This is a genomic window from Mesorhizobium sp. B2-1-3A, from assembly GCF_006442655.1.
GTDB lineage: Bacteria > Pseudomonadota > Alphaproteobacteria > Rhizobiales > Rhizobiaceae > Mesorhizobium.
The window spans coordinates 1-55670 of record NZ_VFWK01000001.1; the positions used below are offsets into that span (position 1 = coordinate 1).

General features: G+C 62.0%; 55 protein-coding genes, 3 tRNA genes and 2 pseudogenes (1 of these 60 running past the window's edge). 25 read left to right on the forward strand and 35 right to left on the reverse strand.

What is annotated here, in order from left to right:
- A pseudogene (locus tag FJ977_RS00005) lies at positions 1-77 on the reverse strand (elongation factor Tu); the annotation flags it as partial.
- A 295-nt stretch (positions 78-372) separates the two neighbouring features.
- Between FJ977_RS00005 and FJ977_RS00010 the strand changes: the two are divergent.
- Positions 373-1260 (forward strand): DMT family transporter, encoded by an 888-nt coding sequence (locus tag FJ977_RS00010; protein ID WP_140767688.1) that lies wholly within the window; start codon positions 373-375, stop codon positions 1258-1260.
- A 118-nt stretch (positions 1261-1378) separates the two neighbouring features.
- Positions 1379-1516, forward strand: coding sequence for a hypothetical protein (locus FJ977_RS35640; protein ID WP_181179429.1), 138 nt, complete (start codon positions 1379-1381; stop codon positions 1514-1516).
- 150 nt (positions 1517-1666) lie between these two features.
- Here the strand turns inward: FJ977_RS35640 and FJ977_RS00015 are convergent, their stop codons facing one another.
- On the reverse strand, positions 1667-1924 hold the full coding sequence (locus FJ977_RS00015) for a GlsB/YeaQ/YmgE family stress response membrane protein (protein WP_056566410.1): 258 nt from the start codon (positions 1922-1924) through the stop codon (positions 1667-1669).
- A 131-nt stretch (positions 1925-2055) separates the two neighbouring features.
- Here FJ977_RS00015 and FJ977_RS00020 point away from each other — a divergent pair, with 131 nt between their 5' ends.
- Positions 2056-2514, forward strand: a complete 459-nt coding sequence (locus FJ977_RS00020; protein WP_140767689.1) for a YidB family protein — start codon at positions 2056-2058, stop codon at positions 2512-2514.
- Positions 2515-2594: 80 nt separating this feature from the next.
- On the opposite strand, the gene FJ977_RS00025 is transcribed toward FJ977_RS00020, so the two are convergent.
- Positions 2595-2668, reverse strand: a tRNA-Gly gene (locus tag FJ977_RS00025).
- Between the two features lie 90 nt (positions 2669-2758).
- A tRNA-Tyr gene (locus FJ977_RS00030) sits at positions 2759-2843 on the reverse strand.
- Positions 2844-3045: 202 nt separating this feature from the next.
- On the opposite strand from FJ977_RS00030, the gene FJ977_RS00035 reads away from it, so the two are divergent.
- Positions 3046-3894, forward strand: coding sequence for an RNA methyltransferase (locus FJ977_RS00035; protein ID WP_140767690.1), 849 nt, complete (start codon positions 3046-3048; stop codon positions 3892-3894).
- Positions 3895-4015: 121 nt separating this feature from the next.
- On the opposite strand, the gene FJ977_RS00040 is transcribed toward FJ977_RS00035, so the two are convergent.
- From FJ977_RS00040 to gcl, 3 genes are all read right to left on the reverse strand, one after another.
- Positions 4016-4933 (reverse strand): 2-hydroxy-3-oxopropionate reductase, encoded by a 918-nt coding sequence (locus tag FJ977_RS00040; RefSeq protein WP_140767691.1) that lies wholly within the window; start codon positions 4931-4933, stop codon positions 4016-4018.
- A gap of 102 nt (positions 4934-5035) precedes the next feature.
- The gene (otnI, locus tag FJ977_RS00045; RefSeq protein ID WP_140767692.1) at positions 5036-5833 is read right to left on the reverse strand and encodes a 2-oxo-tetronate isomerase; all 798 of its coding nucleotides are present in this window, start codon (positions 5831-5833) and stop codon (positions 5036-5038) included.
- Between the two features lie 17 nt (positions 5834-5850).
- On the reverse strand, positions 5851-7632 hold the full coding sequence (gene gcl / locus FJ977_RS00050) for a glyoxylate carboligase (RefSeq protein ID WP_140767693.1): 1782 nt from the start codon (positions 7630-7632) through the stop codon (positions 5851-5853).
- A 212-nt stretch (positions 7633-7844) separates the two neighbouring features.
- Here gcl and bhcR point away from each other — a divergent pair, with 212 nt between their 5' ends.
- A complete protein-coding gene (bhcR, locus tag FJ977_RS00055; RefSeq protein ID WP_140767694.1) occupies positions 7845-8666 on the forward strand; it encodes an HTH-type transcriptional regulator BhcR in 822 nt (273 codons plus the stop codon).
- Between the two features lie 226 nt (positions 8667-8892).
- Complete coding sequence (locus tag FJ977_RS00060; RefSeq protein ID WP_246682792.1) at positions 8893-9276, forward strand: hypothetical protein; 384 nt, start codon at positions 8893-8895, stop codon at positions 9274-9276.
- A 67-nt stretch (positions 9277-9343) separates the two neighbouring features.
- On the opposite strand, the gene FJ977_RS00065 is transcribed toward FJ977_RS00060, so the two are convergent.
- From FJ977_RS00065 to FJ977_RS00075, 3 genes are all read right to left on the reverse strand, one after another.
- Complete coding sequence (locus FJ977_RS00065) at positions 9344-9649, reverse strand: BA14K family protein (protein WP_056566846.1); 306 nt, start codon at positions 9647-9649, stop codon at positions 9344-9346.
- A 221-nt stretch (positions 9650-9870) separates the two neighbouring features.
- Positions 9871-10158 carry a hypothetical protein gene (locus FJ977_RS00070; RefSeq protein ID WP_246682793.1) on the reverse strand — a complete coding sequence of 96 codons (288 nt, stop codon included), beginning with the start codon at positions 10156-10158 and terminating at the stop codon, positions 9871-9873.
- A gap of 76 nt (positions 10159-10234) precedes the next feature.
- The gene (locus FJ977_RS00075) at positions 10235-10402 is read right to left on the reverse strand and encodes a hypothetical protein (protein WP_140767696.1); all 168 of its coding nucleotides are present in this window, start codon (positions 10400-10402) and stop codon (positions 10235-10237) included.
- A gap of 134 nt (positions 10403-10536) precedes the next feature.
- On the opposite strand from FJ977_RS00075, the gene FJ977_RS00080 reads away from it, so the two are divergent.
- A tRNA-Thr gene (locus FJ977_RS00080) sits at positions 10537-10612 on the forward strand.
- Positions 10613-10688: 76 nt separating this feature from the next.
- On the opposite strand, the gene FJ977_RS00085 is transcribed toward FJ977_RS00080, so the two are convergent.
- The 3 genes from FJ977_RS00085 to FJ977_RS00095 form a co-directional block, all read right to left on the reverse strand.
- On the reverse strand, positions 10689-11774 hold the full coding sequence (locus FJ977_RS00085; protein ID WP_140767697.1) for a sugar ABC transporter substrate-binding protein: 1086 nt from the start codon (positions 11772-11774) through the stop codon (positions 10689-10691).
- Between the two features lie 171 nt (positions 11775-11945).
- A complete protein-coding gene (locus tag FJ977_RS00090; protein WP_140767698.1) occupies positions 11946-13301 on the reverse strand; it encodes a CHASE3 domain-containing protein in 1356 nt (451 codons plus the stop codon).
- A gap of 613 nt (positions 13302-13914) precedes the next feature.
- The gene (locus FJ977_RS00095; RefSeq protein ID WP_140767699.1) at positions 13915-14529 is read right to left on the reverse strand and encodes a TetR/AcrR family transcriptional regulator; all 615 of its coding nucleotides are present in this window, start codon (positions 14527-14529) and stop codon (positions 13915-13917) included.
- A gap of 91 nt (positions 14530-14620) precedes the next feature.
- Between FJ977_RS00095 and FJ977_RS00100 the strand changes: the two genes are divergently transcribed.
- The 5 genes from FJ977_RS00100 to FJ977_RS00120 are packed head-to-tail and all read left to right on the forward strand — an operon-like array spanning position 14621 to position 19201.
- On the forward strand, positions 14621-15712 hold the full coding sequence (locus FJ977_RS00100; RefSeq protein WP_140767700.1) for a spermidine/putrescine ABC transporter substrate-binding protein: 1092 nt from the start codon (positions 14621-14623) through the stop codon (positions 15710-15712).
- Between the two features lie 13 nt (positions 15713-15725).
- Entirely contained in the window at positions 15726-16592 is an 867-nt protein-coding gene (locus FJ977_RS00105; protein ID WP_140767701.1) for an ABC transporter permease, read from the forward strand.
- 2 nt (positions 16593-16594) lie between these two features.
- On the forward strand, positions 16595-17377 hold the full coding sequence (locus tag FJ977_RS00110; RefSeq protein WP_140767702.1) for an ABC transporter permease: 783 nt from the start codon (positions 16595-16597) through the stop codon (positions 17375-17377).
- A complete protein-coding gene (locus tag FJ977_RS00115; RefSeq protein WP_140767703.1) occupies positions 17374-18438 on the forward strand; it encodes an ABC transporter ATP-binding protein in 1065 nt (354 codons plus the stop codon). Before FJ977_RS00110 ends, FJ977_RS00115 begins: the two co-directional genes overlap by 4 nt.
- Position 18439: 1 nt before the next feature.
- Positions 18440-19201, forward strand: a complete 762-nt coding sequence (locus tag FJ977_RS00120; RefSeq protein ID WP_140767704.1) for an MBL fold metallo-hydrolase — start codon at positions 18440-18442, stop codon at positions 19199-19201.
- A gap of 6 nt (positions 19202-19207) precedes the next feature.
- Here the strand turns inward: FJ977_RS00120 and FJ977_RS00125 are convergent, their stop codons facing one another.
- The 4 genes from FJ977_RS00125 to FJ977_RS00140 form a co-directional block, all read right to left on the reverse strand.
- Positions 19208-19909, reverse strand: a complete 702-nt coding sequence (locus FJ977_RS00125) for a TetR/AcrR family transcriptional regulator (protein WP_140767705.1) — start codon at positions 19907-19909, stop codon at positions 19208-19210.
- Positions 19910-19960: 51 nt separating this feature from the next.
- On the reverse strand, positions 19961-21424 hold the full coding sequence (locus tag FJ977_RS00130) for an amidase (RefSeq protein WP_140767706.1): 1464 nt from the start codon (positions 21422-21424) through the stop codon (positions 19961-19963).
- Between the two features lie 94 nt (positions 21425-21518).
- Positions 21519-22553 carry an extracellular solute-binding protein gene (locus FJ977_RS00135; protein ID WP_140767707.1) on the reverse strand — a complete coding sequence of 345 codons (1035 nt, stop codon included), beginning with the start codon at positions 22551-22553 and terminating at the stop codon, positions 21519-21521.
- A gap of 286 nt (positions 22554-22839) precedes the next feature.
- On the reverse strand, positions 22840-23766 hold the full coding sequence (locus FJ977_RS00140) for a hypothetical protein (protein WP_140767708.1): 927 nt from the start codon (positions 23764-23766) through the stop codon (positions 22840-22842).
- A gap of 189 nt (positions 23767-23955) precedes the next feature.
- Here FJ977_RS00140 and FJ977_RS00145 point away from each other — a divergent pair, with 189 nt between their 5' ends.
- The gene (locus tag FJ977_RS00145; protein ID WP_140767709.1) at positions 23956-24876 is read left to right on the forward strand and encodes a hypothetical protein; all 921 of its coding nucleotides are present in this window, start codon (positions 23956-23958) and stop codon (positions 24874-24876) included.
- A 22-nt stretch (positions 24877-24898) separates the two neighbouring features.
- Entirely contained in the window at positions 24899-26083 is a 1185-nt protein-coding gene (gene glf, locus FJ977_RS00150; RefSeq protein WP_140767710.1) for a UDP-galactopyranose mutase, read from the forward strand.
- Positions 26084-26119: 36 nt separating this feature from the next.
- Here glf and FJ977_RS00155 read toward each other — a convergent pair whose 3' ends face one another.
- The gene (locus FJ977_RS00155; RefSeq protein ID WP_140767711.1) at positions 26120-27091 is read right to left on the reverse strand and encodes an NAD-dependent epimerase/dehydratase family protein; all 972 of its coding nucleotides are present in this window, start codon (positions 27089-27091) and stop codon (positions 26120-26122) included.
- A 223-nt stretch (positions 27092-27314) separates the two neighbouring features.
- Complete coding sequence (locus tag FJ977_RS00160) at positions 27315-27632, reverse strand: hypothetical protein (RefSeq protein WP_246682794.1); 318 nt, start codon at positions 27630-27632, stop codon at positions 27315-27317.
- Between the two features lie 216 nt (positions 27633-27848).
- Between FJ977_RS00160 and FJ977_RS00165 the strand changes: the two genes are divergently transcribed.
- Positions 27849-28622: an NAD kinase gene (locus FJ977_RS00165; protein WP_140767712.1), complete on the forward strand. Its 774-nt coding sequence runs from the start codon at positions 27849-27851 to the stop codon at positions 28620-28622.
- 192 nt (positions 28623-28814) lie between these two features.
- Complete coding sequence (locus tag FJ977_RS00170; RefSeq protein ID WP_181179435.1) at positions 28815-30392, forward strand: DEAD/DEAH box helicase; 1578 nt, start codon at positions 28815-28817, stop codon at positions 30390-30392.
- A gap of 160 nt (positions 30393-30552) precedes the next feature.
- On the opposite strand, the gene FJ977_RS00175 is transcribed toward FJ977_RS00170, so the two are convergent.
- The 7 genes and pseudogenes from FJ977_RS00175 to FJ977_RS00205 form a co-directional block, all read right to left on the reverse strand.
- The gene (locus FJ977_RS00175) at positions 30553-31161 is read right to left on the reverse strand and encodes a hypothetical protein (protein WP_140767713.1); all 609 of its coding nucleotides are present in this window, start codon (positions 31159-31161) and stop codon (positions 30553-30555) included.
- Between the two features lie 243 nt (positions 31162-31404).
- Positions 31405-32055, reverse strand: coding sequence for an OmpA family protein (locus FJ977_RS00180; RefSeq protein WP_140767714.1), 651 nt, complete (start codon positions 32053-32055; stop codon positions 31405-31407).
- Positions 32056-32194: 139 nt separating this feature from the next.
- Positions 32195-32490 (reverse strand): annotated as a pseudogene (locus FJ977_RS00185) (GFA family protein).
- Between the two features lie 109 nt (positions 32491-32599).
- A complete protein-coding gene (locus FJ977_RS00190; RefSeq protein ID WP_140767715.1) occupies positions 32600-32977 on the reverse strand; it encodes a hypothetical protein in 378 nt (125 codons plus the stop codon).
- 309 nt (positions 32978-33286) lie between these two features.
- Positions 33287-34418, reverse strand: a protein-coding gene (gene prfB, locus FJ977_RS00195; RefSeq protein WP_096445560.1) for a peptide chain release factor 2 whose coding sequence is annotated in 2 segments (ribosomal slippage) — positions 33287-34351 and positions 34353-34418 — 1131 coding nt in all. Because the reading frame shifts where the segments join, the coding sequence is not laid out codon by codon here.
- Between the two features lie 126 nt (positions 34419-34544).
- Entirely contained in the window at positions 34545-36989 is a 2445-nt protein-coding gene (locus FJ977_RS00200; protein ID WP_140767716.1) for a penicillin-binding protein 1A, read from the reverse strand.
- A gap of 213 nt (positions 36990-37202) precedes the next feature.
- Positions 37203-38465, reverse strand: coding sequence for an N-acetylmuramoyl-L-alanine amidase (locus tag FJ977_RS00205; protein ID WP_140767717.1), 1263 nt, complete (start codon positions 38463-38465; stop codon positions 37203-37205).
- A gap of 653 nt (positions 38466-39118) precedes the next feature.
- On the opposite strand from FJ977_RS00205, the gene FJ977_RS00210 reads away from it, so the two are divergent.
- On the forward strand, positions 39119-42073 hold the full coding sequence (locus FJ977_RS00210; RefSeq protein WP_140767718.1) for a ribonuclease E/G: 2955 nt from the start codon (positions 39119-39121) through the stop codon (positions 42071-42073).
- 136 nt (positions 42074-42209) lie between these two features.
- Here FJ977_RS00210 and FJ977_RS00215 read toward each other — a convergent pair whose 3' ends face one another.
- Both FJ977_RS00215 and FJ977_RS00220 read right to left on the reverse strand, forming a co-directional pair.
- Entirely contained in the window at positions 42210-43157 is a 948-nt protein-coding gene (locus tag FJ977_RS00215; protein WP_140767719.1) for a glutaminase, read from the reverse strand.
- Positions 43158-43161: 4 nt separating this feature from the next.
- Positions 43162-44310, reverse strand: coding sequence for an aminotransferase class I/II-fold pyridoxal phosphate-dependent enzyme (locus tag FJ977_RS00220; protein ID WP_140767720.1), 1149 nt, complete (start codon positions 44308-44310; stop codon positions 43162-43164).
- A gap of 147 nt (positions 44311-44457) precedes the next feature.
- On the opposite strand from FJ977_RS00220, the gene FJ977_RS00225 reads away from it, so the two are divergent.
- The 6 genes from FJ977_RS00225 (at position 44458) to aat (ending at position 49802) form a co-directional block, all read left to right on the forward strand.
- The gene (locus tag FJ977_RS00225) at positions 44458-45849 is read left to right on the forward strand and encodes a M48 family metallopeptidase (protein ID WP_140767721.1); all 1392 of its coding nucleotides are present in this window, start codon (positions 44458-44460) and stop codon (positions 45847-45849) included.
- Positions 45850-45913: 64 nt separating this feature from the next.
- The gene (locus tag FJ977_RS00230) at positions 45914-46750 is read left to right on the forward strand and encodes a DsbA family protein (RefSeq protein WP_140767722.1); all 837 of its coding nucleotides are present in this window, start codon (positions 45914-45916) and stop codon (positions 46748-46750) included.
- 145 nt (positions 46751-46895) lie between these two features.
- On the forward strand, positions 46896-47330 hold the full coding sequence (aroQ, locus tag FJ977_RS00235) for a type II 3-dehydroquinate dehydratase (RefSeq protein WP_096445540.1): 435 nt from the start codon (positions 46896-46898) through the stop codon (positions 47328-47330).
- A gap of 26 nt (positions 47331-47356) precedes the next feature.
- Positions 47357-47818, forward strand: coding sequence for an acetyl-CoA carboxylase biotin carboxyl carrier protein (gene accB / locus FJ977_RS00240; RefSeq protein ID WP_140767723.1), 462 nt, complete (start codon positions 47357-47359; stop codon positions 47816-47818).
- A gap of 10 nt (positions 47819-47828) precedes the next feature.
- Positions 47829-49172 (forward strand): acetyl-CoA carboxylase biotin carboxylase subunit, encoded by a 1344-nt coding sequence (gene accC / locus FJ977_RS00245; protein WP_140767724.1) that lies wholly within the window; start codon positions 47829-47831, stop codon positions 49170-49172.
- Positions 49173-49184: 12 nt separating this feature from the next.
- Complete coding sequence (gene aat, locus FJ977_RS00250) at positions 49185-49802, forward strand: leucyl/phenylalanyl-tRNA--protein transferase (protein WP_140767725.1); 618 nt, start codon at positions 49185-49187, stop codon at positions 49800-49802.
- Between the two features lie 11 nt (positions 49803-49813).
- Here aat and FJ977_RS00255 read toward each other — a convergent pair whose 3' ends face one another.
- The 3 genes from FJ977_RS00255 to FJ977_RS00265 all read right to left on the reverse strand — a co-directional run bounded on the left by FJ977_RS00255 (position 49814) and on the right by FJ977_RS00265 (position 51421).
- Positions 49814-50197 (reverse strand): hypothetical protein, encoded by a 384-nt coding sequence (locus FJ977_RS00255; protein WP_140767726.1) that lies wholly within the window; start codon positions 50195-50197, stop codon positions 49814-49816.
- A gap of 75 nt (positions 50198-50272) precedes the next feature.
- Complete coding sequence (locus FJ977_RS00260) at positions 50273-50881, reverse strand: DUF2155 domain-containing protein (protein WP_140767727.1); 609 nt, start codon at positions 50879-50881, stop codon at positions 50273-50275.
- A gap of 141 nt (positions 50882-51022) precedes the next feature.
- Positions 51023-51421, reverse strand: a complete 399-nt coding sequence (locus tag FJ977_RS00265; RefSeq protein ID WP_056566539.1) for an NADH:ubiquinone oxidoreductase subunit NDUFA12 — start codon at positions 51419-51421, stop codon at positions 51023-51025.
- A 228-nt stretch (positions 51422-51649) separates the two neighbouring features.
- On the opposite strand from FJ977_RS00265, the gene panB reads away from it, so the two are divergent.
- Both panB and panC read left to right on the forward strand, forming a co-directional pair.
- Positions 51650-52498: a 3-methyl-2-oxobutanoate hydroxymethyltransferase gene (panB, locus tag FJ977_RS00270; RefSeq protein ID WP_140767728.1), complete on the forward strand. Its 849-nt coding sequence runs from the start codon at positions 51650-51652 to the stop codon at positions 52496-52498.
- Positions 52495-53346: a pantoate--beta-alanine ligase gene (panC, locus tag FJ977_RS00275; protein WP_140767729.1), complete on the forward strand. Its 852-nt coding sequence runs from the start codon at positions 52495-52497 to the stop codon at positions 53344-53346. The genes panB and panC overlap by 4 nt, the downstream gene beginning before the upstream one ends.
- Here the strand turns inward: panC and FJ977_RS00280 are convergent.
- From FJ977_RS00280 to FJ977_RS00295, 4 genes are all read right to left on the reverse strand, one after another.
- On the reverse strand, positions 53343-53732 hold the full coding sequence (locus FJ977_RS00280; RefSeq protein ID WP_140767730.1) for a hypothetical protein: 390 nt from the start codon (positions 53730-53732) through the stop codon (positions 53343-53345). The genes panC and FJ977_RS00280 overlap by 4 nt on opposite strands.
- 326 nt (positions 53733-54058) lie before the next feature.
- Positions 54059-54757 (reverse strand): AIM24 family protein, encoded by a 699-nt coding sequence (locus tag FJ977_RS00285; RefSeq protein ID WP_140767731.1) that lies wholly within the window; start codon positions 54755-54757, stop codon positions 54059-54061.
- A gap of 154 nt (positions 54758-54911) precedes the next feature.
- Positions 54912-55403 (reverse strand): GNAT family N-acetyltransferase, encoded by a 492-nt coding sequence (locus FJ977_RS00290; protein WP_140767732.1) that lies wholly within the window; start codon positions 55401-55403, stop codon positions 54912-54914.
- 14 nt (positions 55404-55417) lie between these two features.
- Positions 55418-55670 carry the end of a hypothetical protein gene (locus FJ977_RS00295; RefSeq protein WP_140767733.1) on the reverse strand. The gene runs 443 nt beyond the window's last position, so only the last 253 of its 696 coding nucleotides appear in the window; its start codon lies beyond the right edge, outside the window; the stop codon is at positions 55418-55420.

Consider the following 55670-nt stretch of genomic DNA (forward strand, 5'->3'; position numbering starts at 1 on the left):
GTCTTGCCATGGTCAACGTGACCAATCGTGCCGATGTTCACATGAGGCTTAGTGCGCTCGAATTTACCTTTTGCCATAGTCTCTTTCCTTGGACGGCCTTGACCTTCAGTTCAGTCGAATGCGGGGCGATTAGCGACAAAGGCCAAAAAACACAAGCGTCTTTTGGCCGGGTGCCGTCTCACTCAGTCCGAACCTGGGATCCGATTGCGGGGATGTGGCGCTGATATAGGTAGTCGATGGGTGAAATGAAATGGGCTGGCCGGCCGATCGACCACGGCCTGCATCCCATCCTCTTGTCCGCCAGTCCCTGTCTCGATCACGGCCAGTTGATGGCCCATTGCGGCGGCCATCGAGGTCTGATCTCCTGACCCCATGCATTTCATCCCTACCTCGATCCGAGGCCCGCTGTTCATGATCGTTTCGACCGGGTCGTATCTCGTCAACGACACGATGATGAAACTCGCAACGGCAGGCTTGCCCTCCTACGAGGTGCTGTTCCTGCGCGGGGCCGCGGCGACACTCTGGGGCTTCCCGCTGCTGTTCCTGCTCGGCTACGGCAAACAGATTCCACTGATCTTCGACGGCCATGTGCTGCGCCGAAACCTGCTCGAGCTCGCGGCGATCCTTTGCTATGTCGTTGCGCTCGCCAACATGCAGATCGCGGATTCCACCGCGCTCGGACAAATCACGCCGCTGCTGATGCTGGTCGGCTCGTCGATCCTGTTTGGCGAACGCATCGGCGGCCAGCGCATGGCGCTGATCGGACTTGGCTTCATCGGCGCCCTGATGGTGGCGCAGCCGACCATGCAAGGCATTTCGGTCTATGCCCTGCTGGCGCTCGGCAACGCGGCGCTGTCGGCCGCGCGCGACCTGGCCGGCAGGCATGTCCCGGCGGAAGTGCCGGGGATGATCGTGGCGATTTCCGCCGTCTTGGTGGTGCTGGTCGGCGCGGGTGCCGCGCATCTGATATCCGAGCGCTGGGTCATGCCCGAGGGGCGCCATTTGCTGCTGATGGCCGGCGCCGGTTTTTTCCTTATCTTCGGCCATTTCTTCATCTTCATGGCCTATCGCGTCGGGCCGACCAGCGCGGTGGCGCCGTTCTACTACTGCTTCACCGTCTGGGCCGTCATTTCAGGCCTGCTGGTGTTCGGGCAGTTCCCCAACACGCTGGCGGTCTGCGGCATCCTGCTGGTGGTGGGCAGCGGACTGACCATCGTGTCGCTGGATCAGCGCAAACGGAGGCTGACTGTCGTCGCCTAGTATCGGCGCCATTGCGCCTGTCTTCCGCCGCTGTTGTAGAGGCCAGATTGATCGTCTATTCGGCTATGTATCGTCTATCCGGCGAAGACATGATCAATTCAGCCAAGGGAGGTTCCCCATGACCGATTTTGACCAGAAGAAGAATTCCGACGCCGAGCACAAGGCCGCCATTCGCAAATCGCTGGTCGGCTGGGTGGTATTCATCGCGGGAACGCTGATCTTCTTCGCCGCGGCCGATGCGGTGCTGATGCCATAGGCAAGCCCGAAGCTGGTCTTGCCTCGGCAAAAATTCAAAATATCAGACGCTTGGAGCGTCCGCCGTTTCGCGGAAACGGCGACCCCTCCAAGCCTTTTGTTTTGACGCAATTCCGGACGGAAACTGTTTCACACTTTTCCTGGAACTACGCTAAAGCGTCCGGCGTCCGCTGAACTGATGGTAGGCCCACAGCACAACCACCGCGCCAACCACCGCGACGATCAGGCTGTAGATGTTGAGGCCGGTGACGCCCGATGCGCCGAAGGCACTGAAGATCAGGCCGCCGACAATGGCGCCGACGATACCAAGCACGATATCCATTATCATGCCCTGGCCGGTCTTGTTGACGATCTTGCTGCCCAGGAAGCCGGCGATGACGCCGAGTATGATCCAGCTGATGATTGACATTTTTTCCTCTCCATCCCCCGCCGCCCCGACATTTTCATATGATTGCCAAAACCTCAAGCCAGCTTGAAATTCCGCACGGATGCGCCATTGTTGTAGATGGGCTGGGCTTGGTCGAGATTGGAGGATCCACTATGGGACTTTTTGACAACGCCGTTCCCGGCGGCAACATCACCAAACCGCTGATGATCGCGCTTGGCGCGCTGCTGGTCGGAAAGATGCTGAGCGGCAGAAGTGCCGAACAGCCTGACCAGCCTCAGGCACCGGCGCCATCCGACCCGACCGCAACCACCGCCAGCGACGGCGGCCTGCTCGGCGGACTGGGCGGCCTGCTGGACAAACTGAAAGATGCCGGCCACGGCAATGTCGCCGATTCATGGGTCGGCACCGGGCAGAACCAGTCGATCAACGCCAATGATCTCGGAACAGCACTCGGGCCGCAAGTCATCCACGAGATCGCACAACGCACCGGACTGGACGAGCAGGAACTGCTCAAGCAGCTGTCCACCGCCCTGCCCGGTATCGTCGACAAACTGACACCGAACGGCCAGGTGCCGCACCAGCACCAGGTGGCTTCGGCGTTCAACAGCTGACGCGGCGCACATTGATGCCCTGAAGCGCTGCGCGGATTGCCGCGCAGTGTCCGGGCTTACCGATCGCGGGGATGAAAATCTGGAGCGGGTAGCGGGAATCGAACCCGCATATTCAGCTTGGAAGGCTGCTGCTCTACCACTGAGCTATACCCGCGCCTTGCACTGAAGTATCGGATTCACCCGAAAAGCGCCATGCACTTTTCGGCCCGATGCTTTTCTCGTTTCAGGGCTTCCGGGCCGGCAGTGGTGGAGAGGGTTGGATTCGAACCAACGTAGGCTAAGCCAACGGATTTACAGTCCGTCCCCTTTAACCACTCGGGCACCTCTCCAGTCTGCCGCCGGAGCCATGCAACGAGGCATTCTTGCCGATCCCGGAGCCCGAGATAGATGTCTTCTCCGAAATCAGCGAAGCGCCTTATGGCGGCAAGGCCAGTGGGTGTCAACCGCGCAGGAAGGGTTTTTCGATGTTGTTCGCCGGCTGCGGCGACGGGCCATATCCTTGGCCGCGGCAGACGGCTATAGAAGCCGGCCATGAGCAACAAGACCAATACCCCCAAAGACACCCATTACGCCAAGCTGCGCCGCGCGCACCGCGACGAGAAAAGCGGCGGCGGGCCTGCGTTCCGGCCGCGCCAACCCGTTCCGCCCGGCGAAAACGCCTCCGACGGCCTGGTGCGGCTTTATGGCCTGCACACGGTGCGCGCCGCACTCGACAATCCGCGCCGCAAGATTCGCAAAATGCTGGTGACACGCAATGCGTCCGAGCGTCTTGAGATTGCCGATCTTGCCGCCCTGCCCTTCAAGGCGGAACTGGTCGAACCCAGGGACATCGACAAGATAACCGGATCGGATGCCGTGCATCAGGGCGTGCTGATCGAGGCGGAACCGCTGAAACCCAAGCGCCTCGACGCGCTCGGCGACACCAAGCTGGTGCTGGTGCTCGACCAGGTCACCGATCCGCACAATGTCGGCGCCATCCTGCGCTCGGCGGTCGCCTTCGGGGCCGGCGCGCTGATCACCACGGCGCGCCACAGCCCGCAGGAATCGGGCGTGCTGGCGAAATCCGCCTCCGGCGCGCTGGAGCATATCGACCAGATCGAGGTGAAGAACCTGGCCGACGCGCTCGGGCAACTGCATGAGGCCGGCTTCCAGACGATCGGGCTTGATTCGGACGGGCCGGCGGAGCTCGAGACCAGCTTTGCCAGCGACAGGATCGCGCTGGTGCTCGGTGCCGAAGGCAAGGGCCTGCGCCAGAAGACGCGCGAGACGGTGACGACGCTGGCGCGGCTCGATATGCCCGGCGCCATCCGCTCGCTCAACGTGTCGAACGCGGCAGCGGTCAGCCTTTACGCGGCGCGGGCATTCTTGAAGCGCGGCTGAACCGGAAACAAGCAGACTATTTGCTCCAAACGAGAAACGGGTTCCGGCGACAGACGCCGAAACCCGTTCTTCGACGGACAGGAGTTGGCGACTTGGGAACGTTACGCCGCCTTCTCCCGGCCTATGCCGCTTTGCCCTTGATTGCGGCCACTTCGCCGCCGACCTCGAAATTGGCCATCCGTTCCAGCGCCCTGACCAGCGCCGAATGATCCTCCTTCGCGCCGCCATTGGCGGCGCAGGAATTGAACAGCTGCTGCGTGGTCGAGGTGTTGGGCAGCGAGACGCCGAGCGCCTTGGCGCCCTCTAGTGCCAGGTTGAGATCCTTCTGGTGCAGTTCGATGCGGAAGCCCGGCGCGAAGGTGCGCTTGACCATGCGCTCGCCATGCACTTCGAGAATGCGCGAGGCCGCCAGCCCGCCCATCAGCGCCTGCCTGACCTTGGCCGGATCGGCACCGGCTTTCGATGCAAAAACAAGCGCTTCGGCGACGGCTTCAATGGTCAGCGCGACGACGATCTGGTTGGCAACCTTGGTGGTCTGGCCGACACCGTTCGGTCCGACCAAAGTGATGTTCTTGCCCATCTTCTCGAAGACGGGTTTTGCGCGCTCGAACGGCTTGTCCTCGCCGCCAACCATGATGGTGAGCGACGCCGCCTTGGCGCCGACCTCGCCGCCGGAGACCGGCGCGTCGAGATAGTCGCAGCCGAGCTCGTTAATCTTGCGGGCGAACACCTTGGTCTCGATCGGCGAGATCGAGCTCATGTCGATGACCAGCTTACCCCTGGTCAGGCCGGAGGCAACGCCGTTGTCGCCGAACAGCACATCGGCGACCTGCGGCGTATCGGGCACTATGGTGATGACGATGTCGGCCGCTTTGGCGACGGCGGCGTGGCCGGAGACTGACTTCAGGCCCTTGGCGACGAGATCCGCCGGCGGCTTGGAGCGATGCTCGCTGGCGATGACCTTGTAGCCGGCATCCAGCAGATGCCCCGCCATCGGCGCGCCCATGATGCCGAGGCCGATGAAGCCTATGGTTTCCATTGTTTTTCTCCGTCTTTTGTTGGGCCGCGTTCCTTCGCGCACCTCTGGCCTGCCGGCCATCTCCCCCACAGGTGGGGAGATTGGCAGCTTCGGCGCTGGCTCTTAAGCCGCCGCGCTCCCCTGCCCGGCCAACCCCCGGAACCATCCAAGCCCGGCTTCGGTGCCGGCCTTCGGCTTGTATTCCGCGCCGATCCAGCCGGGATAGCCGATGCGGTCGATGTGGTCGTAGAGGAAGGGATAATTGATCTCGCCCGTTCCCGGCTCGTGCCGGCCGGGATTGTCCGCAAGCTGGATATGCGCGATGCGGCCGAGGTTGGCCTCGATTTTACGGGCGAGATCCCCCTCCATGATCTGCATGTGATAGATGTCGTATTGCAGGAACAGGTTTTTCGAGCCGACGCGGTCGATGATCGCCAGCGCCTGGTCTGAGTAATTCAGGAAAAAGCCCGGAATGTCGCGGGTGTTGATCGGCTCGATCAGCAACCGGATGCCGGCCTGCTCCAGTTTCTCCGCCGCGAAGGCGAGGTTCTCAGTGAAGACATCCTCCAGCACCTTGCGGTCGGCGCTGGCGGGCGCGATGCCGGCCAGGCAATTGACCTGCGGGCAGCCGAGCGCCTGTGCATAGGTGATCGCCTTGGCGATGCCCTGGCGGAATTCCGGAACGCGGTCCGGCAGTACGGCAATGCCGCGCTCGCCCTTGCCCCAGTCGCCGGCCGGCAGGTTGAACAGCACCTGGGTCAGACCGTTCTTCTTCAGTCTCGCCGCCACCACCTCGGGCGCATGGTCGTAGGGCCCGATATATTCGACGCCTTTGAAGCCTGCGCGTGCGGCTGCGTCGAAGCGATCGAGGAAATCATACTCACCGAAGAGCATCGATAGGTTGGCCGAAAAACGTGGCATTCTTCTTGTCCTTCTTATCAGTCGAGCATCACGATAGCGGTCGGGGCGTCTTCCTGATGTTCGGCAAGTTCCTCGAATTCGGTGATCTTGTCGATCTCGGTGCCCATCGAGATGTTGGTGACGCGCTCGAGGATGAATTCGAGCACGACGGGAACCTGGTGCTCCTTCATCAGCCGCTGCGCCTGCCTGAAGGCACCCGCAAACTCCTCGGGCTTGCGCACCCGGACCGCCTTGCAGCCCATCGCCTCGGCGACTGCCACGTGGTCGACGCCATAGCCGGCTTCTGGATCGCCTGACCGGTTGATGTTCTCGAAGGCAAGGCTCACCTCGTAGTCCATCGCAAAACCGCGCTGCGCCTGGCGGATCAGGCCGAGATAGGCGTTGTTCACGACGACGTGGATGTAGGGCAGCTTGTGCTGCGCGCCGACCGCCAGTTCCTCGATCATGAACTGGAAATCATAGTCGCCCGACAGCGCCACGATGGTGCGGTCCGGATCGGCAGCGCGAACACCAAGGGCAGCGGGCAGCGTCCAGCCGAGCGGCCCGGCCTGGCCGCAATTGATCCAGTTGCGCGGCTTGTAGACATGCAGGAACTGCGCGCCGGCGATCTGCGACAGGCCGATCGTGGTGACATAGGTGACGTCACGGCCGAACGCCTTGTTCATCTCCTCATAGACGCGCTGCGGCTTCAGCGGCACCTGATCAAAATGCGTCTTGCGCTTCATCGTCTTCTTGCGGCCCTGGCAGTCCTTTGCCCAGCCGGACCAATCGCGCAGCTTTCCGGCCGTCTTCCACTCGGTGGCAACGTCGAGCAGCATTTTCAGCGCGGCACCCGCATCGGACACAACGCCGAGGTCCGGCGCGAAGACGCGGCCAATTTGAATGGGTTCGATGTCGACATGGATGAATTTCTTGCCCTTGGTGTAGACGTCGACCGAGCCGGTGTGGCGGTTGGCCCAGCGGTTGCCGATGCCGAAGACGAAGTCGGCCTCGAGCATCGTCGCATTGCCGTAGCGATGCGAGGTCTGCAGTCCGCACATGCCGGCCATCAGCCGGTGGTCGTCGGGGATCGCGCCCCAGCCCATCAGCGTCGGGATGACCGGAACGCCTGATATTTCGGCAAACTCGATCAGCAGATCCGACGCGTCGGCGTTGATGATGCCGCCGCCAGCGACGATCAGCGGCTTTTCGGCCGCGTTCAGCATTGCCAGCGCCTTTTCCGCCTGGGCGCGCGTCATCGCCGGCTTGAACGGCGCCAGCGGCTCATAGGCGTCGATATCGAATTCGATCTCGGCCAGTTGCACGTCGACCGGCAGGTCGATCAGCACCGGGCCGGGCCGCGACGAGCGCATGAGGTGAAATGCCTTCTGCAGCGCCATCGGGACAAGATAAGGCTCCATGACGGTGACCGCCCATTTGGCGACTGGTGCCGCGATGGCGGCGATGTCGACCGCCTGGAAATCCTCCTTGTTCAGCCGTGCCCGCGGCGCCTGCCCGGTGATGCACAGGATTGGAATGGAATCGGCCGCCGCCGAATAAAGCCCGGTGATCATGTCGGTGCCGGCCGGGCCCGAAGTGCCGATGCAGAGCCCGATATTGCCCGCCTTGGCGCGGGTGTAGCCTTCGGCCATATGCGAGGCGCCCTCGACGTGACGGGCCAGCACGTGGCGGATGGTGCCCCTCGCCTTCAGCGCCGAATAGAGCGGATTGATCGCCGCACCCGGCACGCCGAAGGCGCAGGAAATGCCTTCCTTTTCGAGAACGAGAACCGCCGCATCGACAGAGCGCATCCTGGCCATTTTCCGGCCCTCCACTGGGGTTGTCATTGTTGGATGGCCGAGAATGGCAGCAAGCCAGCTATTTTTCAATTTTTTCAGAATATTTTTTCATTTCTAGAAAATGGCTCCTGTGCCCTGATTTTATTCGTTTTTCGGTTTTCCAGGATTTTCTTCCTCGCCTAATTGAAAAACTTTTTCATTGCACGTTTGGAGAAATCGGCGAGACTGGCGCCATGGAAACCACAGAGAAACGGCAGCGTGGTCGTCCGCGCGCTTTCAACGGACCATCCGAGGCCGGTTCGGTGCAATCGCTCGACCGGGCCTTGCGCATCCTGGCTATCGTCGCGGAGGGCAGCGGCCTGTCGCTGAGCGAGATTTCGGCGCAAAGCGGCCTCGCCGCCTCCACCGCCTACCGCATGCTGACGACGCTCGAAAACCACGGCATGGTCGAGTTCGACACATCCGACCAGTTGTGGTCGATCGGCGTCGAAACCTATCGCATGGGCGCGGCCTTCCTGCGCCGCCGCAAGCTGGTCGATCGCGCCCGCATCGTCATGCAGGAATTGATGGAAAGAACCGGCGAGACCGCCAATCTCGGCGTCGCCGAGGATGATTGCGTGGTGTTCGTCAGCCAGGTCGAGACGCATCAGGCTATCCGCGCCTTCTTCCGACCGGGTACGCGCAGCCCCTTCCACGCGTCCGGCATCGGCAAGGCGGTGCTGGCGCATCTCGAACCGGAGCGCGTCGGGACAATCCTGCGCAAGGCCGGCCTGCAGCGCTTCACCGACAAGACGCTTTCCGAGATTCCTGCCCTCGCCCACGACCTAGCTGTCATCAAGCAGCGCGGCTGGTCGGTCGACGACGAGGAGCGGCATCCCGGCATGCGCTGCGTGGCCGCCGCCATCTTCAACGAATTCGGCGAACCGATCGGCGGTGTCTCCGTATCCGGGCCGACCGTGCGGGTGACGCCGGAACGGCTGGCCGAGATCGGCCCGATGGTGCGCAGTGCCGCGGCCGAAGTGACCAGGATGATCGGCGGCGCGCAAGCCGGTTGATCAGCGGCTTGACCAGGGCAACGCGCTCCTGGTCGCAGTCAGGGTCCTGCTCGTCCAAGGTCACTCTCCCCTCTGTTGGCTCTCGAATGGCCGATTGGACGTTCGCAAAATCGCTCGACACCGCCGGCAGCATGACACCGCCTTGCCGCGGCATTCGAATGCATGCGAAAGGGCACGGATGCGGAAAACGGTTCAGCTCTTGCTTACGGCTTCACTTTGCGGATGCGTGGCGGCGACACCTCGACCTGATGCCGGCGGCCAGCGGGTCGATCCCATTCCGATCCCGCTTGCCCTGGAGGAGATCATAACCACCGGCATCCGTCAGCGCTTGCCGGATCCTGCTTCCGCCAGGTTCGGAAGGATGCTTGCCGGCGAGCGGACGCTGAACGGCCGCAAGGAGATCGTCGTCTGCGGCTTCGTCAACGGCAAGGATTCTTCCGGCCGCTACGGCCGCGACCAAGCCTTCATTGCCAAGATCTACCCGGATTCGGGAAGCAGCTTCGAACTCGTCGCCATGGGCGACGCTTCAGAAACGAGGCATATTGTCGGCAGCACATGCAACGCGGCCGGATTGCCAATCCCCGACCCCAGCTCGAAAACGCAACTGTAAGCATCTGTGAGACAACGGAAAAAGGGGCTCAAGCGAGCCCCCTTTCTGTTGTTGAACAGTCCTCCCCTCAGAGCCGGCAGTAGTGGCGATAGCCGTCGTAACCGACATAGGTGTCCGAGTCCGGATCGTAGCTGGAGTAACGATCGAAGCAGCGGCGGACGTGCCAGGAACCGCCGTCTTCGTCGACATAGACGGTACGCGGCGGCTGCTGGGCGAGCAGGCTGCCCAGCACGAACCCGCCGACGCCGGCGGCGATGCCGATGCCGAGGTCGTGGTGATGCGAATGGGCCGCCGAAGGCTGAACAGTACCGACCAGCATGGTGGTGGCGGCGGTGGTGGCGATGAGGCCGGAAACGAGTGTGCGCTTGAACATGATGATCTCCTTGCTTCGTTGACCGAGGCGATCCATCCGCCTCTTGATCATCTGTCGTTGCCGCGCAGGAAAAGGTTCGAATCTTTTTTCGATTTTTGCAGAGCCGGCCCGGTCGTCCCCTCGCCCGGTATCTCTCACTTCGTCACACGATCGGAAGATGGGCGCAGCGAACGGAAAAGGGCGGCCGAAGCCGCCCTTTTGAGGAGAAGTGGGTCCCTCCATCAAAGGAAAATGATCACCTTGCCGTGCTTGTGGTGATGATGGTTGTGGTGCCACCACCAATGCTTCTTGAAGTGCTTCTTGTGGTGATGGTTGTGATGATGACTGTGCATGCCGTGGGCAGACGACGTGCCGACAGTGCCGGCGAGCGCGCCGGTGGCGACGAAAATGGCGATGAGGCCTGATGTCAGAGTGCGCTTGAACACGATGATCTCCTGGTCCTTGATCGAGGCGACCCATTCGCCTCCGAACCTCAGTCGGCGTGGCGCGGGAAAAGGTTCGAAGGTCAAGGAGATTTTTCGGTGAGGCGGAGGAGTAGCGAGAGGCGGATCACATGGGGTCGCGGACCACTACTGACTACCCCCTTCACCCCATGCCCGTGATGTGGCGCAGCCAGAAGGCGAGCGCGATGAAGCCGACGATCGTGGTCACGCCGGTCCAGTCGACATTGGCCTTCTTCACGTCGCTGATGAGCTTCACCAGCAGCATCCAGGCGATGACGATGATGGGGAGAATGATGACAAGCCTGATCATGCGACACTCCAGTCCGAAGCGATTGCACCTGACATCCATGTAGGAAGTGTCTTCGTGAATTTCAGCACGCTGCGGGTAACTGAAAATGGAGTTTTGTCTTTACTGGCGCACGAAATATGCTAACGGGGCGCCATGCCCTTGTAGCTCAGCTGGTAGAGCAGCGGTTTTGTAAACCGAAGGTCGCGGGTTCGATTCCTGCCGGGGGCACCAGTTCACCCGAGACAGTTCGGCTTTTGTTGCTCACTCGCCTGCCAAGCAGCGAGGATAAGACCCCAGCAGCGATCGGCTACTTCTGCTCCGACGACCAAGGGAAGTTTACGTATCTGTCGCGGCTGTCGTAGCAGATGTTCCCGTACGTTTTCAGATAGGCGTCCCGTCGCACCGCGTCCGCATAAACCGAGGCTGGGTCCTTCAGGTCGGCCTCATACTGCGCAAGGTTGGCGCTCGTCAGCGCTATGGGAAGGATGTCCATCGCCTGGGGAATACTTTTGCCTCCAAGCCAGTCGGCTGCAAACTCTCCCATGGCATACCCGAAAACCGGCGAGGACAACGAGATACTCGCCTTGTAAGGGCTGTTTCCTTTCCTGATTTCAGCGACAGCCTCCGGCTCGCCGTCAATTCCGCCGAGGAATTGGTCGGGCCGATCTTTCCCCGCCGCACGCAACGCCTCCAGCGCACCAAGCACAACCGCGTCGCCGCCGAGCACCACGTCGATGTCTGGATTGGCAAGAAGGATGGTTTGCATGGTGGCGAACCCGCCTTCCTTGCTAACCGGCTTCGGCGCGATATCCGCCACGATCGTCACGCCGGGCATCGCATTCAGGCCGGCGCGCATTGCCTCGAACCGAGGCGCCAGAAACTCCATCGTATCCTGGGTCAGCAGAACGACCTTGGCCTTCCCGCCGAGCTTGGTTTTGATGTGATCGATCGCTGCGTCGGTCAGCACCTTGCCCGTTCGATATTGCGGTGCATTGAGCAGCAGTGTTGCCGGCGGAGGCACGATGGTGCCGACAAACGCACCCGACCAGATTGCCTGCTGAAGGGCGGGACTGAAAGCCGCCGGATCCGGAGAGGTGGCAACCATGGCGCCAACCTTTGCCGCCACCAAGGACTGAACCTGTGTTATCGCCTTTCCCACATCATTTTCCACCAGAACTCTTCGATATTCCAAGCCCCGATTCTTTGCGGCCATGGTCAGGCCATGGTCGACCCCCTGCAGGAAGTCGCGGTCGTTCTCCTGCACATAGGCCAGCACTTTTGTGAGACCAGCCGGGGCGTTGCATGAGGGCGCGTTTGGATCGAAGGCGGGGAATACTGTCCGCTGCGTAATGCCCGGGCCGCCTTCCCCGGCACTCGCGAAAGTCCCGCTCATCGTGGCAATTAGAAGCAGAGCTATCGCTGACCCGGCTGGCCATCGGCAGGCAATCTTCTTATGATCAAACACATCTGCCCCCGTCGGCGTCAATTGCTGGCGCCATGATTATCACATCACACGCGCGGTGCTGCTGCAGTCAATTTTTCCACCTCGCGACGGCGCGGTCTACTATGCGGCGGTAGAGCGCCGTGGTTTCGTCGAAAACTGCAAATGAGCGGCTGTTCCCGGCTGAAGCGTTCGATACTCGATCTTGGCACCCAGGCTGATGCACATGGCATGGATGATCCTGCTGCCAACACCGGTCCCTTTGGCGGGCGTACCTTCAACCTTTCCGACCCCATCATCTTCAACCACCAATTCCGCTTGCTCGCCTGGCAGCTTGCTGAGCCGGACGCGGACTTCTCCGACACCATCCGGATAAGCGTATTTGAAGGCATTGGTGACCAGTTCGGTGATCACCACGCCAAGGTTGATGCTGATGTCGGTTTCGAGCTTGATCTGGTCGATGTTGTAAGACAGGCCCACACCATGGACTTGGCTGCGCAGCGAGGTTCGCAGGTGATCGAGCAGCCCGATGAGATATTCGTCCAAATCAACCGAGCGGACGTCGGATGAGCCGTAGAGCCGCTTGTGAACGAGCGAAATCGCAAAGATGCGATCCTGGGTTTCGGCGAGCGCATCCTTCGAAGCGCGGTCTCCGACGGCCTTCGATTGCAAGTTCACCAGCGACGAGACCAGAGCCAGGCTATTGGCCACGCGGTGATTGACCTCCGACAAGAGCACTTCGGCCCGATCGCGCGCCTTGGCCAGGTCCTCGGTACGGGTGGCGACCCGTTGCTCTAGCTCGCTGTTGAGCGCATTGACCTCGTCGCGCGTGTCGCGAAGTTCTCTGGTGTACCGAGCGGCACCATAGGCTGCTCCGCCAACCACCGCGACGATGACGAACCCGCCGATTGCCGAAACGAGCCGCAGCCATGCGCTGTTGGCACGCTGTTCGGCGACCCCTGACGTCAGCCGGTCATCGGCTCGTCCAATGATCCCCGAAAAGAACACGTTGGCTTCGTCGGTCAGAGCCTTGCCTCTGTTGGTGCGGAATATCGCCAGTATCTCGGCGTCGCGCTGATCACGCTTGAGAGCTATCGTTTGGTCGAGCTCATTAAACTTGGTGGTTATGATCGCGGATAGCCGTTGCAGCGTGGATTGCGAATTGGGGTAGGATGTCAGCGAGGTTTGCAAAGTCTGCAGATGACGCTGCGCTTGCGCCTTGGCGGTCTGGTAAGGCCCCAGATAGATCTCGTTCCCGGTGATGACGAAGCCGCGCTCACTCGCCTCCGCCGTCTGCATTGCATTTCTCAACTCGACGGCCGCGATACGCGTGTCGCGCGCCTCAATCGCATTGTCGAAATAGGATTGAGCTCTCTGCCCCAGCCAGAAGTTGGTGGCGACGATGGCCATAAGCGCCGCAAACCCTATGAGCAGGGACGCGGATGTGAGTCGGACAATTTTGCGGCTGGAAACTGGCATCTGGGCATTCCTGCCCGATTTTGAGTGGCCGCGCCATCATGTAGTGAGAGCTAATAAGCCGCACATGCAAAACTTGCTGCTGGGCGTTGATTTTGCGCCGACATCTTCCGGCCCTGCGAACTGGTGGGAACGACACGGCAGCGCCGCTAACCGCCCAATGCCCTAGTTCGGGCATTTCTCGAAAAAAGCGGAGCGCTGGATTTCCGGCAGGCCTTCGAACTGAATCCGAACCACTTCGATCCTTGATCCAACCTTCTGAAAGACAAGATGCATGTTGTCGTAGTCGTGTCGGGATGCCGTTTTGCCATCTGAACGGGTGACCGTTAGGGGTGAAGGCCAATTCGGCCGCGTTGGAGCGTGGTCGGCGGATTGTAGCAGGGACGTTTCCCAGCCGACGATGGATAGAGTTACTTTTGCGGCCCCGTCTGGCGGAGAGGCGACGGCCGGATGCCAAGAGAACGCCGAAAAAGCTGCGCATTGCCCCTTCTACAAGCTATTCACATGCCACATGCGCTAGCTGGGCACCGAACTTAGGCACCTCTCTCGAGTGGTTTTCGCACAGGCTGCGCCAAAGACACCTGTCAACCGCTCAGCCGCTCCGGCCGTAATCCCATCACACCCCAATCGCCGCCACCAATATCCGGTTCTGCCGGCGTATCGCGGCGCGCAGTTCCGGTATCCTGGCCTCGTCACGCTTCACGAACTCTATGAACATCATGTTCATATTGTTGAAGATCAGTTCGCCGAGGGCTGCCCCGTCTATGTCCCGGCGCACCAGGCCTAGCTCCTGCAGCCGGGAGATCAGCGCTCGGATCTGCTCGGTGAGCGAGCGGTCGAGCGCGGTGTAGGCCTGGCCGAAAGGGCTGTCGGGCAATTGCGTCGAGATCGCCATCGCCTGCCGCCACATCTCCTTGCTGAGATAGTGCAGCGAGTGCTCGATATAGATGCCGACCAGCGTGTCCAGCGCATCGCCGACATTGGCCGGCGGCCGGGCGACGACGCCGCGCCCGGCATTGAGCACCTCGTTGACCTCCAGCGAGACGATGGCGCCGAGGATATCGCCCTTGTTCTCATAGTAATTGTAGATCGTGCCGACCGAGACCTCCGCCTGGGCGGCGATCGCCTCGATCTTGGCGCCCTCATAGCCGGCCTCGCGAAAAAGCGCCGCCGCCGCTTCGATGATGCGCCTGTGCCGGTCCGCCTTTTGCCTTGCCCGCAATCCGCTCATATCGGCCTCTTGCCATAAAAACAGAATTGACTCAATTTTAGAATTGGTTCAATTTTTTGCAAGAAGCCACAAAGGCAAGGGAGAACACTCGATGTCCATCAAATCCACATCCGGGAATCCGCTGTCCGTCCTGAAGCGCCACCTGCACGCGGCATGCGCCGCCACGGCACTGCTGCTTGCCGCCGGCAGCCTCGCTGAGGCCGCCGATCTCAACGCGCTGATCTGGTGCGATCATTCCGATCCGGCGCTGCTGCAGCCCTTCGAGGAAGCCAACAACGTCAAGGTCAACGTCAAGGAATTCGAGGGCACCGGCGCCGGTCTGGCCATCGTCGAGCAGTCGCAGCCAGGCGACTGGGACGTGATGGTGATCGACTCGATCGACGTGCCGCGCGGCGTCGAAAAGGGCCTGTTCGAGCCGCTGCCGGAAGACAAACTGCCCTTCGCCGACCTCTTCCCACAGGTGAAGATGGACGGCTCCACAGTGGTGGGCGGCAAGCGTTACGGCATCACCGAAAAATTCGGCTACAACACGATCGGCTTCAACAAGGCCAAGGTCGATCCGGCCGACATGCAGTCCCTGGCATCGCTGACATCAGACAAATACAAGGGCAAGGTCGCCATCTACGATTATTACCTGCCGGTCATCGGCATGGCGGCGCTCGCCATCGGCAAGAAGACGGCGGATCTGACCGAAGCCGACCTGCCCGCCCTCAAGGAAGAGCTTCTCAAGATGAAGGCCAACGCCAAGCTGGTCGGCGAAGTGACCGCCAGCCAGACGGCACTCGCCACCGGCGAAGTCGATATTCTGGTCGGCGGCGGCGAATGGGTGACGGCGGGGCTGGCGAAGGAAAACCCGGCGCTGGATTTTTCGATCCCGAAAGAGGGCGCGGTGCTGTGGTCGCAATCGCTCGCCATGTTCAAGGATTCCAAGAACAAGGACATGGCGCTGAAGTTTATCCAGTACATATTGAGCCCGGAAGGCCAGGCGCGGCTTGCCACTTCCTCCTGCTATTGGGGCATGCCGTCGAACACCAAGGCAGCGCTGACCGACGAGCAGAAGAAGATCCTGCGTTTCGACGAGCAGCCGGGCTTCCTCGCCCGCGCGCAAGCCTATCCGGCGCCCAATGCCGATCTCGACAAGAAGATGCAGGACATGTGGACTGAAATGCTGCAGGCGAAGTGAGCGCCTGCCGCTGATGAGCGCTTCGGCAAACAGCGGACGTGCCCCGCCTCGGACGGGCCGCGCCCTGCCCTGGGCGCTGGTAACGCCGGCGCTCGGCTGGACGCTGCTGTTCTTCGTGCTGCCGTTCATCGCCATGGGGTTTTCGAGTCTCACGGCGCATGAGGGCGGCGGCTTCACGCTCACAAATTACAGCCAGTTCTTCACCAACCCTTCCTACTGGCAGGCGATGGTGAACTCGTTGCAAGTGACGGCGATCGTCACCGTGGTCTCGGTGCTGCTTGCCTATCCCTTTGCCTGGATCCTCGCTGAACAGGTGCCGGAACGCTGGCAGCGGCTGGCGCTGATGCTGGCCGTGCTGCCGTTCTGGACGTCCTATGTGGTGCGCTCCTATTCCTGGCTGCTGGTGCTGGCGCAGAACGGCGTCATCAACCGCGTGCTGACCGGTTCAGGCCTTATCTCCGAGCCGCTGCAGCTGGCCAATACACGCCTGGCCACCGTCACCGGCTTCGTGCATTTCTTCGTCATGCTGTTGACGCTGACCATCTTCGCCAACCTCAAGCAGCTCAGCCCGAGTTACCGCAAGGCGGCCGCCGATCTCGGCGCCGGGCCGATGCGAACCTTCCTGCATGTCATTCTGCCGCTGACCCTGCCCGGCATCATGGTCGGCGCCTTCCTCACCTTCGTGCTGTGCATCGGCGACTACATCACGCCGCAGATCCTCGGCGGCAACAACGAGCTTCTGATGCCGCAACTGGTGATGATGCAGATCGGCCGGCGCGGCGATTTTCCGCTGGCCTCGGCGCTGTCGATCATCCTGATGGCCGTCGTCACCATCGCCTACCTCGCCTGCGCGCGCTGGCTGAAGATCGAGCGGGCCTGACCATGCGCCAGTTTGTCCGCCTCGCTTCCTGGGTCTATGCGCTTGCCGTCTACGGCTTCATCTTCCTGCCGGTTGTCGTGCTGGTGCTGTTCTCGCTCCAGTCGACCTCCTTCCCCATTCCCCCCTTCACCGGCCCATCGCTACGCTGGTACGACGCGGTGCTCTCCGACGCGCGGCTGACTTCGGCGCTGGTCAATTCGCTGATGGTTGCGGTGCTTTCCTCGGCCACCGCCGTCACGCTTGGCTTCCTCTCGGCCTGGGGTTTCGCCCGCTTCATGCTGCCGGGCTCCGGCCTGCTGCGCGGCCTGATCACGCTGCCGCTGACGGTCAGCTACCTCATCATCGGCATGGGGCTCCTGGTGCTGTTCAACTGGGCCGGCGTGCCGAAATCGTTGCTTGCCGCCGGCATCGGCCATGTCGTGATCAACCTGCCGCTGTGCTTCGCCATCATCTACAGCCAGATGGGCGACCACCAGATCAACATCGAGCGCGCCGCGCGCGACCTCGGCGCGCCGGAATGGAAGGTGCTGCTCCTCATCACCGTGCCGGTGATGGCGCCGGCCATCTTCGCCGGCTTCTTCCTGTCGATGACCTTCTCCTGGGATGAGTTCGTGATCTCCTTCCTGCTGACGCGCTTCGACACCACGCTGCCGGTGGAAATCTGGAACCTGCTGCGCTCCGGCCTCAACCCGAAAACCAACGCCGTCGGTTCGCTGGTCTTTGCCGTTTCCATCGTGCTGGTGGTGCTGTTCGAACTGACCCTGTTGCGGAGAAAGCCGGCATGAGCGCGCCCTTGGTCGACATTCGCAACGTCTCGCACCGTTTCGGGCAGCTGGCCGTACTGAAAGACATCTCGCTGCGGATCGAGCCCGGCAGCTACACGATCCTGCTCGGGCCGTCGGGCTCCGGCAAGACGACGCTGCTTTCTATCCTGGGCGGCTTCGTCACGCCCAGCGAAGGCAAGGTGTTCATCCGCGGCGAGGACTGCACCGCGACGCCGCCGGCCAAGCGCCCGACGACGACCGTGTTCCAGGACTATGCACTGTTTCCGCACATGAGCGTCGGCGGCAATGTCGGGTTTGGACTGCGCATGCAAGGCGTCGACGGAACGACGCGGGCCGCCCGGGCGCGCGAAGCGCTGGCGCTGGTCGGGCTGGGCTCCGCCTTCGAAAAGAAACCGCACCAGCTCTCCGGCGGGCAGCGGCAACGCGTGGCGCTGGCGCGGGCGCTGGTGATCGAGCCGGCGGTACTGCTGCTCGACGAGCCGCTCGGCGCGCTCGACCTCAAACTGCGCCGGCAGATGCAGGACGAGTTGAAGGCGATCCAGAAGCGCGTCGGCACCGCCTTCATCCATGTCACCCACGACCAGGAAGAGGCAATGGCGCTGGCCGACCATTGCGTGGTGATGAATGATGGCCGCATCGAGGACGAAGGCCCGCCCGAGCGCGTCTATCACAGGCCGGCGACACGTTTTTCGGCCACCTTCATGGGTGAAAGCACGATCCTTGCCGGCAAGGTGACGGAGGCCAAGGACAGGACGATCACCGTCGCGACGCCGGTTGGACCGGTTTTGGTGGCCGGCACTTTGCCTGCGGGTTCGGCCATTGCGCTGGCCATACGGCCGGAGCATCTCATTCTCGGCGGAGCCACGGGCACCGCGGGTCTCGGCATGGCAAAAGTGAGCGACGTGGTCTTCCAGGGCAGTTTCAAGCGCGTGCTTGCCATTTCCGCCGAAGATCCCTCGCTGCAGTTCATCGCCAAGCTGCAAGCGTCAGCCACCGTCCAGCCCGGCGACACGGTTGCCGTTTCGTGCGATACCGACCAGATCATCGTTTTGGCGGACTGAAATGGGAACTCTTCCGGCCATCGACGCCGCTGATTGGTACGAGACCATCCGCATGGCCGACGGCGTCACGCTGATCCACGAGCCATGGATCAAGCCGTTCTTCCGCTGCAACATCTGGCATGTGCGCGGCCGCGACCGCGATCTTCTGTTCGACACCGGTATTGGCCATTTCAGCCTGCGCACGCATGTGCCTCTGGTGAGCGAGCGCAAGCTGACCTGCGTCGCCAGCCACACGCATTTCGACCATATCGGCTGCCATCACGAATTTCCCGACCGCTGCGTGCACCGCGCGGAGGCGGAAATCCTCGCCGATCCGCGCAATGAATGGACAGTGGCCGACCGCTATGCGACCGACGATATGTTCGATCGATTGCCGCGGGGTTGGGAGTCGTCCCGCTACCGGATCCTGCCCGCCCCGGCCGACCGCTTGCTCGAACATGGCGACGTCGTCGATCTCGGCGACCGCGCCTTCGAGGTGATCCACACGCCCGGTCATTCACCCGGCGGCATAGCACTCTACGAGCGAAAGACCGGCATCCTGCTGTCCGGCGACATCATCTATGATGGCCCGCTGATCGACGACGCTTACCACTCGGATGTCCCGGACTATGCGGCGACCCTGCTCGCCATGCGCGACCTTGATGTCTCGGTCGTGCATGGCGGCCATTTTCCGAGCTTCGGCAAGGTGCGCTACCGCCAGCTTGTAGACGAATACCTGGCGCGGAAGCGGCAGGCCGGCTGCCATCTGCGGCCGCCCCCTTAGATCGGATCAACGAATCAATTCGAAATGCCTTGGAAATGCCTGATGCAGCAGGAGCAGCATGGTCTTGCGCAGCACATCGGTGTCACGGCTGGAAGGGTTCAGATGATCCCAATACCACGCGCCGTGAACCAGATAATTCAGGCTCTCCGACAAGGTTTGTATGTCGACGCCGGTGTAGCCGCCGCTGCGCGAAATCTCGACCAGCAGCTCGCGCGCTTCGGCGGTGTAGGCCAGGTCGCTCGGCAGGCCGATTTCATTGTAAATCTGCATGCTTTTACGGTCGCTGGAGAACACGACGAAGACAGAAACCCATTTCGGATGCTGCCGGGCGAAGCGTTGCGCGCAATCGACCGCGCCCAATAACCGTTCAACCGGCGACAGGCCGGGTGCCCGCACCAGCGTGACCCAGAGCGCGTCATACTGATCGCTGAGATATTGCAGCACCGCCCGGAACAGGTTCTCCTTGCTGCGGAAATGAAAGACGACCAGCGCGTTGGACGAGCCGACATGTTCGGCGATGCGCTGCATGGTGACGCTCGCCAGGCCCTCCTCCGCGATGAGCTCGATGGTGGCGTCGATGATGCGCTGCACGCTCGCTTCGCCACGCTCGCGCCGACGGTCCCTGGGAGGCGCGGCATCGTTTGCCGCGCCCTTCGTTGCCACAGCCTTGCGTTTCTCAGGCTTTGCGGTTGCCTTGCGTTGCGCCATTTTCGTCAGGCCTTTCGGACCTGCGGCGGAACTATCCCGCCGCATAAGTTACTACGGCATATGGTACGCCAGCTCATCCCGGAAATCGCTCAACGCCGGACGTGTCTGCGCGTTTCCATACCATTGGCCCTGAGCCGTTTCATAGGCCAACCCTGCGCGGAAGACATCGGCATCGCTATAGGTGCGGCCGACGATCTGCATGCCAGTCGGCACGCCATTGGCGGCGCGGCCCGACGGTATGGTCAGAACCGGGCAGCGGCTCAGCATGTTGAACGGCGTCGTCATCACCCAGCCCAGCGATGGGTTCACCTCTTTGCCGTTGATCTCGACCTTGTCCCTGGTCTGGTCGAACTCCGCCGGCACCGCGGGCAGCGCGTTCGTCGGGCAGATCAGCACATCGTAGGTCTCGAGCAACGGGCCAAGCGTCTGATACATCCGTGCCGCCACATCGAGGGTCGCGACAAACTCCGTGGCCTTGGATTTCTGCCCGTCCTCGGCGAACTGCCTGGCATAGCTGGTCATGTCCTTGCCGTGCTTCTTGAGCAGTTGCGACAGGGAGGCGCCGAACAGGTGCTCGAGATAAGCAATGCCGGCCTTGAGCACTTCATCGCCCCAGCCGAGGTCGACCTCCTCGACAGTGGCACCCAGCGAGCGGAACACATCGCAGGCGGCAAGCGTGTTCTTCCGCACGTCGGGATGGACTTCAAAGGAACCGAGATCCATCGACAATGCGATCTTCCAGCCCTTGATCGGCTTGTAGTCGAGCGGCAGGCGCAGTTTGGGACGCAGCGTGGCGATGTCGAGCGGGCTCGGTCCGGCCATGACATTCTGCAGCAGGATCGCATCCCTCACGTTTCGCGCCAGCGGTCCGGTGTGGCAATAGAAATCGAGGTTGAAGGGCGGCTCGTCCGGATTGCGGCCGTAAGGCGGCTTGAAGCCGACAAGACCGCAGGCCGAGGCGGGAATGCGGATGGACCCGGCGATGTCAGAGCCGGTGGCGATCGACGATGTGCCGGAAGCGAGCGTTGCCGCCGAACCGCCCGACGAGCCGCCTGGCGTGAAGTCGCGATTCCATGGGTTGCGGGTGACACCCCACCGCTTCGACCAAGTATAGCCGGCGCAGCTGAATTCCGGTGTCGCGGTGCGGGCATGGACGATGCCGCCAGCCTTCATGATGCGTTCGTTCATGGTCGAGGTGTGGCCACCAACGGCATCCTTCGACAGCAGCGAGCCGTGCGAGGTCGGCTTGCCCTTGATGTAGCTCTCGTCCTTGATACCGATCGGCAGGCCTTCGAGCGCGCCGGTCCTGGCGCCCTTTGCATATTTCGCCTCGGCCTTGGCGGCCAATCCCATCGCTTCCTCGAAATGCGTGAAGGTGTGGCAGTTGATCGCCGATCTGGTGGCTTCGGCGCGACTGATGGTGGCCCGCATCAATTCGACGGGCGACAGTTTCTTCGCCTTGAACAGCCGCAGCGCCTCGTTGGCCGGCATGTAGCAAAGGTCGAGATCGGACATCGGAAGTCTCCCGCGATCGTGAGATCGCACTTGGCATGAAGGGTTGCCGGACCGCGTGTCGCGGTCCGGTGGCTGTTCGTTGGTGTTGGCGGCGCTATTTCTGGAGGTCGGTCCAGATCTTCGTGTAGAGCGCCTGCACATCCGGTGGACAGGCCGGCATGAACTGGCCCTTGGCGGCGAATTCAGCCGGAACTGCCACTTCAGGCGCCGTCTTCATGTCGTCCGGCATGAAAGCCTCGGAGCCTTTGATGCCGTTGGCATAGCGGGCAAAAGCCGAAATCATGGCGGCATTCTTCGGGTCCATGATGAAGTTCTGGAAGAGCTTGGCGTTCTCGACATTCCTGGCGTCCTTGAGGACGGCAACATTGTCCATCCAGATCGGGAAACCTTCCTTGGGATAGCCGTAGACGATCTTGGCGTTCTCGAGCCGCTCGCGCAGCGATATGCCGTTCCAGTTGACGCCGGCGGCAATGTCGCCCCTGCCCAGGCCGTCGACAGCCGCATAATCCAGCGACAGCCACTTCGCCTTTGCCTCGACCAGCTTGTCATGCACCTTCTTCAGCACCTGCATGTCGTCGGTGCAGTATTTGCCGCCCTCATAGGCGATGGCGAGAAACATGATGTCACCCATTTCGGGCACGACATTGATCTTGCCGACGAGCTCAGGCGGCGGGTCGAGGAAGATCGCAGACGTGTTCGGGTCGCCGGCATAGACCGACTTGTTCACCGAAATGCCTGTCGTGCCCCACTGCCATGGGACTGTGTATTTGCGGCCCGGATCGAAGGGAACATCGACCCATCGTGGATCGACATTCTTGAAGTTCTCCATCTTGTTGGGATCGGTTTCCAGGAGCAGACCTTCGCTGATCCAGATCGGCACGACACTGGCCGACGGCACCACGATGTCATAGCCGGATGCACCCTGGCGGACCTTGGCCAATGCGGTGTCGTTGGAATCGTAGTCCGTTACGGTGACCTTGATCTTGTAGGTCTCCTCGAACTTCTTGATCAGGTCCGGGCTGGTGTAGTTGCCCCAGTTGTAGATGTTGAGTTCGCCATCGGCGCGGGCCACGCCTGTCACGGCAAGCAGCGACAGCCCCAGGGCCGCCGAGGTCAGTTTCCAGTTCATGCTAGTGCTCCCATTGTTAGGACCGGCCGCGTTGCCGCCTCGGTCCGTCTCCTGCTGATGAACAAGCCTGGCGATGCCTTTCGGCCCATGGCGAGCCGACTGGCTGTTAAAATTCCCCTCTTCGCGGCCATTCACTGCGGATACCAGCTGGCCAACTCGGTCGTTCGCCTGAAGCTAGATTATAACTAACTATACAGTCAATATCTTTTCATCGGCATTGCCACGCCACTGCCGGTCACACGGCATGGTCTACACAGTGAGGAGCGGACGAAGGCAGCGCGGGACTTCAGCCATCCCTGCTGGCGGGAAGTGAAATCCGATAGTCCGGACCGCGGTTCCTTGGCTTGCGCCACGGCCTCAGACGGTCCTTCAATCTCGTTTGGACAACCGGCTTCTCGTAAAGCGGAGCCGGCAGGCCGGCGAGCGCATAATAGTCGTCAAGGATGCTGGTCTGCAGCAGACGCTGCTCCTGGGTGAAGAAGCTGAAATGCGCGGCGACCAGATCGCCGAAAACCTTTCCCGGCCGATCGAGCTTCGTCGGCAAGGTCACTGACAGCCATTCCTCCTCGTCATTTCCCGGCGGGAAGAAAAGCTCGCCGATCTCCAGGATATCCGACCCGAAAAACCCGATCGCGTTGATCGAGAAGCGCCCCAGCCTGACTTCCCGGTCGGGCACACGGAAATCACCCAGCCGGTTCGTCCGGACAGCCTCGATGAAGACCGGATGAAGCGCCTCTGGAAAGCTTGCATGAGCCCAGGAATAGGGACACATCGCCTGGCAGGTGAGCGGTCCTTCGATCAGAACCCTGGAAAGATTCTTGATCAAGCTGTTGCAGACCGCATTGTTGATGATGAGCGGCGCATACCAGAGGGCCGCTCCCTTTTCCGCCAAGGCCCGCGCCTTGAATCTGGGAAGGAAGCCCTCCTCCAGAAAAACCACATCATCGTCGAGGCGCAGATAGAGAGCGTCGGCGTCGTCACAGAAGCGAAAGAACCTGCCGATGACATCGATGCTGCCGTCGGCGCTGGGAAGCGTCTTTATCTTGCAGCGCGGATCGCTGGCAGCCAATCGCTGGAGATAGGCCCGGTCGGCTTCGTTGCGGCAATTGTCCCACAGATGCCATTCGTGCACCTCAGGACTTTTCAGAACATGGTGGCTGAGCAGGCGCAGATATTTCTCGCGGCCTGCCGGGGTCACAACAATCAGCTTCATGAGGTCCTGCCAGCAATGGGCGCGTGTTTTGATCAGCTTTACAGCCGATGGCGAGCCTAGAACCTTTCGTATGACGAATCCAGATTCCCGCCGAGTGGCAAGATCACGGCGCGTTCCGCTGCCGGACGGCCAATTCCCTCACAGCCCGCAGCTCTTCGCATTCATCCGGCTTTGGTGTAGGGGCTCGCCATGACAGTATTGGACCAAGGCATAAATGCCGACAGCGGGGCCATGACGAACGCTACCTGCCGCAATCTCGTCGTCGTCAGGGCCGATGACAACTCTCTCCATCGCGGATGGGGGGCGGACGATCCCCGATGTGAATTCGATTTGATCGTCAGCTACTACGGCAGCGATCCGTCAGCTTTCCGTCTGCCCTGTGAAAACCGTGTCGATTACAAAGGCGGAAAATGGGACGGCATACACGCTCTGTTCTCAGAGCGGCCCGAACTGCTAGATCACTACCGATATATCTGGTTCCCGGACGACGATATCGAGGCCGACCGGGCGACCATCGAAGCTTTGTTCGTCAGTATGCGCCGGTTCGACCTGCACGTCGGCCAGCCGGCACTGACGCTGGATAGCTACTACACCCACCTGCCGTTTCTTCGCTGCAAGAGTTTCGAATTTCGCCTGGTCGACAAGATCGAGGTCATGGCTCCCTGCATAAGGACCGACACCGTGGCCAAGATGCTACCGCTTTTCGAACACTCCATGGGCGGTTTCGGTCTCGACTCCTTGTGGACGCGGCTTGCCGTACGAAACCTTGGAAGATCAGCCGTATTCGACGCCCTACCTGTCCGCCACACGCGGCCAGTGGGAGTTCACTTGGCTACCACGATGCTCGGGTCCGGCCACACGGCGGAGTCGGAACTCCGCCAACTGGGGTTGCGATATGGATTTGGCGAGTTCTTTCCCCTGTCTTACGAGGCCGTTGACCTCAAAGGCAGGCGTTGGCGATCGCGGCCGATTATCGGCTTGCGCATGGTGGCTGACTATGTTCTGGGCCGAAGTGCCTTTCGTCAGGTGCACAAGTGGAAAAGGCGACTTTGGCACCTGCTGCGCAGGCAGTACTCCAAGCCGGTCGAACTGTCTCAGATCAAACTCTAACCATAAGTCGGCAGATCCGCGAATGGACAAGAACCTGCTCAGCAAGGCCGATATCCTCATTGTCGGCGCGGGCTTTTATGGCGCGACGCTCGCCGAGCGCATCGCCACGCAACTCGGCCGGCGCGTGCTGGTGATCGACCGGCGCCGGCATATCGGCGGCAATGCCTACACCGAACAGGATCCCGCCACCGGCGTCGAGATCCACCGCTACGGGCCGCATCTGTTCCACACATCCAACGAAGAGGTCTGGAATTACCTGCGCGCCTTCACCGGCTTCACGGCCTATCGCCACCGTGCGTTTTCGACCTATCGCGACAAGGTCTATCCGCTGCCGATCAACCTTGCCACGATCTGCCAGTTCTTCGGCAAGCGGCTGAGCCCGGACGAGGCGCGCAGCATGATCACAGGACAGGCGGCGGAGCTTGGTGATCGCCCGCCGGCCAATCTCGAGGAAAAGGCGATCTCCCTCGTCGGCCGTCCGCTCTACGAGGCTTTCATCAAGGGCTACACCGCCAAACAATGGCAGACCGATCCGCGCGAACTGCCGGCGCAGATCATCGCCCGTCTGCCGGTCCGCTACACGTTCGAGGATGGCTACTTCAACGACCGCTTCCAGGGCCAACCGGTGAATGGCTATACGGCGATCTTCGAAAAAATGCTCGGGCACGAGCTCATCGAGACCCGGCTTGGCGTCGATTTTTTCGATATCAAACCCTTGCTGCCGAAAGACCTCCCGGTCGTCTACACCGGTCCGATCGACCGCTATTTCGACTATTCGGAGGGCGAGCTCGGCTGGCGGACCATCGACATCGATCTCGAGGTCATGGACACCACGGATCATCAGGGCACGGCCATCATGAACTATGCCGACGAAGCCGTGCCCTACACCCGCGTGGTCGAATTCCGGCATTTCAATCCGGAACGCCAGCACAAGAGCGACAAGACACTCATCGGCCGCGAGTATTCCCGTTTTGCCGGCCGCGCCGACGAGCCCTACTATCCGATCGACACACGCCGGGATCAGGCGGTTTACCGTCGCTATCTCGAACGGGCGGCCGCCGAGAACAACCTGCATCTCGGCGGACGGTTGGGCACCTACCGGTATCTCGACATGCACCAGGCGATCGGCGCAGCCTTGAAGGCCTTCGAAACCGTGCTTGAACCCTACTTTGCCGGCAAGCTCGATTCGGTCTCACGGTCGCTATGACGGGTCGGGCCTGAACTCGTAAAAAGCGTCAGGCTCTCAGGCTGACGCCACCGATCTGGCGTTAGTCGCAATCTGCCGGCGGAACCATTCGAAGGTGCGCTGGATCCCCTCCTGGTAGCCGGTTTTTGCCTCCCAATCGGGAAGCACCTGTCTTGCCATGGTCAGGTCAGGGCACCGGTTTGTTGGATCCTGCGGGGCAGGCGCACGGTGTTCGATGCGGCTGCCCGGAACAAGCGAACTGACGAATTTCGCGGTCTCGAGAACCGAGACCTCGCGATTGTTGCCGATGTTCAAGGGCCCCCGGTGCGAGATGCCGTCGCGCCAGAAGAACCGCTCCAACCCGTCGACGATGTCGTCGATGTAGCCCCAACTGCGCGATTGGGAGCCATCGCCATAGACGGTCAGGATTCCCGTGGTCAGCGCTTGGCTGACAAAATTCGAAACGGCGCGGCCATCATCGATGCGCGTTCGCGGCCCATAGGTGTTGAACAGCCTGACGACGCGCACATCGAGTCCGTTGACGCGTTGTTCTTCGAACAGCAGCGCCTCGGTGCAGCGCTTGCTCTCGTCATATGAGGCCCGTGGCCCGGTGCAGTCCACGGATCCTCGATAGGTCTCCGGCTGCGGCGAGACCAGGGGATCGCCATAGACTTCCGAAGTCGAGGTGAAGCAGAAGCGACCGCCGGGCTTGAGCAGCGACAGAAGATTGAGCGCGCCGCCTATGTTGGCCCTAATCGTGCGCGCCGGCTCGCGCATATACCACACGGGCGAAGCCGGTGACGCCAGATGGATGATCTCGTCAAAATGCCGGCTGGCGGTGAAGCTTTCGGCATCGGCAATCCGCAGGCTGAACCGCGGGTCCGAGACATGGGCAATGTTATCTTGCAATCCGGTCCACAGATTGTCGACGACAACAAGCGTTTCCAAATCATCGCGCCGCAGCAGGCGATCGACAAGATGGGAACCAATGAAGCCGCAGCCACCAGAAACCAACACGCTGCGTGGCATGCGCACTCCCCTCCAGAAACTCTTTGTTCAACGCCCCGGATAGGCCCGTTTCCCAGAACTATGGGAACCATGTCCTATCCAGATCCGTGGGACTTCTAGCAGTGCTTTCATCGATGCCGCAATTGCAGCGATCAAACTTGTTCCGCGCCAATTGGTGGCCGGCTGTCCGAAGATGAACCATCGCCGGATATATGGCGCGGATCGGTAAGCGTATTTTCGCCGGTTACAGTGCCTTTTGCGGGCAAGGCGTTCCCGCGGCATCGCCGCAGCGCGACGCCGTTGGCTGTGGTCTGATGCTCAATTCTTCGGACTGGCGCACAAGCTCGGCGAAGATCAGCGCGAAGCTACCCAGCATGACAAAGACGATGATCAGGCGTGTTACCGGCAATATGTCGGCCTCGTCTGGCTGGTGCGTGCCCCCCAAGACCGGAATCATCCAGGAGATCTTGCGCACAAAACAAAAGTGCCACAGCGCCCTCTTGGTCTCCCGAAGGATACAGCGATGCTGCGGGCGCCCCACGCCACCCATGCCGGCTAACATGATCGATCGGGCTTTACGAGAGCTTAAGCCCCCTCTTAACCATCACATTCGCTCAAGCCATGACATCAAGCGCGACCTGCCGGTCCGGGCGATGCCGTCGCGGCATGGCCTTGCCGGCTGGCACGACGGCTCCCTTTGCAGACCTACCCGCACCATGCTACCCCGGCGCTGGCGCGGCCAGACCCGCCGCCGCCAATCGGTCGCGATCGGGGAGCCATGAGCACAGCCGCCAACAGCATCGCCTTCGTCTCGTCCGACACAGCAGACGCCAAGGCTGCGCTGGAGAGCCTGTCGGCCCGTTATGGCCAATGTCCGGTCGCCAATGCCGGGGTAGTCGTGGCTCTGGGCGGCGACGGGTTCCTGCTGCAGACCCTGCGCGACACGATGGGGACGGGGAGGAAAGTCTACGGCATGAACCGTGGCACCATCGGTTTCCTGATGAACGAGTATCGTTCCGGCGGCCTCACCGAACGCATCGCGGCCGCCGTCGCCGAGACGATCCGCCCGCTGGAGATGCAAGCCGTCACCTCGGAGGGTGAAACGGTATCCGCACTGGCGATCAACGAGGTGGCGCTTTGGCGCCAGTCCTACCAGACGGCAAAGATTCGCATTACCATCGATGAGCAGATACGGCTCGAAGAGCTGAACTGCGATGGCGTGATGATCGCGACGCCGGCCGGATCGACCGCCTACAATCTTTCCGCGCACGGGCCGATCCTGCCGCTCGACGCCCCACTGCTGGCGCTCACGCCGGTCAGCCCGTTTCGCCCGCGCCGCTGGCGTGGCGCATTGCTCTCCAACAAGGCGACCGTGCGCTTCGACATTCTGGAGCCGGAAAAGCGGCCGGTGAACGCCGCCGCCGACCATACGGAGGTCAAGGCGGTGACCTCCGTAACGGTTCGCGAGTCGCCGACAGCAACGGCGACCCTGCTGTTCGATCCCAATCATTCCTGGAACGAGCGCATCCTGGCCGAACAGTTCCGTTACTGAGCCGGCACACAGACAAGCGGCCGGATTAGGCATAGCGATTAAGGTTACAAGTTCACAATCGCACCAATCCCGCCCGTTTCTGTTGACAAATCGCGGACTTGCGCCTAATCGCAATGCCAATCTTGCAAGCGCGTGGCGCTTGCCGCGACGAATAACGTTGCGCCTCCCCGAACCAGCCAAAGACAACAACACTTGTCCTCAGACACCACGATCGCTCAAGAAGCGTTGACCTTTTCAGACCTCGGCCTGTCGCCGAAGGTGCTTTCCGCAGTTACCGATGCCGGCTATACGCAGCCGACTCCGATTCAGGCCGGTGCCATCCCGCACGCCTTGCTCGGCAAGGATGTGCTGGGCATAGCCCAGACCGGCACCGGCAAGACCGCCTCCTTTGTGCTGCCGATGCTAACCCGGCTGGAAAAGGGGCGCGCCCGCGCCCGTATGCCGCGCACCCTGATCCTGGAGCCGACACGTGAGCTTGCCGCGCAGGTCGAGGAGAACTTCGTCAAATACGGCAAGAACCACAAGCTCAACATCGCGCTTCTGATCGGCGGCGTATCGTTCGACGAACAGGACAAGAAGCTGGAGCGCGGCGCCGACGTGCTGATCGCGACGCCCGGCCGCCTGCTCGACCACCGCGAGCGCGGCAAGCTTTTGCTCAATGGCGTCGAGATCCTCGTCATCGACGAGGCCGACCGCATGCTCGACATGGGCTTCATTCCCGATATCGAGCGCATCTGCGAGATGATCCCGTTCACCCGGCAGACGCTGTTCTTCTCGGCGACCATGCCGCCGGAAATCACCAAGCTGACGGAGAAATTCCTGCACGCGCCGGTGCGTGTCGAAGTCTCCAAGGCAGCCTCCACCGCCACCAGCATCACCCAGCGGCTGGTGAAGTCCGGTTCGAAGCCGTGGGACAAGCGCGAGACGCTGCGCAACCTGATACGGGCCGAGGACGCGGAACTGAAGAACGCCATCATCTTCTGCAACCGCAAGGTCGAGGTGTCGGAACTGTTCCGCTCGCTGCTGAAATACGATTTCGATGCCGGCGCCCTGCATGGCGACATGGACCAGCGTGCCCGCATGCAGATGCTCGCCAATTTCCGTGACGGCAAGCTTCGCTATCTCGTGGCTTCGGACGTCGCCGCGCGCGGCCTCGACATCCCCGATGTCAGCCACGTCTTCAACTATGACGTGCCGATCCATGCCGAGGATTATGTCCACCGCATCGGCCGCACCGGACGCGCCGGACGTTCCGGCAAATCCTTCACCATCGCGACCAAGTCCGACACCAAGTATATCGACGCCATCGAACGGCTGATCGGCAACAAGATCGAGTGGCATGACGGTGACCTGTCGACCGTGGTCGCCAGCGAAGGTGAAGACGATGCGCCGCGCCGGGGCAAAGGCGCGCCGCGCCGCGCCGGCCGCAAGGACGATGACCGCAAGGACAGGGGCGAGCGCAAGAAGGGCGGCGAACGTCGCGCCAGACATGGCGAGGAAGAGGCCTCTCCGGTAGTCGCACAGCAGGAACAGCCCGATGTGGCTGAGACGGCCGTCGCCGATATCGGCGAGCGGCGCGCGCGCAAGGATGCGATCCGCTCGGAAAACAGCGAGCGCAAAAGCTCCACGGATCGTGCGCCGGAACGGGGCGACACCAGGCCGCAGCGCGATGGCAACCGCCCTGCCCGCCACCGGCAGGAAGACAACGACACCACCGTGGGCTTTGGCGACGACATGCCGGCCTTCATGCGCATCGTCGCCAAGGTATAATCCAGACCGCTTTCGAGGGCACGCCGGCCAGCCGGCATGCCCCTTGGGCGAACTCCAAACGTGCATCGGTTCGAACCGGCCTGGACGACGCGCTTCATGCATGTCGCCCTGCTGAAACCGGCGTCATTGCTGGACGCCATCGGTTGGCCTGGCTCGCCTGCTACATTGGCCCGGGCATCATCTTGGTCGGTTTCTCCAGCATCGGAAACTCGGCCTTGTTGCATTTCACGTTCGGGTTCGTTGGACTGAACATGCCGTTCGGATTGTCCCTGAACAGCCAGGCGTGAAGATCGTAGTGGACGAACTCCCTCGGGATGAGCGGATAGTGTCCCTCCATCGGCCCCATGAAGGTTTGGCCAAACAGCTTCGGCGGCTCTTTGGTATCCGGCGTCAGCGGCACCAGCCATTCCACGCCGACCAATTTCAGACCCTTCTTGGTCGGCTCGTAGATCAGGACGTTGGGCTTCATCGGGTCGAGTTTCTGGCCGACACTTGGGACGTTGACAAAATGGATGCCCATGGCCCCTTTCGGATAAAACATCGCGCCGGATATCTTTTCGCCGCCATAATAGACGCACCCAACGGTCGACAGATAAAGGTCGCGGACAGCTGCGGTGTAGTCTTCATACTTGGCCAATGACTTCTTCAAGGCTTCGATATCGGCCTTGTTGGCTTCTTCGGCTTGGGCCGTGGCAGCGTCAAACGATACGCCGAGAAGGCCGGCCAATACGAGGACGCCGCAACGCCCAAGGCGAGCTGTTCTTGTCATGCATTCCTCCCAGATATTTCATCTGGCCGTGCAAGACCGAGGCGGGAAAATGTTTGATTGCGCGGCCAGTTGTACCGCCTCATCCCCTCTGGAACAGCAATGATGCTATTCCTTTCCAGGCCTGTGGGAAAGCTGTTATTTAGAACTAGCTAATTCTCAGGCACGCCAATCTGAGGAGCGCCTAAGTCCCCTCAAACAAAAACGGCCCCCGTGGGGGCCGTTTCGCATTCACTTGCCGAACAATCAGGTGAGCGGCGACAGCTGGATCTCGACGCGCCGGTTCTGGGCGCGGCCTTCGGCCGTCGCGTTGGATGCGATCGGACGCGTCTTGCCGAAGCCGGTGACGGCGAAGCGGCGCTGATCGACGCCCTGCCCGGACAGATAGTTGGCGACCGCCAGCGCACGGCGCTGCGACAGATCGAAATTGTGCTGCTCACCGCCCGTCGAATCGGTGTGGCCAAACACATCGACGGTCGTCTGGCGGAACCTCTTCAGCACCAGCGCAACGGAATTCAGCACCGGGTAGAAGCCGGGCTTCACCGCATCCTGATCGACATTGAAGGTGATGTCGGACGGCATGTTGAGGATGATCTGGTCGCCGCTGCGGGTGACGCTGACGCCGGTGCCCTGGAGCTGCCGGCGCAATTCCGCCTCGTTCTGATCCATCGTCGCGCCGATGGCGCCACCGGCCAGCGCACCGATGCCAGCGCCAATCAGCGCGTTGCGGCGGTCATTGCCGCCGGCAAGCAGACCGAGGCTCGCACCTGCCAGGGCGCCGAGACCGGCACCAGCGGCCGTGTTGGAAATCTTCTGGTCGCCCGTATACGGATCGGTGGTGGTGCAGGCGCTCACGAGCAAAGCCGTCGCCATGACGACGAGCACGGTCTTCTTCATAAATGATCCCTCTCCAAGTCGCGCCTTTTTCGACGGCGCCAAATCAACCCTTCCCGCGACTTGTAACATGAATTGCGGCGAAAAGCGGAACAGGAAAAACGCCCGCGACGGCTTTTCCCAGGGTCAGTCGCCTTGGCGGCTACCAGAGATTCTTGCCGTCAATGACCACCACTTCGACCTTGTCGAGATCGAAATCATCGAACAGCCGCGAATTGATGCTGATCTTGGGATTGTCGAAATCCGGCTCGCCGGTCGACCAATATAGAAGGCAACGTTTTTCAGTGGCGTGATGAGCTTGAACTGCGATGGGGTGTAGTAGGCCCAGAGCGAGCCGCGTTTCGAGCAGAACGAACAGGTGCACTGCGTCACCGTCCGCGGTGCCTCTGAAACCTCGAATGTCGTCGCCTTGCAATGGCAGCTTCCCTTGATGGTCATCGACGTAACCTCTCCGTTGTCCGCCGCCCATGCGGCAGGGCACCATAAAGAAGCGATCCTGACAACTGTCCGTCAGCAGGCTCCACGCCTGACCAGCCGGCCGGAAATCCTAGTAGGACGATGGCGGCACGAACAGGCAGATGGTCTTGCCGGCATCGAGCCCGGCCTCATGCGCGCACCAATGAAATTCGCCGTCGGGCGAATCCTTGATACGTCTGTCGCTGTAAGCCAGCACCTCCCCGGTGTCCTTGATGACATAGCCTTCCGGGCGCTCGCTGATCGAAGTCTGCGACACCTCATGGCAGTCGTAGTTCGCGCAGCAGGCGAACGGATATCTCCAGCCTTGCGGCTTGGCCGCGGTCGGCTTGGCGTCATGCGCCAAGGCAGGCACCGACAGAAGCGCGATCACACACGCCGCGCACAGGGGAATGACAAGCTGGCCAACCGATGGAACGGCGATGGCCGATCTGGAATTGGCGGCAAACATGGGAACGTTCCTTTCAAACGAGGTTCAAGCGTTTCTTGCTTGCCCGTTCCCGGAACGTGTCTTCCCAGCGGCCAAATCGTCAGCAGATATGCCGCGACCGGCCATAAATGCTTTTGTCTCTTCCTGCCCTCGAAGGTGAGCCGAAATGTGAGTCGGCGCAAGAAATTGCTGCATGAGACGCGCAGCTGTTGCCTGGCCGAGCAAGGCAGCAACTACCTGCCGTTAACAGGCAGGGCAGATCTTCGGCGATGGCCCGCTTCCTCCTGAAGAAGGTGCAAGCCATCGCAACCCAGGTCAGTGGCGGACGGGCTAGTCCAGATCCGCCACGGCCTCGCCGGCGCCGCCCTCGATGCGTTGCGACAGCGAGGCTTCCATGAAGTCGTCGAGGTCGCCATCGAGAACGCTTGACGGGCTGGTGCTTTCGACGCCGGTGCGCAGATCCTTGACCAACTGATAGGGCTGCAACACGTAGGAACGGATCTGGTGGCCCCAACCGATGTCGCTTTTCGAGGCTTCGGTAGCGTTGGCGACGGCCTCACGCTTCTTCAGCTCTTCCTCGTAGAGCCGCGAGCGCAGCATCTCCCAGGCCTTGGCCTTGTTCTTATGCTGTGAACGCTCAGCCTGGCAGGCGACCGCTATGCCGGTGGCGATATGGGTGATGCGCACGGCCGAATCGGTGGTGTTGACATGCTGGCCGCCGGAACCCGACGAGCGATAGGTGTCGATGCGCACATCCGATTCCGAAACATCGATCTCGATCCTATCATCGACGACTGGATAGACCCAGATGCTGGAGAAGGACGTATGGCGACGCGCATTGCTGTCATAGGGCGAAATGCGCACCAGGCGGTGGACGCCCGATTCCGTCTTCAGCCAGCCATAGGCATTGTGGCCCTTGATCAAGAGCGTAGCGGATTTGATGCCGGCCTCTTCGCCATCATGCACTTCCAGCACCTCGACCTTGAAGCGGCGGCGCTCGGCCCAGCGCGTGTACATGCGCAACAGCATCGAGGCCCAGTCCTGGCTCTCGGTGCCGCCGGCGCCGGCATGAACTTCGAGATAGGTGTCGTTGGCGTCCGCTTCACCCGACAGCAGCGTTTCGACCTGGCGGGCCTTCGCCTCGCCCTGCATCGATCGGATTGCCGCTTCGGCCTCGGCGATGACGCCCTCGTCGCCTTCTTCCTCGCCAAGCTCGATCAAGCCGATATTGTCTTCCAGCGCCTGCGTCAGGCCCTTGACCGCCGCGATGCCTTCCTCGAGGCCCTGGCGTTCGCGCATCAGCTTCTGGGCTTCCAGCGGTTCGTTCCAGAGGCTGGCGTCCTCGGCCCGCACATTCAGGTATTCAAGCCGCTTTATGGCCTGATCCCAGTCAAAGATGCCTCCTCAGCAGGGTTATCGCCTGCCTGATCTCGTCGACAATATTCTGCGTTTCCGCGCGCATGGCCTGGTATTTCGTCCTGTTGCTGAAGTGACGCTTGGGTCGGCGCGATACATAGGGACGGCGTCGCCATGTGTAAAGCGAAATGGGCCGGCCCCAGGCCAGCCCAACAGGCTGCATCGAGCCCCGTCAGTAGAGGCCGCCGCCGCCGTCCTGGATGGCCTGGTTCGCCTGCGGCGACAGTGCGCCGCCCGATGCGTTGGAGCCGTCGGCACCCATGCCGATCACCCAATAGCTGTCGGCCGGACCGGTGCCCGGCTTGAAGGCCTCGATGATGGTGCCCGGATCGCCCGACGTGGCACGCATGCCGGTCTTGCGGTTGATGGCGATCAGATTCATGCCGTCCGGCACCTTGAAGTCGACATTGGGCGTGCCGTCCAGCGCCACACGCATGAAGTCCTTGAAGATCGGGGCGGCGAGACCGCCACCGGTGGCGCCATGGCCAAGGCCGCGCGGCGTGTCGTAGCCCATGTACAGGCCAACCACGAGGTTCGGTGTATAGCCGATGAACCAGGCGTCCTTTTCGTCGTTGGTGGTACCGGTCTTGCCGGCGATGTGCCGTCCCAGTTCCCCGATGGTGGCGCCGGTGCCGCGTTGCACCACGCCTTCCATCATCGAGGTGATCTGGTAGGCAGTCATCGGATCGAGCACCTGCTCGGAATTGTCGACCAGTTCCGGTTCCGGCTGATTCTTCCACTCAGGCGCGTTGCAGCCTTCGCAGCCACGCTCATCCTGCTTGAACACGGTCTTGCCGTAGCGATCCTGGATGCGATCGATCAGCGATGGTTTGATCGACTTGCCGCCATTAGCCATGATCGAATAGGCCGAAACCATGCGCATGACGGTCGTCTCGCCGGAGCCCAGCGCCATCGGCAGATACGGCGCCAGATGATCGTAGACGCCGAAGCGCTCGGCATATTCGACGACCAGCTTCATGCCCATGTCGTTGGCAAGCCGCACGGTCATCAGGTTGCGCGACTTCTCGATGCCGGAGCGCAGCGTTGCCGGCCCGGCGACGGTGCCGTCATAGTTCTTCGGTGTCCAGGTCGTGTTGCCGCTCTGGATGGTGATCGGTCCGTCCATGATCACCGAGGCCGGCGTATAGCCATTGTCCAGTGCCGCCGAATAGACGATCGGCTTGAACGAGGAGCCCGGCTGGCGCATCGCCTGGGTGGCGCGGTTGAATTCCGACTGCGAATAGGAGAAGCCGCCGACCATGGCCAGCACGCGGCCGGTATGCGGATCCATGGCGATCAGGCCGCCTTCCACCTCGGGAACCTGGCGCAGGCTGTAGGCAGTGTCGGAACCTTCGTTCTTTTGCACGAAGATCACGTCGCCCGGTTTCAGCACGTCGGCCGGCGACTTGGCCTTGACGGTCTTGCCATCGACCAGATGGCGCATGGCAAAACCCATGTCGTCCTTGCTGACGGTGCCCTCGACGCGTTCCTTGACGATGTCGCCCGACGCCTGACGTGCGGGCTGCAGGCCGATCGACAAGCCAGTCGCGGAGCTGTCGAGCACAACGGCCAGCGACCATTCGGGAACGTCTTCCAGGCCCTTGACGGCGCCCAGCGCCACGCCCCAGTCGCCGGATACGTCGATCGTCTTCATCGGCCCGCGATAACCGCGCAGCGTGTCGTATTTCATCAAGCCGTTCTGCATCGCCCTGCGGGCAATGAGCTGGACCTTGGGGTCGAGGGTGGTGCGAATGGAGAGGCCGCCCTCATAGAGCGCATTCTCGCCGTAGCGGGCGATGATCTGCCGACGAACCTCTTCGGTGAAATACTCGCCGGCGAAAAGATAGGAGCCGGCGCGCCGCGGCGAAACGCCAAGCGGCTCGGCCTTGGCCTTGGCACCCTCTTCGGGCGTCACATAACCATTCTCGACCATCTGGCCGATGACCCAGTTGCGCCGCTCGATCGCCCGATCGGCGTGCTTGAAAGGATTGTAGTTGGCCGGACCTTTCGGCAGCGATGCCAGATACGCGGCCTCAGCCACGGTCAGTTCGTTCACCGATTTGTCGAAATAGGTCAGCGCGGCGCCGGCCACGCCATAGGCGTTGAAGCCGAAGAAAATCTCGTTGAGATAGAGTTCGAGGATGCGATCCTTCGGGTAAGCCTGTTCGATGCGGAAGGAAAGGATGGCCTCCTTGACCTTGCGTTCCAGGGAGCGCTCGTTGGTGAGCAGGAAGTTCTTGGCAACCTGCTGGGTGATCGTCGAACCACCCTGCATCGGTCCACCCGAAACGTAAGTGAGCACCGCTCTACCCAACCCCGTTATGTCGACACCAGGATGGCTGTAGAAGTTCTTGTCCTCAGCGGACAGGAAGGCCGCCTTGACACGGTCCGGGATAGCCTGGATCGGCAGATACAGGCGCCGTTCGCGCGCATACTCCGCCATCAGCGAGCCGTCCGAGGCATGGATGCGGGTGGTGACCGGCGGCTCGTATTTGGCGAGCACTTCGTAGTCGGGCAGATCCTTTGCGACATGGCCGATGTACAGGGCAACGCCCGCCGCGACCAGAAGGGCCAGCGTCGTGCCGATGCCGAAGAAATAGCCAATGAGACGAATCATACCCGCTCCAGTCCTTGGTTCGGGAATTTCCTAAACGAAGCCGCCTTCCACGCAAGCTTTCGAACCGGTCCCAATCCGTAATCGAAAACCCATGTCGCCACCATGTGGACAAAATACGGCAAGGCTTGCTTTCATGACCTCGAGCCGGAAATAAAGGCACCGGGTGTTGTCATCCAGCAACGCCGCCTTAGGTTGCAGGCGCCGCCAGGCATGTCAACCTCCGGTCCCCGTTCCGGCACGAGCGGAAGCGAACAGCGCAACGGCGTTGGTGATGCTTTGTGCGGCCTTGCCGCGCCATTCGGCGTCGAGCAGTTGCGCCTCGTCCTTGGCATTCGAGAGATAGCCGAGTTCGACCAGCACGGATGGCACGTCCGGCGCCTTCAGCACCTTGAATCCCGCCGAACGCTGCGGATTGTTGATGAGGCCGACGCTGGTCGAAAGCTGGCCGACCAGCGTGTGCGCGAAACTCATCGAGAAGGTGTGCGTCTCGCGGCGGATCAGGTCGATCAGGATGTCGGTCACTTCCTTGTTATCGTCCTTGATGACCATACCGGCAAACTGGTCCGAGAGATTCTCGCGGTCGGCAAGCGCCTGCGCCTCGGGATCGGATGCCTTGTCGGAGACCGTATATACGGTGGCGCCGCGGATGCCCTTGACGCTGATCGTATCGGCATGGATCGAAATCAGCAGATCGGCCTCATGCTGGCGGGCAATGCGCACACGGTCGTCCAGACGCAGATACTCATCGGTGTCGCGCGTCATGAAGACATCGTATTTGCCGATCGCCGTGAGCTTGTCGCGCAGCTCCGTGGCGAAGGCCAGCGTCACATTCTTCTCGATCGTACCGTTCAGACCCTCGGCTCCGCCGTCGACGCCGCCATGGCCGGGATCGATGACGACGGTGAAGCGATGGCCCGGATTGGAGACCGGCCCGGTGCCGACCCGTCCGCCCTTGTCGGTCGAAACCGTCGAGCCGGTGGTCAGCGCCTGGTTGGCAAGGGCGGCGTCGAACTCACGTTCGGAGGCGGCCGACATGTCGATGGCAATGCGGTAGCCGGTTCCGTCTTCATTCTTGAGCACATCCAGCTTGTCGACCGCGAACGGTCCCTTGCCGGTGAGGATCAGCCGAGAAACGCCCTCGCCGAGCTCGCCCAGGCGCACACTCTTGACCAGGCCGCGCGGCTTCAAGTCCTTGGCGTCGATCGCCAGCCTGGTATTCGCCAGGTCGATGACCAGGCGATTGGGTCCGCGCAGCAGGAACCACTTGATGTCCGGCTCGCGATCGAAATCCACGACGATACGCATCTTGGTGGCATCGCCCGCCATCTTGTAGCCTTTGGCCACGAGCGGCGCGTCGGCGGCATTGGCAATGGAGGAAAACGACTGGGAAATCACGACCAGCAGCAGCAGACAGAAGGCGCCGAGAATCCGGCCGCCAACACGACATCCCTTGTCTGTGAAGTCCGCCAGTCCCATCTCTCTTCCAGTCGCTCCCGGTTTGGCGCCAGGCGCCCGCTCGTTTCGTCGAAGTGCCGGTTAGGCCGCGAACTCGATTAACGATTGGTATCCAGAGAAGGTTAACCAAGCCTTTTCACGCAAGGATCGGAACCAGGCTTACGTTACGGAACTGCTTTTTGCCGGCATCGGAAATCGGGGTTGCCTTCCACCCCGCCAAATCATAAAAGCGATAGTGGATCACTGCAATCCTGGAACCGCCCTCCTCCGCAGCTTCCTGCTACAGGGTTAGATGAAAGGCGGCTCCTTTCGCTTCACGCGAAAAGGCTTCAAGTGATTGCGACGAATTTCGCAGGTGTGCTCCCGTGGCGGGGGAATCGCCTGCGTGAGGAAAACGGCCGGGTTTGTTCCCGTGCCGGCTCTGTACGAGCAAACAAGCTGGTCCGGTTTCCGGGCTTTGGTTCAAAAGGTTCTGCTGGTGACGATGGCTTCAAGCGCAATCATGGAAAGGTCCGCATCAAACCGCGCCAGTATGGCTGCGGGCGGCACCGCCATGACACGCAGGCACCGTCCGGCGGACATTCAATTATCCGGCACCCACTCTCATCCAGACACACAGCAGCGGGTTTTACCCCGCCAGCTGCGGCTGACGGCTGCCGGGGGGAAACGAAATAATGCCCAACAAAATGCTGATAGACGCCTCCCACCCGGAGGAAACACGAGTTGTCGTCGTACGCGGTAACCGTATCGAAGAATTCGACTTTGAATCCCAGGACAAGAAGCAGCTCAAAGGAAACATCTACCTCGCCCGCGTAACGCGCGTCGAACCCTCCCTTCAGGCAGCCTTTGTCGAATATGGCGGCAACCGTCACGGTTTTCTCGCCTTCAGTGAAATACACCCCGACTACTACCAGATCCCGGTCGCCGACCGTCAGGCACTGCTGCGCGCCGAAGCGCAGGAGGCCGAGGACGAAGAGGACGAGGACGGCGACGGCGATGACCGCCAGAGCCGCGATCGCGGCCGGCGCGGGCGCCGGCGCGGCGGCAAGAGCCGTGACCGGGCCGAGCACAAGCGCGATGCGAGCGAGGCAGGCGAAGGCTCCGGCGAGCCGAGTGAAGGCGGCGACAATGGCGACATCGTTGTCGAAGAGATCTCCCACACCTCCCAGATCATCGAACACACAGCCGACACGTCAGAACATTCAGATACGTCGGAGCATGCCGATACGTCCGGCCATGATGAAGGTTCCGCCGAGCAGGACGAAGCCGAAACCCGCGAGGGCGGCCCGACATCGATAGCCGCCGCCGTCGAAGGCGACGTGGTTTCCGAACCTGTCCCGCAGACGGAACAGGGCACTGAAGCAACGTCCGGCGACAATGACCGCGGCATGCTGGAGGAAGTACAGTCCTCGCATCCGGATGACCACGAGGTCGAATCGGTCGGCGCCGAGGATGCGCTGGAAGAAGTGCGCAATCGCCGCAAGCCGGTGCGCCGCCAGTACAAGATCCAGGAAGTGATCAAGCGCCGGCAGATCCTGCTGGTGCAGGTTGTCAAGGAAGAGCGCGGCAACAAGGGCGCCGCGCTCACCACCTATCTGTCTCTTGCCGGCCGCTATTCGGTGCTGATGCCCAACACGGCACGCGGCGGCGGCATTTCCCGCAAGATCACCAGCGCGGTCGACCGCAAGCGCCTGAAGGAGGTTGTCGCAGATCTCGAAGTGCCGCAAGGCATGGGCGTCATCCTGCGCACCGCCGGCGAGAGCCGCACCAAGGCCGAGATCAAGCGCGACTATGAATATCTGATGCGGCTGTGGGAGAACGTGCGCAATCTCACGCTCCAGTCCACCGCCCCTGCCCTCGTCTATGAGGAAGGCAGCCTGATCAAGCGTTCGGTACGCGACCTCTACAACAAGGACATAGACGAGATCCTTGTCTCGGGCGAGGAAGGCTATCGCGAGGCCAAGGACTTCATGCGCATGCTGATGCCGAGCCACGCCAAGGTGGTTCAGCCGTTCCGCGACACGACGCCGATCTTCGTGCGCAACGGTATCGAGGCGCAGCTCGACCGCATGCTGCAGCCGCAGGTGACGCTGAAGAGCGGCGGCTACATCATCATCAACCAGACCGAGGCGCTGGTTGCCATCGACGTCAATTCGGGGCGCTCCACCAAGGAGCACTCGATCGAGGACACGGCACTCCACACCAATCTGGAAGCGGCCGAAGAGGTTGCCCGCCAGCTCAGGCTTCGCGATCTCGCCGGCCTGATCGTCATCGACTTCATCGACATGGAGGAGAACCGCAACAACCGCTCTGTCGAGAAGCGGCTGAAGGATCACCTCAAGAACGATCGTGCGCGTATCCAGGTCGGCCGCATCTCGCATTTCGGCCTGATGGAGATGTCACGCCAGCGCATCCGCGCCAGCGTGCTGGAATCCACCATGAAGCCCTGCCCGCATTGCGGCGGCACCGGCCATGTCAGGTCCGATTCGTCGGTCGCGCTGATGGTGGTGCGGGCGATCGAGGAATTCCTGCTCAAGGATTCGCGCAGCCACATCACGGTCCGCACGCCGGCCGCGACCGCGCTCTACGTGCTCAACCACAAGCGCGGTACGTTGGTGGAACTGGAAAGCCGCTTCGGCCTGACCATCACCATCGAGGCCGACGACACGGTCGGCGCGCAGCACTATGCGATCTTCCGCGGCGCCCTGGCTGAAAAGCCCGAGGGCTTTGTAGAGGTGCGCAGCCTGCCGGCCTATGTCGAGCCGGAAGAGCCCGAGGACGAGATTGTCGTCGTCGAGGAAGATGACGAGGTATCGGTCCAGGCCGAGCAGCCACGCCAGCAGCCGCAGCAAAACCAGCAGCCGCGGCCTGTCGGTGGCGAGGACGGCGAAGGCCGCGACCGCAAGCGCCGCAAGCGCCGCAGACGTCGCGGCGGCCGGGATCGCGATCGCGAACATGGCGCTCCTACGGATGGCTCATCCACCTCGGCTCCGGCCGGCGATTTCGCCGAATCGGCAAACGCGGCGGACGATGACGACACCGAAACGGACGCCGCCGCTCCGATCGCCGCCAGCGCCTCCGATGAGGCGGCGCAGGCTTCGGATGACGGCCAGGGCAAAAAGCGTCGGCGCGGCAAGCGCGGCGGCAAGCGCAACCGTCGCGAAGACGGCGAAGGCGAGGCCGAGGCAAGTGCCGGCGAAACGACCGAGCCTTCCGAAGCTGATGCTTCCGAGAGCGAGCCTGCCTCGATCGAGCCGGTGGCTGTTGCTGCTGTGGCGGAAGAGCCGGTAGCCGCGGTGAGCGAAGAGGTGCCGAGCACCGAGAAGCCCAAGAAGCCGCGTCGCGCAGCCAAGCCGAAGAAGGCAGCCGCCGAGGCCGCCGTCGAGACGGCCGTTGTCGAAGCGGCTGTGGAAACGCCGGCCGAGGCTCCCGTGGCGGCCGCCGAGGAAACAGTGGTTGCGGCCGTCAAGGAACAGCCCTCGAAGGCCCGGCCGTCACGACGCAAGCCAGCGGCGATCGATGCACCAGTCGTGCCTGTGGTTTCCTCGACCGTCGCCAGTGAGCCGGAAGCCAAGACCGAAGAAAAGCCGAAGCGTGCCGGCTGGTGGCAGCGGAAGGGCTTTTTCTAAGCCTTTCAACTGGTTGAAGTGATTTTTTGATAAGAAAATCCCGCGCCGATCTAAGGATGGCGCGGGATTTTTCATGTCATGTGTTCCCACAGTGCGAGAAATGGGGAAACCGTCCCACACTTTTCCTGGAATTGCGCTAAGGCGCGAAAATCGACCAGTTCATCATCCTGGCCAGTTTCTCCAGGGCGATCGACCCCAGCTTGGAATTGCCATTGGCGTTGAGGCCGGGCGACCAGACGGCGAGCGAGGCGACACCCGGCACGATGCCCAATATGCCGCCGCCAACGCCGCTTTTTCCCGGAATGCCGACACGGAAGGCGAAATCGCCGGATCCGTCATAGTGGCCGCAGGTCAGCATCATGGCACCGATGCGCCGCGCGCGCTCCGCCGACACCACGGAATGGCCGGTCGCCGGATTCTTGCCGCCATTGGCAAGGAAGCGGCCGGACATCGCCAGTTGCCGGCAACTCATGGCAATGGCGCAATGGTGGAAATAGACGCCGAGCGCCAGTTCCGGTGCATGATGAAGATTGCCGAAGGATTTCATGTAGTTGGCCAGCGCGAAGTTGCGATAGCCGGTAGCGCGTTCGGACGCCGCCACCTCGCGGTCGATGATGATGGTCTCGTCGTCGGCGAGGAACTGGATGAAGCGCAGGATCTCGCCGATCGCCTCGCGCGGCTGATGGCCGGCAAGCAGGATATCGGAGATGACGATGGCGCCGGCATTGATGAACGGATTGCGCGGAATGCCGTTCTCGTGCTCGAGTTGGACGATCGAGTTGAACGGATTGCCCGACGGCTCGCGTCCAACCCGTTTCCATAGCGCGTCGCCGACATTGCCGAGCGCCAGCGTCAATGTGAACACCTTCGAGATGCTCTGGATGGAAAAAGGCTGGTCGGCATCGCCCGCCGTCAGCACACGACCGTCATTGGTGACGGCGGCAATGCCGAACTTCCTTGGATCGACCTTGCCCAATTGAGGAATGTAGGTCGCGACATCGCCGCGATCGGTGCGTTCAGCCATTTCGGCCGCGACCTCGGCCAATGCCTGATCAAGTTTGGGGGCCTGTTCGAGTTCCGGCATGGCGCTACCTCAACCAGCGTTCGATGCGCGACATCGCCTCGACCATGTCGTCGTGGCTGCCGGCATAGGAAAAACGCATCGTGCGATGCCCCGCCTGGGTGTCGAAGTCGCGGCCGGGCGTCGCCGCCACATGCGCCTCGGCCAGCATCTTGCGCGCGAAGGCCATGCTGTCATTGGTGTGCCGGGTGACGTCGCAAAACGCATAGAAGGCGCCATCCATCGGCGCGGCCAGCGGAAAGCCAAGCTCGGGCAGACGTTTCATCAAGAGCTCACGATTCCAGGCGTAGCGGCCCTTGACCACCTCCAGCTCCTCGGTTGCGGCAAAGGCCTCGATCGCAGCGATCTGCGACAGTTCCGGCGGCGAGATGTAGAGGCTTTGGGCAATCCGCTCGACCGGCCGCACCAGCTCTTCCGGCAACACCATCCAGCCGATGCGCCAACCGGTCATGCAATAGTATTTCGAGAAGGAATTGATCACGGTCACGCTGTTGCCGAAAGCGAGTGCCGTGGTGTCGGGCGCGCCATAGGCCAATCGATGATAGATCTCGTCGGAAATGACGGCGATCCCCAGCGTCTCCGCCATATTGACCAGCGCCGACAGTTCGTCGGCCGGTATGACCGCGCCGGTCGGGTTGGCGGGGCTTGCGAAAAGAACCCCCTTCAGCGGCTTCTCGCGGTGCGCTGCCTCCAGATGACCGGCATGCAGATAGGCCGCGTCGCCGAGTTCGATCTCGACCACATCGATGCCGAGCGCCGCCATGATGTTGCGATAGGCGGGGTAGCCGGGGGCCGCGATGGCTACGCGGTCGCCCGGATCGAACATCGCCAAGAAGGCGAGATTGAAGGCCGCCGACGATCCTGTGGTCACCGCGATCCGGCCGGGCTCGACCTCAAGCCGATAGTGATCCGCGTAATGCTCGGCGATCGCCTTGCGCAGACCGGCCAGCCCCAGCGTGTCAGTGTAGCCTATGCGCCCGTCCTGCAAGGCCTTGGCAGCCGCGGCGCGAACCCTTGCGGGCGCGGGGTCGGAGGGCTGGCCGACCGCCATTGAGATCACCGGCACGCCCTGAGCCTTCAGCCTGTTCGCTTCGGCCAGGACATCCATGGCGTGGAACGGCTCGACATTGCCACGGCGTGAGAGCGAAACGACCATTTTATCCCTGTTCCGACAGTTGAGCACGCCATTCCCTTGATGCATGCGCCGCACAAATGCCCGATTGATGTGAGGATCACAAGTTGAGGAAGTTTTTCCGGTGCCGACTTTTCATCTTTCGCCCGCTCGTCTACCAGTTGACACGTCATGTTGAGCCGACCCAGATCGACGATTGCCCAGGCAGCACGCGTTTTCGCGACGTTTTCGCTCGGCGTCGCCGTTGCCGTGGCGAGTTCGGTCACCGCCTTCGCCCAGAACGTGCCTGTCATACGCGATGCCGAGATCGAGGCTCTGGTGCGCGATTACGCTCGGCCGATCTTCAAGGCCGCCGGGCTGGCGAATGACGGCATCGACATCGTTCTGGTCAACGATTCCAGCTTCAACGCCTTCGTCACCGGACGCCGGCTGTTCATCAACACAGGCGCGCTGATGACGGCTGAAACGCCGAACGAGATCATCGGCGTCATCGCGCATGAGGCCGGTCATATCGCCGGCGGCCACCAGCAGAAACTGCGTGACCAGCTCGAACGCGCCAAGACGATGGCCATCATCGCCACCTTGCTTGGCGCGGGCGCCATGGTCGCTGGCGCGACCACCAACAGCCGCGGTCTTGCCGGCGCCGGCATGGGCGTGGCGGCTGGCGGCGGTGAGATGGCGCAACGCAGCATCCTCGCCTACCAGCGCACCGAAGAAACGACCGCCGACCGCTCGGCGATCACCTATCTCAACGCCACCGGCCAGTCCGGCATGGGCATGCTGAAGACCTTCGCCCGCTTCCAGAGCGCGCTGTCCTTGTCAGGCACGCAGGTAGATCCCTATCGGATCAGCCATCCGATGCCGCAGGAGCGCATCGCCAACCTCGAAGTGCTGGTGAAGCAGAGCCCCAATGTCGACAAGGTCGACTCTCCGGCGCTGCAGCAGCGCCACGACATGATGCGGGTCAAGATCGCAGTCTATATGGACGGCCAGGCCGGGGCGGCGCGACTGATGCAAAAGATGCGGGGCAGCCTCGCCGCGCAGTATGGCGATGCCCAGTCCACCTATCTTTACGGCAACCTTGCCGCGGCGCTCGTCAAAGCCAACGCCCTGATCAAGGCGCAACCCAAGAATGCCTACTTCCAGGAATTGCGCGGCGACATACTGATGAAGGCGAACAAGCCCAAGGATGCGGCCGAAGCCTACACCAAGGCGGTCAGCCTCGATCCGGTGCGGTCCGGCCTGCTGCCTGTCTCGCTCGGCCAGGCCCTGATGGCCGTAGGCACGCCCGACTCGCTGAAGAAGGCCGTCGTGCAGATCAACAACGGTCTGGGGCGCGACAAGGAAAATTCCGCTGGATATCGCTACCTGGCGCAGGCTTATGGCGAGTTGGGTGACATACCGGGCGCCGAGCTTGCCACGGCCGAGGGTCATTTCTATTCCGGCAACTACAAGGATGCGAAGATCTTCGCCATGCGGGCGCAGCAGCAGATGAAGCGGGGCGAGCCGCGCTGGATCCGCGCGCAGGACATCATAAACTACAAATCGTCAGGCAAAATCTAGTGAACCTTCCGGCCACGCGCTGCGACACAGCCGGACCGGGAAACAGGCAAAAGGAACGAGAACGATGAAAAAGGCACTGTTGCTGGGTACCACGGGGATCGCTGTAGCCCTTGCCATGCTGGCTTTCGGTTTCGTGGCCGGCAGCCCACAGATTGCCAAGGCCGGGACGGCGCAGCCCGTCGAGACGACACAGCCTGTCCAGACCGCGGCGGCCGATACCAAGGCGGCGGATACCAAGATCGACCGCACCGAGGTCGAGGGGATCATCCGCGACTACCTCTTGAAGAACCCCGAAGTGCTGCTGGAAGTGCAGGACGCGCTCGAGGCCAAGCAGAAGGACGAGCAGCGCCTCGCCGCGCTCGGCGTCATCAAGAACGCCAAGGAGCAGATCTTCAACTCCAGCTTCGACGGCATTGTCGGCAACCCGAACGGCAAGGTGACCATCGTCGAGTTCTACGACTACAATTGCGGCTTCTGCAAACGCGCCATCGAGGACATGCGGGCGCTGACCAAGGCCGATCCGGATTTGCGCTTCGTGCTCAAGGAATTTCCGATCCTCGGGCCGGACTCACAGAAGGCGAGCGTCGTCTCGATGGCGTTCCACCTGATGATGCCGGAAAAATACGGCGAGTTCCACAATGCTCTGCTCGGCGGCCAGGGACGCGCTACCGAAGCGGCCGCGATCAAGGTCGCGCTTTCCCTCGGCGCCGACGAGGCGAAGCTGCGCGAGAAGATGAAGGACCCGTCGATCACCGAAGCCTTCGCCAAGACCTATGATCTTGCCAACAAGCTCTCGATCACCGGAACACCGTCCTATGTGATCGGCAACGAGGTCGTCTTCGGTGCTCTCGGGCAGGAAGTGCTGGCCGAAAAGATCGAGGCGGCGAAGGCCGCGCTTTGATCGGCCGGGAGTTTTCTTCACGGGCGGATTTCGGCCTGTTGTGGACAGTGAAAGAACGCACTTGCGCTCTTTCCGCGGGCGACTATGCCCATTATAGAGAGCCAGCGCGCCGGTTTGACACCGGCGCCGGTAAAGGTCGGCTTTTTTGAAAACGGTTTTCGTCCTGAACGGTCCCAATCTCAACGCGCTTGGCAAGCGCGAGCCGGGCATCTATGGCGGCAAGACGCTTGCCGCCATCGCCGACGACTGCAAGCAGGCGGGCACAGCGCTCGGGCTCGAGATCGATTTCCGCCAGTCGAACCACGAGGGCGATCTCGTCGACTGGATCCAGGAAGCAGGCGACAAGGCCGCCGGCATCGTCATCAATCCAGGCGCCTACAGCCACACCTCGATCGCGATCCACGACGCCATCCGCTCGGTCGCGCCGCTGCCGGTCGCCGAGGTTCATCTTTCCAACATCCATGCGCGGGAATCATTCCGCCACGTCTCCATGGTCGCGCCGGTCGCCGTCGGCATGATCTGTGGCTTTGGGCCGCTCGGCTACACGCTGGCGCTACAGGCGCTGGCCGCACGCTTATGACCGGCCAACAAACAGAAGGCTCGAAAATGTCGATAAAGAAGACCGGTGTTGACCAGCAGCTGATCCGCGATCTGGCGGGCATACTGAACGACACCAACCTGACCGAAATCGAGGTCGAACTGGGTGACCTGAAGGTGCGCGTGTCGCGGCAGGCGCCCGCCGTCCATGCCATCGCCGCACCCCAGCCAGCCTATGCGCCCGCGGCTGCCGCCCAGCCCGCGGCATCGGCCGCGCCGGCAGCGGCCGACGTATCGAAGAACGCGGTGGCCTCGCCGATGGTCGGCACCGCCTATCTGGCGCCCTCGCCCGACGCCAAGCCGTTCATCGAGATTGGCCAGAAGGTCAAGGAAGGCCAGACGTTGCTGATCATCGAGGCGATGAAGACGATGAACCAGATCCCCTCGCCGCGCGCCGGCACGGTGACGGCGATCCTGTTCGAGGACGCGACGCCGGTCGAATACGGCATGCCGCTCGTCGTGATCGAGTAGAGCTGGCAGGATGTTCCAGAAGATCCTCATTGCCAATCGCGGCGAAATCGCGCTTCGGGTGCTGCGTGCCTGCAAGGAACTCGGCATCCAGACCGTGGTGGTGCATTCGACCGCCGACGCCGACGCCATGCATGTCAGGCTCGCCGACGAGAGCGTATGCATTGGGCCGCCGCCATCGCGCGACAGCTATCTCAATATCCATCAGATCGTCGCGGCCTGCGAGATCACCGGCGCCGACGCCGTGCATCCAGGCTACGGCTTCCTGTCGGAAAACGCCAAGTTCGCCGACATATTGGCCGCGCACAACATCACCTTCATCGGCCCGTCCGGCGACCATATCCGCATCATGGGCGACAAGATCGAGGCCAAGCGTACCGCCAAGCGCCTTGGCATCCCCGTGGTGCCCGGCTCCGACGGCGCGGTGACCGACGAGAAGGAAGCCAAGCGCATTGCCGCCGAGATCGGCTATCCCGTGATCATCAAGGCCTCGGCCGGTGGTGGCGGGCGCGGTATGAAGGTTGCACTCACCGAGGCGGATCTCGAGATCGCCTTGCAGACGGCGCGCACGGAAGCCGGTGCCGCCTTCGGCGACGACGCCGTCTATATCGAGAAATATCTGCAGAAGCCGCGCCACATCGAGGTGCAGGTGTTCGGTGACGGCTTTGGCCGTGGCGTGCATTTCGGCGAGCGTGACTGTTCGCTGCAACGCCGCCACCAGAAGGTCTGGGAAGAGGCCAATTCGCCGGCGCTCAACGCCGAGGAGCGGTCCCGCATCGGCGGCATCTGCGCCAAGGCCATTGCCGATCTCGGCTATTCCGGCGCCGGCACGATCGAGTTCCTGTACGAGAATGGCGAGTTCTATTTCATCGAGATGAACACGCGCCTGCAGGTCGAGCATCCGGTGACGGAAGCGATCACCGGCATCGATCTGGTGCATGAGCAGATCCGGGTCGCTTCCGGCGGCGGTCTTTCGGTCAAGCAGGAAGACATCAAGTTCAACGGCCATGCCATCGAATGCCGCATCAATGCCGAGGATCCCCGCACCTTCACCCCCTCGCCCGGCACGATCACGCATTTCCATACGCCGGGCGGCCTCGGCATTCGCGTCGATTCGGGCGTCTATTCCGGCTACAAGATCCCGCCCTATTACGACAGCCTGATCGGAAAGCTGATCGTTCACGGGCGCAACCGCGTCGAGTGCATGATGCGGCTGCGGCGGGCACTGGATGAGTTCGTCGTCGACGGCATCAAGACGACCTTGCCGCTGTTTCGCGATCTCGTCGGCAACGCCGACATCGCCAATGGCGACTATGACATCCACTGGCTGGAAAAATACCTGGCCAAGGAAGAGTAGTCCGGGGACGCGATGACCCGTCCCTACGCGCCCGGCTATCGCATCCCGACCGACCTCCTGCTCAAGGCATACGCTTCGGGCGTCTTCCCGATGGCTGAAAGCGCTGGGGATCCGGAGGTTTTCTGGGTGCGGCCGGAGACGCGCGGCATCATTCCACTCGATGACTTTCACACGCCCAAAAGCCTGAAGAAGGCAATCCGCAAAAACCCATTCGACATCCGTTTCGACTTCGATTTCGAGGCGACGATCGATGGCTGCGCCGAGAAGCGCGAGGAGCGGCGTTCGACCTGGATCAACGCGCCGATCCGAGAGGCCTATGTGCAGTTGCACCGCATGGGCCACTGCCATTCGGTCGAGGCCTGGCGCGAGGACAACTTGGTCGGCGGCCTTTATGGCGTTTCGCTTGGACGGGTATTCTTCGGCGAAAGCATGTTTTCCAAACAAACGGATGCTTCGAAGATCTGCTTGGTCTACCTCGTCGAGCGCCTGAAGGCGCGCGGCTTCGCACTGCTCGACACGCAATTCACCACCGAGCATCTGAAGCACTTCGGCGCCGTCGATGTGCCGCGCGGCAAATACGAAAAGATGCTGGCCGAAGCGCTGAAGGGCGAGGCGATCTTTTTTCCGTAGGGATCGAGACCCTACTTGGCCGCGGCCTCGATGGGCGTCTGCGAATGGAACATCATCTTCCAGCCGTTGACGCGATGGACATAGCCAGTGCTGACCAATGCCGCGTAGGGTTCGCCATTTTCCCGGGTCGCGTGCGCCTCGTAAGTCAGCATGATGATATCGCTGCCCGGCTCGATTATTCCCTTGAGTTCGATATCGAGATCGCGCCAGCGGTTGGGCTTGGTCGCGGTCTTGGCGAGGTCTGCATTGTCCATCGCCCGTGCCATCTGAGGAAACGCCACCAGGCATTCGGTATCGGCGTTGGCGGCGTAGTAGGCTGCGTCGCCGGTCCAGAACCCTCTTTCGAGCTCAAGCAGCTCTTTCTTGCTGGCCGTGATCCGCTTGCTGTCCGACATCGGTCTATCCTCCGGGCGCATCGATGCGCAATCGTTCGTGATCCAACGCATGATGGACACGACGGTTCCGGGGGATCAGTTGGTGTCGGACGTATCCGGTTCCGTGGGGGCGGACTGTTCAACATCCGAGGTGGCGGCAGGCTTGGCTGCGGCTGGCTTGGTCGCGGCAGGCTTGGTCGCGGCAGGTTTCGAAGCGTCGGCCTTGGTCGCGTCAGCCTTGGTGGCGCCGGGCGCAGGGACATCCGACTTCTGCTTGCATTCCTTCAGCCAGACGTCATAGACGGCATGTTCGACAGCATTGAGGCCCGGGCTTTCGGCGAACATCCAGCCGGTGAAGATGCGACGGATCTTGCGGTCGAGCGTGATCTCGTCGACTTCGACGAAAGAATCGGTCTTCGGTTCCTCTGTCTGCGGCCGGGAATAGCAGACACGCGGCGTCACCTGCAAAGCGCCGAACTGCACCGTTTCGTCGATATAGACATCAAAGGTGATGATGCGGCCGGTGATCTTGTCGATGCCGGCGAACTCGGCGACCGGGTTGCTGATGCGATCCGACCCCGCGGGGGCCGCCTGCGCGGGTGCGGGCGCGGCAGGTGCGGGCGAAGCAGCAAATGCCGCGGTGCTGACGGCGAGGCCGGCGGCTAACGTCAGACCGCCCGTCGATATCAGGTTGAAAAAGCTCATATAGGGGTACCGGTGGTTCGCGCCCGGGTGATTCCGTCAACCACCAAGGCTAGTCGCCGTTTTCTGATCAGCAAGCAGCTAAACACCAATTGTGGCGATAAAGGACCGGCCTGCACCTTGTGTCGCTACAGACCGGGGCCGTTACGACCCAGGAGTCCAGGCGTCATAGTCACCCGTGACCTGCGGGCGATGCTGGTTCGTCAGCACAGAGCCCTTCGGGCGATAGGCGGCCGGCGTGCCGGTCAGATTAGGCTGATGCGGCTTCTGCCAGTCGCGCGGCTTGTACTCGTCACTGGGCGGCGCGACGTCGACACGGTGATGGATCCAGCCGTGCCAGCCCGGCGGGATGGCAGAGGCTTCGGAATAGTTGCGATAGATGACCCAGCGGCGCGTGCGGCCTTCCGAATCGATACCGCCTTCGTAATAGACATTGCCGGCCTCGTCCTGGCCGACTCTCTTGCCGTACCGCCAGGTGTGCAGGCGTGTTCCCAGCGTCTGGCTGTTCCACCAGGTGAAAAACTGCGTCAGGAAAGTCTTCATCTCAGAACCCTCGCGCCGGCGGCGACTGTTTCCTGCTTATGGCGTCAGGCCTTCGGGAAGGCAAGGGTTTTGCCGCGGGGAGCGCGCAAATGGCGCGCCAGGGACGCGACACAAGCCTGTGATCCCCAGCGGCGGCAGGATGCACGCTTGCCAAGCCTTTCCGCTCTTTCTAAAGCTCAGCGCGCCCATGCGGGCATCAATCCGGCCATGGGCCGAAGGAGGTGACGATTGGCCACGAAATTGCCGACCACCGACATTCGGATCGACGCCGAGCTGATTCGCCGCCGCAAGGGCGGCACGCCACTGGTCTGCCTCACGGCCTACACCTATCCCGTCGCTCGCCTGCTCGATCCCCATGTCGACCTGCTCCTCGTCGGCGACAGCGTCGCCATGGTCCTGCATGGTCACGAGACGACGCTGGGCGCCTCGCTCGAGATGATGATCGCGCATGGGCAAGCCGTGATGCGCGGCTCGGCCAGGGCCTGTGTTGTCGTCGACATGCCGGCCGGCAGCTACGAGGACTCGGCGGCGCAGGCGCTGGCCTCGGCGCGACGCATCGTTGGCGAGACCGGCTGCCAGGCGGTGAAGCTCGAAGGCGGCGTCGACATGGCCCTGCAGATCGCGGCGATCGTGGCCGCCGGCATTCCGGTCATGGGCCATATCGGCCTGCTGCCGCAATCGGTGGAGAAGGACGGCGGCTACAAGATCAAGGGCCGCACGGACGAGACGATTGCGGCGTTGATGGCTGACGCGCTTGCCGTCGAAAAGGCCGGCGCGTTCTCGGTGGTCATCGAAGGCACGATCGAGGCGGTCGCCGCCGACATCAGCCACCGCATCGCCATTCCAACCATCGGCATCGGCGCCAGCGGCGACTGCGATGGCCAGATCCTGGTCATCGACGACATGGTGGGGCTGACGGTCGACCGTGTGCCGAAATTCGTCAAGGAATACGCCGACCTGCGCAGCGTGATCGCGCATGCCGCCGAGCAGTATGCATCGGAGGTGCGAAACCGGACATTCCCCGGTCCGGCCCATGTTTTTTCCGGCTCAAACACCAATGGCGGAGACAGAGCATGAGCCGGCCCGATGTCGTCGATAGCGTTGCCGCACTTCGCGCCAGGGTTCGCGACTGGCGGCGCGACGGCTTGCGCGTCGCCATGGTGCCAACCATGGGCGCGTTGCATGAAGGGCATCTCTCCCTGATCAGGATCGCGCGCGAAAAAGCAGAGCGCTGCGTGGTGTCGATCTTCGTCAACCCGACGCAGTTCGCACCGAGCGAGGATCTCGACAAGTACCCGCGACAGCTTGCCCGCGACCTGGATCTGCTGGCGACGGTGAAGGCCGACCTTGCCTTCACGCCGACGGTTGGCGCGATGTATCCCGCCGGCTTTGCCACCAGGATCTCGGTCGGCGGCCCCTCCGCCGGGCTCGAATCGGACTTTCGCCCGACCTTTTTCGAAGGCGTGGCCACCGTGGTGGCCAAGCTCTTCCTCCAAGCCACGCCAGACTACGCGATCTTCGGCGAAAAGGATTATCAGCAGCTTTGCGTCGTCAGGCAGCTCTGCCGCGACCTTGACCTGCCCGTCGAGATCATCGGTGCCCCGACCATACGCGACGCGCATGGCCTCGCCATGTCGTCGCGCAATGCCTATCTCGACGAGGGTGAACTGGCGGTCGCTCGCCAACTCAACGTGATACTGCGCAAGGCGGCAGCGGCGTTGGCGGCCGGCGTACATCGAGACGACGCAACCAGCGAAGCCGGTCGTGCCCTGATCGCCGCCGGCTTCCAGAAGATCGACTATGTCGAGGCCCGCGAAATCCTGACGCTTGCACCTTGGAGCCGCGACCATACGGGGCGCCTCCTCGCCGCTGCCTGGCTTGGCAAGACGCGGCTGATCGACAATGTGGAAGTTCCCACCGCCTAGGGCAAAGGGTCGATCGACTGCATTCGGCTTCCTACCGCGCCTACCCTCACTCCTATTCGCCCGCTGGTCCTCATCAATAACTGCCCCACGACGACCCCAATAATCCCAGCTGATGCTTTCACGAGTGCATCGGCAAGATGCGCGTGGCGGCCGGGATCGATGATCTGAAGCAATTCCAGTATGCCGGCAGTCGCAACCACAAAGATCAAGGTCTGATACACTCGGTTGGGGAAGCCGAGCGCCAGGGCGAAGCCCAACAGCACATAGGCCAGGGCACGCTCGATATTCGCCTGGGCTATGTGCGGCCTCATCTGGATCGGCGACAAGGTCGCGAAAATGATGATGACAAGCAGCACCAGCGCCGCGATGCGGAACAGTTTGATCATGTCCCTGCATATCCGTCGTGAGCCGGCACAGCAAATGCCGGGATGACGCAGGAGCGGATTGGGAACCGATCGGCCGGCCCCAGCAGAACGGGTATGCGCATAGCGAACACCGATGCATGACTGGCACGACTGGTCGCCCAGAGTGAAACAATCAGCAGATCGCGGCCGCCAGCGGCGTTTCCGACGGCACCATCAAATCGCAACTGGCGACGATCTTCGACAAGACGGGAACGGGCGATCAACGGACACTCGAATTGGTGATGCGTGAACTGTCACCGCCGCTGCGCTCACGCTGACCTGCCTTTTTTGCCCGAGCCCTGTCGGAGCTACTCCTCTGTCGGCATATGCAGATACATGGACTGGATGCCGACCCGGCCAGGGCCGGTGAAGCGATTGACGATGAAATTCATGTTGGCTCCGAAGAAGCCGCTCGACAGGCGGTCGATCTTGGTTTCCATCCTGACCGAGGCATCCTTGAACAGCCAGCCGCCCGGCTCGATGTCGATGGTCTCGCCTGATGCAAGCGTCTTTTCGAAGACATTGCCGTAGCCGTGCAGCCAGACGATGCCGTCGCCGGTATCGCCGCGAAAACGGTCGATGAAGAAGCCGCTCTGGCCAAACAGCATCGTCGCCAGGCCGCGTACCCGCTCGAATGTGTAGTCGACATTGCCGGTAGCGGCGAGAAACTGGTGTTCGCGCACCTGGATCTCCTCGCCGCGCCTGAGATGGATCGGCACGATGTGGCCGGGCCCGTCACGGCTGAAGGCGATGATGCCCGCCCCCGATGCCTCGGTGACGAAGATCTGCATACCGGCCATCATGCGCTTCAGCGCGCCTTTGAGCGATTTCAGGCCGATGGTGATGGTGGAATTTTTCCACAGCAGGATGTGGTGCTCGAAATAGACCGGCATCCGTGTCACGTCGACGGAAAGCACGGGCACCAGTTCGCCCGCAATGTGATAGGTGACGCCACCAAAGGTTTCGTCCGACACCTGCGTCGGCATCAGTTCCGGCAAGCTTGGCATGGTTCCCCCTCGCCGCCTTGCGCGCCAGCCCATTCCGGCTTCCGCAGGGTCAGCCGCAGCAGCTTTGGTGCGTGACCCTCGGGCCGTCAAACGAAAACGGGGCGCATGCCGCGCCGCTCGCGAGAAGGTGATCTGGAGTGCCAGAAGATGGCAGTCAGCCGGCAAGCGGCCTGCGATAGACCAGTGTCGGTTCGCCGGACGCACCCGTGTGTTCGCCGGCATCGCCGGATCGCACGAAGCCGTTCGCCTCGTAGAAGGCAATTGCACGCTTGTTCTGTTCTTCCACTTCCAGACGGATGGCGCGAGCTTCAGGGAAACTCTCGATGATCTCGTCGAGCAACATGCCGCCTATGCCCCTGCCCTGCAGGCCTGGAAGCACGTAGAGCTGTTTCAGCACGACCAATTCTCCGCCATCAATGCCTTCGGCAAAAGCCACGCCGCCAATGCGCTTGCCGTCATCGGCGACGAGGAACTCGCTGTTCGGCCGTGTCAGTCTGGTTCTCAGAGAAGCAATCGAGTGCCATTGGTCGGTGATTTCGGTGACCTTGGCAGCGCCATAGATGGCGTCATAGGTCGCATGCCAGGTTTCAACCAGCAGCGCCCGGATGGCGGCGAGGTCGCGATCTCCGGCGGTGCGGACGAACATGGTTCTCTCTCCGCCTAGACCGCGACGCGATTGCGTCTGAAATCGATCGCCGCAAGCAGTACAACCCAGATCAGCAGCACCATGCTGCCCGGCATGTTGGCCGCCATGGCAAGGCCGGAGAAACCGGTTGCCGCGATGGCCAAGCCGCCGAACAGAACGCCTACGCCGCCTGCGCCGCCAAGCAGCGCCAGCCACAGCGGACAGCGCCTGGCCCGATACAGGGCGACATTGGCGAGCAGAACCGTCAGGCCGAGCAGAATGGCGCTG

Coding starts and splice junctions, on each gene's coding strand:
- FJ977_RS00100 (WP_140767700.1), top strand. CDS start 14,621: ATGTCCATCAAATCCACATCCGGGAATCCGCTGTCCGTCCTGAAGCGC.
- FJ977_RS00090 (WP_140767698.1), bottom strand. CDS start 13,301: ATGCCAGTTTCCAGCCGCAAAATTGTCCGACTCACATCCGCGTCCCTG.
- FJ977_RS00255 (WP_140767726.1), bottom strand. CDS start 50,197: ATGTCGGACAGCAAGCGGATCACGGCCAGCAAGAAAGAGCTGCTTGAG.
- FJ977_RS00230 (WP_140767722.1), top strand. CDS start 45,914: ATGAAAAAGGCACTGTTGCTGGGTACCACGGGGATCGCTGTAGCCCTT.
- gcl (WP_140767693.1), bottom strand. CDS start 7,632: ATGGCCAGGATGCGCTCTGTCGATGCGGCGGTTCTCGTTCTCGAAAAG.
- FJ977_RS35640 (WP_181179429.1), top strand. CDS start 1,379: ATGACCGATTTTGACCAGAAGAAGAATTCCGACGCCGAGCACAAGGCC.
- FJ977_RS00285 (WP_140767731.1), bottom strand. CDS start 54,757: ATGCCAAGCTTGCCGGAACTGATGCCGACGCAGGTGTCGGACGAAACC.
- FJ977_RS00160 (WP_246682794.1), bottom strand. CDS start 27,632: ATGTTAGCCGGCATGGGTGGCGTGGGGCGCCCGCAGCATCGCTGTATC.
- FJ977_RS00225 (WP_140767721.1), top strand. CDS start 44,458: ATGTTGAGCCGACCCAGATCGACGATTGCCCAGGCAGCACGCGTTTTC.
- FJ977_RS00115 (WP_140767703.1), top strand. CDS start 17,374: ATGAGCGCGCCCTTGGTCGACATTCGCAACGTCTCGCACCGTTTCGGG.
- FJ977_RS00110 (WP_140767702.1), top strand. CDS start 16,595: ATGCGCCAGTTTGTCCGCCTCGCTTCCTGGGTCTATGCGCTTGCCGTC.
- bhcR (WP_140767694.1), top strand. CDS start 7,845: ATGGAAACCACAGAGAAACGGCAGCGTGGTCGTCCGCGCGCTTTCAAC.
- FJ977_RS00200 (WP_140767716.1), bottom strand. CDS start 36,989: ATGATTCGTCTCATTGGCTATTTCTTCGGCATCGGCACGACGCTGGCC.
- FJ977_RS00205 (WP_140767717.1), bottom strand. CDS start 38,465: ATGGGACTGGCGGACTTCACAGACAAGGGATGTCGTGTTGGCGGCCGG.
- FJ977_RS00010 (WP_140767688.1), top strand. CDS start 373: ATGCATTTCATCCCTACCTCGATCCGAGGCCCGCTGTTCATGATCGTT.
- FJ977_RS00135 (WP_140767707.1), bottom strand. CDS start 22,553: ATGAACTGGAAACTGACCTCGGCGGCCCTGGGGCTGTCGCTGCTTGCC.
- FJ977_RS00165 (WP_140767712.1), top strand. CDS start 27,849: ATGAGCACAGCCGCCAACAGCATCGCCTTCGTCTCGTCCGACACAGCA.
- accB (WP_140767723.1), top strand. CDS start 47,357: ATGTCGATAAAGAAGACCGGTGTTGACCAGCAGCTGATCCGCGATCTG.
- glf (WP_140767710.1), top strand. CDS start 24,899: ATGGACAAGAACCTGCTCAGCAAGGCCGATATCCTCATTGTCGGCGCG.
- FJ977_RS00290 (WP_140767732.1), bottom strand. CDS start 55,403: ATGTTCGTCCGCACCGCCGGAGATCGCGACCTCGCCGCCATCCGGGCG.
- FJ977_RS00035 (WP_140767690.1), top strand. CDS start 3,046: ATGAGCAACAAGACCAATACCCCCAAAGACACCCATTACGCCAAGCTG.
- aat (WP_140767725.1), top strand. CDS start 49,185: ATGACCCGTCCCTACGCGCCCGGCTATCGCATCCCGACCGACCTCCTG.
- accC (WP_140767724.1), top strand. CDS start 47,829: ATGTTCCAGAAGATCCTCATTGCCAATCGCGGCGAAATCGCGCTTCGG.
- FJ977_RS00265 (WP_056566539.1), bottom strand. CDS start 51,421: ATGAAGACTTTCCTGACGCAGTTTTTCACCTGGTGGAACAGCCAGACG.
- FJ977_RS00145 (WP_140767709.1), top strand. CDS start 23,956: ATGACAGTATTGGACCAAGGCATAAATGCCGACAGCGGGGCCATGACG.
- FJ977_RS00020 (WP_140767689.1), top strand. CDS start 2,056: ATGGGACTTTTTGACAACGCCGTTCCCGGCGGCAACATCACCAAACCG.
- FJ977_RS00015 (WP_056566410.1), bottom strand. CDS start 1,924: ATGTCAATCATCAGCTGGATCATACTCGGCGTCATCGCCGGCTTCCTG.
- FJ977_RS00120 (WP_140767704.1), top strand. CDS start 18,440: ATGGGAACTCTTCCGGCCATCGACGCCGCTGATTGGTACGAGACCATC.
- FJ977_RS00220 (WP_140767720.1), bottom strand. CDS start 44,310: ATGGTCGTTTCGCTCTCACGCCGTGGCAATGTCGAGCCGTTCCACGCC.
- otnI (WP_140767692.1), bottom strand. CDS start 5,833: ATGCCACGTTTTTCGGCCAACCTATCGATGCTCTTCGGTGAGTATGAT.
- FJ977_RS00095 (WP_140767699.1), bottom strand. CDS start 14,529: ATGAGCGGATTGCGGGCAAGGCAAAAGGCGGACCGGCACAGGCGCATC.
- FJ977_RS00180 (WP_140767714.1), bottom strand. CDS start 32,055: ATGAAGAAGACCGTGCTCGTCGTCATGGCGACGGCTTTGCTCGTGAGC.
- FJ977_RS00040 (WP_140767691.1), bottom strand. CDS start 4,933: ATGGAAACCATAGGCTTCATCGGCCTCGGCATCATGGGCGCGCCGATG.
- FJ977_RS00065 (WP_056566846.1), bottom strand. CDS start 9,649: ATGTTCAAGCGCACACTCGTTTCCGGCCTCATCGCCACCACCGCCGCC.
- FJ977_RS00280 (WP_140767730.1), bottom strand. CDS start 53,732: ATGATCAAACTGTTCCGCATCGCGGCGCTGGTGCTGCTTGTCATCATC.
- FJ977_RS00140 (WP_140767708.1), bottom strand. CDS start 23,766: ATGAAGCTGATTGTTGTGACCCCGGCAGGCCGCGAGAAATATCTGCGC.
- FJ977_RS00215 (WP_140767719.1), bottom strand. CDS start 43,157: ATGCCGGAACTCGAACAGGCCCCCAAACTTGATCAGGCATTGGCCGAG.
- FJ977_RS00155 (WP_140767711.1), bottom strand. CDS start 27,091: ATGCCACGCAGCGTGTTGGTTTCTGGTGGCTGCGGCTTCATTGGTTCC.
- FJ977_RS00175 (WP_140767713.1), bottom strand. CDS start 31,161: ATGACAAGAACAGCTCGCCTTGGGCGTTGCGGCGTCCTCGTATTGGCC.
- FJ977_RS00105 (WP_140767701.1), top strand. CDS start 15,726: ATGAGCGCTTCGGCAAACAGCGGACGTGCCCCGCCTCGGACGGGCCGC.
- panC (WP_140767729.1), top strand. CDS start 52,495: ATGAGCCGGCCCGATGTCGTCGATAGCGTTGCCGCACTTCGCGCCAGG.
- FJ977_RS00130 (WP_140767706.1), bottom strand. CDS start 21,424: ATGTCCGATCTCGACCTTTGCTACATGCCGGCCAACGAGGCGCTGCGG.
- FJ977_RS00085 (WP_140767697.1), bottom strand. CDS start 11,774: ATGAGCGGGACTTTCGCGAGTGCCGGGGAAGGCGGCCCGGGCATTACG.
- FJ977_RS00190 (WP_140767715.1), bottom strand. CDS start 32,977: ATGTTTGCCGCCAATTCCAGATCGGCCATCGCCGTTCCATCGGTTGGC.
- FJ977_RS00125 (WP_140767705.1), bottom strand. CDS start 19,909: ATGGCGCAACGCAAGGCAACCGCAAAGCCTGAGAAACGCAAGGCTGTG.
- FJ977_RS00210 (WP_140767718.1), top strand. CDS start 39,119: ATGCCCAACAAAATGCTGATAGACGCCTCCCACCCGGAGGAAACACGA.
- FJ977_RS00075 (WP_140767696.1), bottom strand. CDS start 10,402: ATGATCAGGCTTGTCATCATTCTCCCCATCATCGTCATCGCCTGGATG.
- FJ977_RS00260 (WP_140767727.1), bottom strand. CDS start 50,881: ATGAGCTTTTTCAACCTGATATCGACGGGCGGTCTGACGTTAGCCGCC.